Source organism: Litchfieldella anticariensis FP35 = DSM 16096 (assembly GCF_000409775.1).
Lineage (GTDB): Bacteria > Pseudomonadota > Gammaproteobacteria > Pseudomonadales > Halomonadaceae > Litchfieldella > Litchfieldella anticariensis.
The window spans coordinates 291844-348669 of sequence record NZ_KE332391.1 but is presented as its reverse complement, the minus strand read 5'-3'; the positions used below and the strand labels follow the sequence as shown (position 1 = coordinate 348669).

The following is a 56826-nucleotide window of genomic DNA, read 5'->3' as shown; positions in this document are numbered from 1 at the left end:
AGGTGGAGAAGCCACCAATAGCGACGGTCGAGAAGGCATGCCCTACTGCGTCGAACCAGTCCATGCCCGCCAGCCAATAAGCGACGATGCACAGCAGGGTGATGCTGGCGTAGATATACCACAGTGCCTTGGCGGTTTCGGTGATACGGGGTGTCAGCTTGGAGTCCTTGAGCGGCCCGGGAATTTCGGTGCGATAGAGCTGCATACCGCCGACGCCCAGTGTCGGCAGAATGGCCACTGCCAGCACCACGATTCCCATGCCGCCTAGCCACTGTAGCTGTTGTCGGTAATAGCGGATCGCTTCAGGCAGAAATTCGATGCCGGTAATCACGGTGGCACCGGTGGTGGTCAGCCCGGAAAAGGATTCGAACACGGCATCAGTGAGGGACAGGGCGTAGGTATCTTCCAGCATGAGTGGCAGAGCACCGAACGACCCTAGTACGGTCCAGAACAGGGCAGCGATCAAAAAGCCGTCACGGTTTCGCAACTCCTTGCGGGCCAGACGGTTGGGCCAGTACAAGACGGCGCCGGTGGCAATGGTGATGGCGAGGGCGATGGTGAAGCCTTCCCAGGCGCCGTCGCGAAACCATAGGGAAATCAGAATCGGTGGTACCAGGGTCAGGCTGAATAGCATCAGTAGCAGGCCCAGGATGCGTAGAATGACGCGCAGGCTCATGATGGGACTGTCTCTGTCCAGTGAGGTGGCATCGCAAGCATGCTCAGAAGAATGTCAGGCCGACCTGGAACAACCGCTCCACGTCGCGGATACGGCGTTTGTCGATCACGAACAGGATGACATGGTCGCCGGATTCCACCACCACGTCGTGGTGAGCGATCAGGACTTCCTTGCCGCGCACGATGGCGCCGATGGTAGTGCCACTGGGCAGGTCGATTTCGTCGATGGTACGCCCCACCACCCTGGACGATCGCGAGTCGCCGTGGGCGATGGCCTCGATGGCCTCGGCGGCGCCGCGGCGCAGCGAGTGGACATTGACGATATCGCCGCGCCGCACATGTGTCAGCAGGCTGCCGATGGTGGCCTGTTGGGGAGAGATGGCGATGTCGATCTCGCCGCCCTGGACCAAGTCGACATAGGCAGCGTTGTTGATCAGTGTCAGTACTTTCTTGGCACCTAGGCGCTTGGCCAGCATCGATGACATGATGTTGACCTCGTCGTCGTTGGTCAGAGCACAGAAGATGTCGCAGTCCTCGATGTTCTCTTCCAGCAGCAGCCGCTTACTGGTGGCGCTGCCGTGCAGCACCACGGTGCGATCGAGGCGTTCCGAAAGCGAGGTGCAGCGCTCCAGGTTGTGCTCGATGATCTTTACCTGATGGCTATGCTCGAGATTCTCGGCCAGACGCTCGCCGATATGACCGCCGCCGGCGATGACGATACGACGGAAGTCACGGTCGAGCTTGCGCAACTCGCTCATCACTGCGCGGATGTCGCGACGCGCAGCGATGAAGAACACTTCATCGTCGGCCTCGATCACAGTGTCGCCGCGTGGAATGATCGGCCGGTTGCGGCGATAGATGGCTGCCACCCGAGTATCGACGTTGGGCATGTGGCGGCGCAGAAAGCCCAGTTCCTGACCTACCAGTGGGCCGCCGTAAAAGGCTTTGACCGCGACCAGCTGGGCCTGTCCTCCAGCGAATTCCAGTACCTGCAGGGCACCAGGATATTCGATCAGGCGTCGGATATGGTCGGTAACCACCTGTTCGGGAGTAATCAGAACATCGATGGGGACGGCATCGTGAGCGAATAATCCCTTGCGGGCCAGGTAGGCGGTGGCCCGGACGCGTGCGATCTTGGTTGGCGTGCGAAACAGGGTATGCGCCACCTGGCAGGCGATCATGTTGACTTCATCTGAGTTGGTCACCGCGATCAGCATGTCGGCGTCTTCACCACCGGCTTGGCGCAGGATCATCGGATATGACGCTGGGCCAGATACGGTACGAATATCCAGGCGATTGTGCAGTTCGCGTAGGCGCTCACCATCAGTATCCACGACAGTGATGTCGTTTTCCTCGTGGGCCAGGTGTTCGGCCAGGGTTCCACCGACTTGGCCTGCGCCCAGAATGATGATCTTCATGAATAGCGTATCCGCATGCTGATGACCGGTGATCGCCGGAAGATGGCCGGCAAACGCCGGCTAGCATAAACCACTCGCCCCGTCGAAGACAGGGCGAGGTAAGTCGTTCGTAACGGTACTGGCATGCTTACTCGAGTGTGAAACCGACCTTGAGCGTGACCTGCCAGTGAGCCACGCGACCTTGATCGATGTGACCCCGGGTCTCCGTCACCTCGAACCATCGCATGCCGTGAAGTGTCTGATTGGCCCTGGCCAGGGCTTGGGAGACGGCATCCTCGATGCTTTCGGTAGACGACCCGGTCAGCTCGATATGCTTGTAGACGTGGGACATGGGCCACTCCTTTGCCTGTGAGTCATGTATCTCTTGTCGAGATCACGCCAAGCGGCGCTTACTGCCAGTATAGGAACTCTCACGGATGCTTGAGCAAGCGAGCGTAGAAGAAGCCATCATGCCCATCTTCCACCGGCAATAACTGTCGTCCGACGCCGGCCGGGCGTCCCCAGCCCACTTGCTCCGGTGTAGTGGCGGTAGCGTCCGGTGTGCGGGAGAGAAACGCTTCGATCTGGTCGGCGTTCTCTTCAGGAAGCACCGAGCAGGTGGCGTATAGCAGGGTACCGCCAGGGAGGAGGGTCTGCCATAGGTTGTCGAGCAGTCGTGCCTGCAAGGTCGTGAGCTCTCGAATGTCTTCCGGACGACGCAGGCGTTTGATATCGGGATGTCGACGAATCACGCCACTACCGGAACAGGGAGCATCGAGCAGAATGGCGTCGAACTCGGTTCGGTCCCACCATGTCAGGTTGCTGGCATCGGCGTGGATCAACTTTGCCGTGAGGCCCAGACGCGAGAGGGTCGACTCGGCACGTGCCAGGCGTGAGGCATCGCTGTCGATAGCGGTTACATCCACGTCGAAAACTTCCAGCAGGTGGGCAGTCTTGCCGCCAGGAGCGCAACAGGCATCCAGAACACGTGCACCCGGGCGTGGTGCCAGAATCGGGCCTAGCAGTTCTACGGCAAGCTGGGCCGCTTCGTCCTGTACACTGACCACGCCGTCGCGAAAACCGGGCAGTGCATCGACGTCACAGGACTCGATCAGTGTTAGACCATCCGGTGCGTGTTGGCACAGGGTTGCCTCGAATCCTGCGCTGATGAGTCGCTCGCGATACACCTCGCGATCGACGTGACGACGATTGACGCGCAATGTCATGGGACCTGGCTGATTGTTGGCGATGGCGATTTCCCGCCAGTCATCGGGCCAGGCCCGGCGCAGCCACTTGAGCAACCAAGGGGGATGCAGCAGGGCCACGCAGGGGTCACGGTCGACTTTGGCCTGTAATTTGCTCGATTCACGTTGTAGGCGCCTCAGACACCCATTGATCACTCCGGTTGCCCAAGCTTTGTTGAGTACACGCGCGGCGCCGGCTGTCTCGCCCACGGCGGCATGTGGCGGGACTCGCAAATAGAGCAACTGGTAGATGCCGATCAGTAGTAGGGCCTGGATATCGGCGTCGCGCGACTTGAAGGGACTCCTCAGCAGTTCGCTGGCCAACGCTTCGAGACGCGGTAGGGTACGGCATGCGCCATAACACAGGGCGCGCAGCAACCCCCGGTCGCGCGCCGGCACCTGGCTATCGTCGAGACTGGCCAGCGAACCCTGGTCGGAAATCACCGGCAGTAAGGCGCGGGCTGCGGCTGCACGTACCGCTTGGCCACTGGAAACGGGGGACTTGTCATCCTGATTCATGGGCGAGGTTCCTCTTGCATGGGATCAGGCTGGCCCAGAAGGGTGCCAGTGTTCAAACGGTCGCCGCGGGCATTGAGCAGATCCCGGGCCGGTAAGGCCTTACCACCAGGGAGCTGGGCCAGGGTCACGCGTAGGACATCACTGCCGTCGTTTTCACAGGCGATACGCAAGGCATCGCTGTCGGCTGGCAGCAAACTGCCGGGAGGAGAATCCGGGTCATCGTCGCGGCGTCTGCCGGGCTCTGCTTGCCACAAGCGTAGCGTTTCACTCCCCAGCTTGGTCCAAGTGACGGGCCAGGGATTGAAGGCATGGATCTTGGCCACCAGTGCCGTGGCTGGTTGAGTGAAGTCCAGTTCGGCTTCGGCCTTGGATAACTTGGCGGCGTAGCTGACACCTTCCTCAGGTTGTGGTGTCGGTGCCAGGCCTAAACCCGCCAGGGCATCCAGTGCCTCGACGATGGCCTCGCCACCCAGTTTAGCCAGTTGATCGTGCAACTCACCACTGGTCGTCGTGGTGTCGATGAGGGTCGTACGCCTCAGGAGCATGGGGCCAGTGTCGAGGCCGGCATCCATCTGCATGATGGTCACTCCACTCTCACTATCGCCAGCCTCGATAGCACGTTGGATAGGCGCGGCGCCACGCCAGCGGGGCAGCAGCGAAGCGTGCACGTTGAGACATCCGAGGCGCGGGATGTCGAGCACTGCTTGAGGGAGCAGCAGACCGTAGGCCACCACCACCATGATGTCGGCATCGTGTGAAGCGAGTTCGGCCTGCACCTCGGCGCTCTTGAGCGATGTCGGCTGATACACCGGCAGCCCATGGCGGTGAGCCAATGACTTGACTGGGCTGGGCGTCAGTTTGCGGCCACGGCCGGCGGGACGGTCGGGCTGGGTATAGACGGCAACGACCCGGTGGTCACTGTCGAGCAGGGCCGAAAGGTTCGTGGCGGCGAACTCGGGGGTGCCGGCGAAGATCACGCGCAGAGGTTGAGTCATGGAGCAGGGCCTTGGCGTCGTCGTTAACGATGGGAATGACGACATGATAACGGAAACGACCCGTTAACGACGAAGGCCGGTCTTGAGTCTTTCCAAGGCCGGCCTTCAGGAGCAGTGATAGGGGAGAGGTCAAGCGCTCTGTAGTTGCTTGTGGCGCTTTTCCATCTTCTTGCGCACACGATCACGCTTGAGCGGTGACAGGTAATCGACGAACAGGATGCCTTCGAGGTGATCGTGCTCGTGCTGGATGCAATGCGCCAGCAGGCCGTCGGCTTCGAGTTCGTAGGGCTTGCCATCACGGTCGAGCGCCTTGAGATGTACGCGCAGGGCGCGCGGTACCTCGGCGTAGTATTCGGGGATCGACAGGCAACCTTCCTGCATCGACTCGCGCTCGTCGCCGATGGGATGATACTCGGGGTTGATCAGTACCAGCGGGCTGGATCTATCTTCGCTGACGTCCATGACGATCACGCGGCGATGCACGTCGACTTGGGTGGCCGCCAGGCCGATGCCTTGGGCCTCGTACATGGTCTCGAGCATGTCGTCGACCAGCTGGCGCACCTCGTCGTCGACGTTCTCCACCGGCGCTGCCTTGGTACGCAAGCGCTCGTCGGGGAATTCGAGGATGGGTAATTTGGCCATGGCGTTGAAATCACCGTTATGCTGTTGTGCCACAATGTAATGCCCATAGTTTAGTGGGCCGTTGCCCACAACGGAACCATGGACTTGCATATCAGACTGATAGCGAGAAGCTATGGTTCCCTTGGGCACGCTTTGCTGATCATACCATAAGGAGATGACGATGACGGCCAAGGAGTGGCTGATTCTCTCGCGATTGCCGGGGGTGGGTTCACGACGCTTGGCTGAATTGCTGGCACAGCGCCCAGTCTGGCCTGAAGGCTGGTTGAACTTGTTGCCTGACCAGGCTCGTCAGCACTTGCGGTTATGGCTCGATCACCCCCAACGCAGCCCGCTGCAAGCGGAGTGCGATGTGCTCGATGTGTGGTTGGCCGAAAACCCGTTGCATAGCCTGCTGCATCCCGATCACTCTGCCTGGCCATCCCTGCTTCGTGAACTACCCGATCCTCCGCCAGTGCTATGGGCAGCAGGCGACCTCGAAGCTCTAGTACCCCCCACTTTGGCTATCGTAGGTTCGCGTCGCCCTACCCGCGACGGCTTGGGCAATGCCGCGCGCTTCGGTGCCGAGCTGGCCGAGCGTGGCTGGTGTGTAGTCAGTGGTCTAGCACTGGGCGTGGATGGTCACGCTCAGCGTGCTGCCCTCGATGCTCATGGTCGCAGCGTGGCAGTACTGGGCAGTGGGATAGATGTCATCTATCCGCCACGACATGGCGACCTGTATCAACGCCTACTCGCCGAGGGTGGCCTGATTCTTTCCGAGCATTCTCCTGGCACCAAGGCGCGACCGGCTTTCTTTCCGCGCCGCAATCGTGTCGTTACCGGTTTGTCGTTGGGCGTGCTGGTGGTCGAAGCTGCCGAAAAAAGTGGCTCATTGGTCAGCGCGCGGCTGGCGATGGAGCAGAATCGTGAGGTCTTTGCCTTGCCTGGCTCTCTGCACAACCCTCAGGCGCGAGGATGCCTGAAATTGATCCAACAGGGCGCGGTACTCGTCACCGGTATCGATGACATTCTTGCCGAACTCGGTCATTGGGCGGGTGGCCTGGCTTCCAATGTCGCCAATGTTGCTTCCGTACCCGATGCGCCTGCTGTTGCGGACCCATTGCTGAATTGGCTGAGCGATGCGCCAACACCGCTGGACGCCCTGATCACTCTGACCGGCCAGGACGTGGCGAGCTGTCAGATGCGTTTGTTGGAACTCGAGCTCGCAGGGCGAGTGACTCAGACAGCCGGGGGGTGGATACGTTTGCCTGGCTAACGGATGCTATTGCCTTACGCCGGGGTTGTCTTGCTCATTCTCAGGGGAAGGCCAATGTACCTATGGGCATGTTAGAATGTGTGCCTTTTTCGGATACTGGTCTGCTCGAGGAGCGCCACCCCCATGAGTGATACCGCTGTTATCGAAACCGCCGTGGCAGCATTGCATGCTGGCGGGGTGATCGCCTATCCCACCGAAGCAGTATGGGGGCTGGGCTGCGATCCCGACAGTGGCGAAGCCCTTACGGCCTTGCTGCGACTCAAACAGCGCGACCCGGCCAAGGGACTGATCCTGATTGCCGGTGATATCGCCCAGCTCTCTGACTGGCTGTGCGATTTACCTTATGAACTGCATGCGCCGTTAGTATCCAGCTGGCCAGGGCCCAATACCTGGTTGGTACCTGATAATGGCCGTGCTCACCCTCTGCTACGCGGCTGTCATGACAGCGTGGCGTTACGCGTTAGCGATCACCCATTGGTCGGTGAACTGTGCGCCGCCTTTGGTGGGCCCATCGTTTCGACCTCGGCCAACCTGGCCGGTGAGCCGGAAGCCACGAATGTAGACGAGGTTCGACGTCAGTTTGGTGATCAACTGGCCGCCATTGTCGACGGGTCGCTGGGAGGACACGATCGCCCCAGTACCATCCGCGACCTGCGCAGCGGTCGGGTGTTGCGTACTTGACCCCCTTCATCCCCTTTGTCATACCGGAGGCCCCGTGGCTCACGCCTATCTCGATGCCGTCAAGACCTACTTGCTCGACTTGCAGGACCGGCTGTGCCAGGCACTGGCTGCCGCGGATGGCAGTGCCGAGTTTCGCGAGGATGCCTGGCAGCGCGAGGAAGGTGGCGGCGGTCGTTCGCGGGTGATCGAGAACGGCAGTGTGTTCGAGAAGGGCGGCGTCAATTTCTCGCATGTCTTTGGCGCTCAATTGCCGCCATCGGCTACTGCGGCGCGCCCTGAACTGGCCGGGCGTAGCTATCATGCGGTGGGTGTGTCCTGGGTGCTGCATCCAGAGAATCCGCATGTACCCACCAGCCACGGCAATGTACGCTTTTTCATCGCCGAAAAGGAAGGAGAAGCGCCGGTCTGGTGGTTTGGTGGCGGCTATGACCTGACACCGTTCTATCCGGTACGCGAGGATGTGGTGCATTGGCATCGCGTTGCCAAGCAGGCCTGCGACCCCTTCGGCGACGAGGTCTACGCGCGTTACAAGGCCTGGTGCGACGAGTACTTCTATCTCAAGCACCGCGGCGAGACTCGTGGGGTTGGTGGGCTGTTCTTCGACGACCTGAACGAAGGGGGCTTCGAATCGTGTTTCGCTTTCCAGCGGGCTGTCGGTGACAGTTTCCTGGAAGCTTACCTGCCTATCGTGCAGCGTCGGCATGGGATTCACTACGGGCAGCGCGAGCGTGACTTTCAGCTCTATCGTCGTGGGCGTTACGTGGAGTTCAACCTGGTATGGGACCGAGGCACCCTGTTTGGACTGCAAAGTGGTGGGCGCACTGAGTCAATCCTGATGTCGATGCCGCCAATGGCTACCTGGCGGTATGACTGGACCCCCGAGCCAGGTAGCCCCGAGGAGAGCCTGTATCGTGATTATTTGCGTCCACGTGACTGGCTAGGCGAATCATCAGGAGAATCGTCATGACAGATCGCTATTGTGTCTTCGGCCATCCGGTCGGCCATTCCAAGTCGCCGCAGATCCACGCGGCTTTTGCCGAGCAGACCGGAGAGACCATCGACTACAGCGCTATCGAGGCGCCACTGGACGATTTTATCGGAGCCTGGCAAGCGTTCATTGCCAAGGGCGGTGTGGGCGCCAACGTTACCGTGCCATTCAAGGAAGATGCCTTTCGACTCTGCGATACGCTTAGCCATCGCGCCAAACGTGCCGGAGCGGTAAACACTCTGGTGCTGGGTGGCAACGGCCAGACCTATGGCGATACTACCGATGGCGTGGGCCTGGTGCGAGACCTCGAGCACCATGGCGTCAAGTTAGCCGCTGCGCGCATCCTGGTGCTAGGAGCCGGCGGCGCAGTACGCGGCATTCTGGAACCGTTGCTGAAGGCCGGAGCGGCCAGCGTGCTGATCGCCAATCGCACTGCCGAGAAGGCTGAACGTCTGGCAGCGGATTTCATGGATCTGGGTGTGATTCGAGGTGGAGGTTTCGAGGCTGTGACCGGCACTTTCGATGTCGTGATCAACGGCACCAGCGCCAGCCTGGCCGGCGATCTTCCGCCGTTGCCCGACGATCTTTTCGCCAACGGTGCGACGGCCTACGACATGATGTACGGCGCTGAACCCACGGTGTTCCTGGCGTGGGCGGCCGAACGTGGTGCACGCCCTCTCGACGGCCTGGGCATGCTGGTCGAACAGGCTGCCGAGTCATTCTTCCAGTGGCGTAACGTTCGTCCTGAGACTGCACCAGTGCTGGCGGCGCTACGTCAATCCCTGTGATATGGAAGCGTTGCCAGGGACAGGCCATAGAGAAGGTCCTTTTCCATGGATGGAAAAGGTAGCGCCCATGGAAGGGTTTACAGCGCCTTCTCGAAGGCCTGCCGCCGGCAACGTGCAGCCTGCTTATCCGTGCCGCTCAGCGCTTCTTGACGTAAAGTCCGACCATGCACAGCACCACGCCAAGTACCGACAGCAACATGCCGCCGTTGACCAACCAGGGAGAGCGAACCTGCCAGGAGGCGAAGGGCTGAGGCGTGTCACGACACGCACCCTCCACATAGTTCCAGTAGCCTCCATTCAGTGCGCACTCGCGCACGTCGCCGAGTTCCCAGAAATACGCACCCATCAGAATCACGATGGGTGCGATCAGCAACAATAAACCGATTCGTAACATCAGAGGACGCCACCTCAGCCCGGATACGAGCAGTTGGGGCGTTTACCGGCACTGCGGGCCTGCTCATAGCGTGCCATGGCCTCGTTCATACCGGATTCCAAGCCACCGATACGCTGACCCTGGCTGGGGTGAGTGGACATCCATACCGGTGGTTGTGCACCGCCAGCGGCTTCCATTTTCTCCCACAGCTCGACGCTGGCCTGTGGGTCGAAGCCGGCGCTGGCCATCAGGGAGAGGCCGATGGTGTCGGCTTCGCTCTCGTGACGGCGCGAGAACGGCAGCAAGATGCCATACTGGGCTCCGGCGCCAAGCAGGCCCATCAGTTGCTCGCCTTGAGCTCCTTGCATGCCGGTAGCCGACTGCAGTACCGACAGCCCGAGTTGGGTCGCCGACTGGGTCGAGACGCGTTCGTTGGCATGATTCGCCAGTACGTGGGCGATCTCGTGGCCGATCACCGCGGCAAGTTGATCCTGGTTGGTGGCGATCTTGAGCAGACCAGTATTGACTCCTATGTAACCACCAGGCAGAGCGAAGGCGTTGGCCGAGTCGTCCTCGAAGACACGAATCTGCCAGTTCTGTGCTTGCTGCTGTTGGGGGAGTTCGGCGACCAGGGCACTGGCCACGCATTCGGCGAAGCGATGCGTAGCGCCACCAACGGTGGGCAATTCCTGTTGGTACTGGTTGAAGGCCTGCTGGCCCATTTGATTGAGCTGCTCGTCGGAATAGAGCGTCAATTGCTGCCGTCCTGTCGGTGAACTGGAACAGGCGGCCAAGGTGATACAGATTACGCCGACAGCGAGTCGGGGGATCCAGCGCATGCAGTTATCCTCATCGGGTCCAATACACGGTGCGATTGGACGAAGGCGGATGGTCTGCCACAAGATACCCCGAAACCAATCGAGGTCAACCATCTCCGAACACAGAGGGACAATCATGGATGCACAGTTATCCCAGCGCTTGCTGGAACTTCTCGAACGCGCCGATCATTGGCTGCCTCCGGCATCCGAACCCGTCGACTGGGAGCACGACATCGCCGCGCTTTGGCAGCGCCATGCCTTGGGTGGGCAATTGCTGCCAGTGGCGGTGCGTGATGCCGTGACTCTGGATGATCTGCTGGGTGTGGAGCGCCAGAAGCAAGCGTTGCTCGACAACACCCGTGCTTTCTTGCGTGGGTTACCGGCCAACCATGCCTTGCTATGGGGGGCACGTGGCAGTGGCAAGTCGTCTCTGGTACGTGCCTTGCTCAACTCACTGGGGAGTGAGGGTTTGCGGTTGATTCAAGTCGATCGCCACGACTTGGCGGGTTTACCGTTGTTGGTGCAACAATTGCGTGACGAGCCGCGGCGCTTCGTGGTCTATTGCGACGATCTTTCCTTCGAGGGTAGCGACGATGCCTACAAGGCGCTCAAGAGCGTGCTGGATGGGACATTGACCGGTCCGCCGGAGAACGTGCTGCTCTATGCAACTTCCAACCGCCGTCACTTGCTTCCCGAGTCGTTCGCCGACAACGAAGCCACCCGCCTGGTAGGTGATGAGTTGCACCATGGCGACGCCGTGGAAGAGAAGATCTCGTTGTCGGACCGCTTCGGCTTGTGGCTCGCTTTCCACCCCTTCAACCAGGCCACTTACCTGGCAACCTGTGGGCATTGGGTATGCCAACTCGGTGATGCCGGCGACTGGGATGAGGCGGCTCGCGAGGAAGCGATTCGTTTCGCGACCCTGCGCGGTGGGCGCAGTGGCCGAGCCGCCTGGCAATTCGCTTGCCAGTGGGTTGGCCAGCAGCGCTTGAAAGACCGCGCCTGAGACAAGCCGGAGCTGATGGGATCATGCGGTCGCGCGATGAGCAGGTGCACTTTTGGCAGGCTTCCCAGTTGGGAGGTGTGGAGTTACTGCATGCCCACTATGTCGAGCAACGCTTTGCACCTCACGTGCATTCCAGCTTCGTCATCAACGTGATCGAACGGGGGGGACAACGCTTCCATCATAGAGGCAGTGAGCATCTTGCCCCGATTGGAAGCATGGTATTGATCAATCCCGATGAAGTGCATACCGGTTCCAAGGCACATGAATCGGGTTGGAGTTATCGGGCCTGTTACCCGGAAGCTGAACAGATCCTTGATGTACTGAACGAACTGGAGCTGTCGCGGGGAGGGGTGCCGACCTTTACCGTTAGTGTGCTGCACGATGTCGAAGTGGCGGGAACTTTCATGCATTTGCATCGCTTGCTGGAGGAGGACTCCAGTGTCCTGCAGCAGCAGACGGTATGGCGCGAAGCCTTGCTCATGCTGTTTCAGCGTTATGCTCGCTTGCCGGCGGTACCCGGTGCGGGCCGTGAATCAAAGGCGGTGGCACTGGCCAAGGAATGTCTTGCTGGCCGTTTGGTGGACCCCCCATCGCTGGAGGAGTTAGGTGCTGTGGTCGGGCTGTCGCCCTTTCACTTTGCACGCGTCTTTCGACGTGCCACCGGCTTGCCACCGCATGCCTGGCTTAAGCAGAAGCGCTTGGAGAAGGCCCGCACCCTGTTGAAACAGGGCTTGGCCCCGGCCTGGGTTGCTACGGAAGCGGGATTTGCCGACCAAAGTCATCTTTCCCGGCAGTTCAAGCAGGCTTATGGCGTTGGGCCGGGCACTTACCGCAAAGCCTGCGCAAGATCGTTCAAGACCCAGCCTCAGTAGACGTACAAATTGGCGAACAGGAGGTATTGCCCATGTCCTGTTCGCGTGATTCCCGAATCCGGGAGCTTCTAGATGGTGTCCGCCATATCCTGCCTTTGCTTCTGGGGACCATTCCATTCGCTATCCTCTTCGGCAGCCTGGCGGTCGATGCTGGGTTTTCGCCTGCTCAAGCGCAAGGCATGTCGCTATTGGTCTTTGCCGGTGCGGCTCAGTTCGTCGCTATTACCCTGTTGGCCGGGGGAGCCGGCGTGGCCGTCGTACTGTCGACGACATTGGTAATCAATCTACGCCATCTGTTGTACAGTGCGGCGCTGCAACCCCATGTGCGGCATTTGCCGTCCCGCTGGCGCGCACTGCTGGCCTTCTGGCTAACGGATGAAGCCTATGCCGTAGTGCAGCAGCGCTATGCCCGCGATGATGGCTCGCCCTGCAAGCATTGGTTCTTCCTGGGCGCAGCCATGGCCATGTATGCCAACTGGCAGGTGTTCACCCTGGTCGGTGTCTTTTTCGGCCAGCGAGTGCCGAACCTGGCATCGTGGGGGCTGGACTTCGCTATGTTGGCAACGTTCACCGGTATCGTAGTGCCCATGCTTCGCAACCGGCCGAGCCTTGCCGCCGCGCTGGTGGCCAGTGGAGTGGCGCTGGCGAGCCGGGATTTGCCCTATCAGTTGGAGATGCTGGTGGCGGCATTGGCGGGGATCGTCGTCGGTGTCTTATTGGAGCGGCATGGCAGAAACAACCTGTCCGGGGAGGCGGCCCGATGAACCCTTGGTGGCTGATTCTTGGCATGCTGGCGATCACTTTTTCGATCCGCTATAGCCTGTTCGCCTGGCCAAATCTGCACTTCCCGACCTGGTTGAACCAGGCACTGCATTACGTACCGGTAGCCGTGCTGAGCGCAATCGTCGTCCCAGGACTATTGATGCCGGAAGGCGAACTGGATCTGGCTTGGGACAATGCCTACCTGCTGGCTGGCTTGGTCACTATCGCCATTGCCAAATTCAGCCGTCACTTGTTGACCACCATCCTTGGCGGCCTCGTGACATTCTTGTTGCTACGTGGGCTGTTCGGCCAATTGCCGTTGTGAAAGGCTTAGGCTTGAGGTTTGAGGCTGCCGTCCTCGCCCACGGCCAGGCGCATGGTGGGCATCCATAAACCCGGTGGCAAGCTCACACCCAGCCCACGTACGCCACCAGGGGTGATCGCCAGTTCGCTACCGGCAGGCAGTTCGCCACGGCTGGCGAGCTGACTGGCCAGTTGCACCATGGGAGCCAGGCGCTGGCCGCCGCTGAGGACGTCGAAGGCTACCGGTAGGCGCAGATCGGCATCGTCGCCCGGCGTCAGTGCTACCTGTTCTTCGTAGCGGCCGCTGACCGATTCGGCGCCGGGAATGTCGAGGGTCCAGGCGAAGCCGTCGAGTTCCACCGGTGGCATGCCGCTGGGCAGCCCCAGGCCCATGGCCAGGGTTGCCTGGATCGGTAGGCTGCCCATACCCAGGCTAGAGGCGATCAGCGAGGTGATATCGCTGGTGTCGAGACCGGCACGAATATTATAAGGGCCGATGCGCACGTCCTCGACGCCCAACGAGGTCACCGCCAGACGCATGGCGAATAGACCGGTCTGCGGCAGTGCTAGGCAGCCGCCGAGCAGTAAGGCCAGACACCAGGGAGCCATTAGGCGCCAGTACGCCAGAGGCGAATGAGAGAGGCGATGAATTTGCATGATGGCTCCTGAAAGGTAGTGCCATGAAACATAGGGTCGACAGGGTGTCAGACACGTCGAAGCGCGCGAATTCTAGGGCCAGGGCGTATCGAAGCCAAGCATTTTCATGGCCTACTGATGACATTGGTCATGCTGGTCGATCATGGCTGTCATACCGATTTACTAGCGCTACCACACTGACTCATGAGAGGTCACTATGATGAATCGATGGCTGCCGCTAGTGGCTTATATTGCCGCCGTGCTGGACGCCACACTGCTAGGGTCAATCGTGCAGACTCAGTTCAATCTGGCGGCACTGTCGGCATTGGGTGTCGAAATATCATTTGCCACGCGCTTAGCCACAACAGGCCACGATCTGCTGGGATTCACGCCGCTGTATGGCTCTCTGGTTGCCATCATGATGCTCGGGGCCATGCCGGCGGCGACCTTGGTGACACGCTGGCTAGGCTCCGGCGCCTGGTTGATTCATGCTCTGTCGGCTGCGCTGGGGCTGTGGGTGATGCTGTGGATCGTCGATACCTTGGCGCCCATGCCGACCTTGATCGCGGCCACCCGTAGCCTGGAGGGAACACTGGCGATGATGGCGAGTGCTGCTCTGGGTGGGTGGGGGTACGCTATCCTGGCGTACACCAAGTGGGACGGGTTTTCCGCATAATCTTGCAAGAGGAAGTTAGATGCAACGACTCTGTTGCATTCCATTGACCATCATTGGTTCGGCAGCTTGTGCCATGGCGATGGCTACGGACTACCGGATCGAGACGCTGGCCAAGGGACTCGAGCATCCCTGGTCGCTGGCTTTCCTGCCCGAAGGCGGCATGTTGGTTACAGAACGTGCTGGGCGCCTACGTTTCATCGAAGCCGACGGCACGCTACGCGACGCGCCCATTGCCGGTATGCCTGAGGTCTTGGTCGATGGCCAGGCGGGGTTGTTTGAAGTGGCACTGGCACCGGATTATGCCGACAGTGACATGGTATACCTAAGTTATGCGTGCGGTACGCTTACCGCCAACACGACCTGCCTGGATCGTGCTCGATTCGATGGTCGGCGCCTGACCGATCGGGCCCCCCTGTTTCGTGCCGAACCAGACAAGCGAGGAAGCTCCCATTATGGCGGTCGCCTGACATTCCTCCCTGATGACACCTTGGTATTGGGGTTGGGCGATGGCTTCGATTATCGCGAACAAGCTCAGAACCCTGCCAACCATCTGGGAAGCCTGGTGCGCCTGAACCTCGATGGCTCTACTCCCGACGACAATCCTTTCGTCGCTGACAGCGAGGCAAGAGCGGAACTCTACAGCATCGGCCATCGCAATATCCAAGGCATCGTCTACGATGCAATGCGGGGCGAGTTGCTCATTCACGAGCACGGCCCACGCGGTGGCGACGAACTCAACCGTATCCTTCCGGGTGCCAACTATGGCTGGCCACTGGCCACCCATGGTGTCGACTATACCGGGGCGCTCGTTACCCCCTTCACGGAATTGCCTGAGTTCGAGTCGCCACTACTGCACTGGACACCTTCCATCGCACCTTCGGGCATGACCTTGTATGACGGGGGACAGTTTCCCGAATGGCACGGAGACCTGTTCGTCTCGGCGTTGGCCGGTCGTCAGGTGCGTCGCCTGATTCGCGAGGACGGCGAGATCGTGGATCAGGAAGTCCTGTTCACCGAGCTTGATGAGCGGATTCGCGATGTTCGTACCGGGCCGGATAGAGCTCTTTATCTACTGACCGATAGCGAGCAGGGGCGGGTGCTGCGAGTGGTCCCGGCATCGCCACCTTGAGTGACTGCAAATGACGAAGGCGAGCCATCGTGCGTCTCAGGCTGCTGATAAAGCGCCTGTCGGACGCTTTTCTCGACTGCTGGTATCGTTGGGCGTCTCATCCTCCAGAGTCATGGGTGCAGAAGAACCAATTCGGTACTTCCGCTTTCTGGCAAAAGCCGTAGTAAGGTGCCCCGCGATGCTGCTTTACAGCATCTTCTATGGACGGAACGATTTCTTCCTCGATCAAGCTGCTCTCGCTATACAGATAATACCAACGCGGACGAAGAAATGAGAGAGGACGATCCATGACGAATTCGGCTGCTTTACTGTTAGGTCCGTTATAGAAATGAATTACTTTTATGTCGAATTGTCTGATGGTCTTATAAACCTCGGAGGGGATGGTGTCGCTAATTTCTTGCGGGTTGGTGCTGAATGAGTAGACTGAAAAAAACTTGAGTCCCAATTTTTCTGATAACGTTTTTAGCGTGTCGTTGATCTCGACCAACCGGCTATCGATCTTGAAAGTGATCGGCGGGGTAGTGTATTGGTAGTATAAAAAATAGCTGATGGCTGCCACTACGGTAATGGCCGCTAGTTTACGTTTGTTCATTGTCCTATCCATATCACTCTTTCCGCTCCCTGGCGCGTTGACCTTGGTTTCGGCATCGTTGGAGATTTTACCCTCCAGAGTTCTGCGCGCAGAAGAACCAGTTCGGTACTTCCGCTTTCTGACAGAAGAAGTAAGGTGGACCGTCCTGTTGCTTTACGGCTTCTTCTATGGACGGAACGATTTCCTCCTCGACAAGGCCACTCTCGCTATATAGATAATACCATCTAGGAAAAAGGAAGCGATCCATGACGAATTCGGCTGTTTGATTGTTAGGCCCGTTATGGAAATGAATTACTTTCATGTCGGATTGTCTGATGGTCTTATAAACCTCGTAGGGAATAGTGTCGCTAAGTTCTTGTGGGTTTGTGCGGAATGAGTAGACTGAAAAAAACTTGAGTCCTGATTTTTCTGATAGCGCCTTTAGCGTGTCGTTGATGTCGATTAGCCGGCTGTCGATCTTGTAGGTTATCGGCGGGGTGATAAATTGATAGACTGAAAAAGTGACGACAGCGACGATGATTGCTATTTTAGCTAATTTGCGCTTGTTTCTGACAATTTCCATATTACTCTCGCCGCTCCCTGGCGCGTTGACCTTGGTTTTAGCATCGTTGGATATTTTACCCTCCAGAGTCATGGGTGCAGAAGAACCAGTTCGGCACTTCCGCTTTCTGGCAAAACCCGTAGAAGGGTGCTCCGCGATGCTGCTTGACGGCTTCTTCTATGGACGGAACGATTTTCTCCTCGGTAAGGCCATCATCACTATATCGATAATACCAAAGAGGACTAAGGGAAAAGAGGAATCTATCCGCTCTGAAGGCGGCCGATTGGCGGTCAGGTCCGTTATAGAAATGGATCACGTAAATATCTAATTTTCTTACGGTATCGTACACTTCGGATGGAATGATATCACCATACTCTTCTGGATAAGTGTAAGATGAGTACACCTTTAAAAATTCGAACCCATGTTCTTCCGATAGCTCTTTGAGCGTATCGTTGACCTCGATAAGTCTACTGTCGATCTTGTAGGTGATCGGCGGGGTGATAAATTGATAGACTGAAAAAGTGACGATAGCGACAATAATTGCTATTTTCGCTAATTTACGCTTGTTTCTGACAGTTTCCATGTTACTCTCGCCGCTCCCTGGCGCGTTGGCAGTCGTGCAATACTTTCGAGCCGACTTCCATCGGGTACGGAGCGGCTTCTATCCTGTCGAGCAATATCTGGGGCGTCAGGTGCTGTGGGTCGGGGAATGCATCGAACAGATCGTAGCCGATTCTGATCGACAGGGCATCCGTAATATCATCGAAGCGTCGCAGTTCCTCTCCATTGACGACGGACCTATCGGTAGGCAACTGGAAGCGACGAAGATCCGATCCCACTTGCTCGAGTCCGGCGCCATCCAGCAGGGCATCCCGGGAGAAGCCGCAGAACAGCCCCATGTAGCCATAGTGGATATTGGACCAGATGTCGTAGAAGTATTCGTGATTCTTGTACTTATGGTGATATTGATAGGATGACTTGCCCAAGGTGTGAAATTTATCTTGTATATCGGATTTATGGTCCCAAGCGTGGCCCTGCATGACCATCCAGGTCCATGTGGACCATGCGGCTCGTTGCTGGGCATGCTCGATATCGTAAAAACCGGGTTTCACAACGGCTCTACCGATTTGTTGCAGAAAACCCAGTTCTTCACCTTCTCGCTGCCATTTACTGAGTTCCTGCTCGGCACTGTAGGCATTTTGCCGCTTCATTCGAAGTGCGGCATCCGATACGGCATTCTTCTGGATTTCCTGTACCATCCAGGCGGCGATTTTCACCGCCTGATCGGGATGGCGACAGGGTAGTATCACCTCGAAGGGGTCGTCGATACTGGCCGGGGTCGTGTGGGTCGTTGCTACCAGTCGCCATTCGCTCATCGGTCACTCCTTGACCAGAATTCTTACACCCGAGGAAACGAAACGGGAGTCGGCGATGTCGGCTTCGCCGTTGGCATCGGTCATGCCCTCCAGTGCCTCGCCGCTGTCCAGTTCCAGCCGATAGGCAACGCTGGCATAGGGCTTGCCACTGGCATCCTTGAAGATGACTCGCCGGTTATGGGTTTCCCCCTTGGCGGGGCTGAGCGGTTGCATCGCTCCGCCTCGTGGCGAACCGATCTTGACCGTGGATGCGGCTACCACCTGGCCGCCACAGGACGTCGCACTACCGTGCACGGCGGCAGGGGAGTCTTCTATCTGGTACCAGTCGAGTCCCGTGACGATGCTCGCTCCGCAGGAGCTCTTGTCTCCGGCCCGGGCGGCGGGCTTGTTGTCTACCAGGGCACTCGCGGCCCCGGTCACGATACGGTGGGGGCCACCCTTGCATGGGCAAGCTACCAGGTCGCCCAGTTTGGCAAGATCCATTTACCTGTTTCCCTGTCAACGGCTCAAGGAACCGTTCGTATGCGTCGCGTATCTTCGCACGCTGCTTTTTCAGTATGCCCCGACGCTGGCGTGAGGCGGTGAGGTCGCCAGTATATAATGAACACTTGACAAAGTTAAGCAAACGCTGAATAAGTGCTCGCGCAGACTAGCGTTCACGCTCAGTCTGAACTGCCCCCTGAAAGTTGGACATCACACCAACCGTAAGGGGGCAGTTCAATGACACCAGTGCCTTGTCAGTCGTCCGAGGACCCGTTGGGGGCATGAAAGCAGCGGACTTCAAGAAGCTAGCGACGCTTCTTGCGTGCTTCCCGCGTACGACCAAGTTCGCGCTTCCTGGCCTTCTCGCGATCACTGGCATCGACGTCGGTGTCGTAAGGGTTCTTGCCCGAGCGGAACTCGAAACGAATCGGCGTGCCTCGCACCTTGAGCACCTTGCGGAAGGTGTTGGTCAGATAGCGTTTGTAGGCTTCCGGTAGCGACGCAGTCTGGTTGCCATGGACGACGATGATTGGTGGATTGCTGCCACCTTGGTGGGCCATGCGCAGCTTGATACGCCGGCCATGCACCAGTGGAGGCTGATGCTCGCTCACGGCATCTTGCAGAATGGTGGTCAGGCGATTGGTCGACCAGTGGCTGGTTGCCGAGGCAAAGGCACGTTCGATCGAGGGGTAGAGATCGCCTACGGCAGTACCATGCAGTGCCGAGATGAAATGCAGGTCGGCGTAGTCGGCGAAGCCCAGACGACGCTTGACATCGGCACGCATCTTTTCCTTCGCTTCCTGCTCCAGGCCATCCCACTTGTTGACTGCCAGCACCAGGGCGCGGCCCGAGGTCAGCACATAGTCGAGCAGGTGTAGATCCTGTTCCACCAGACCGCTGCGGGCATCGAGCACCATGATCGCTACATGGCATTCCTTGATCGCCTCGAGCGTTTTGATGATCGAGAACTTTTCGGCAATCTCGCGTACGTTCTTGCGCCGTCGTATCCCTGCGGTATCGATCAACACATAGGGTTTGCCACGGCGTTCGAAGGGAATTTCGATGGCATCACGGGTAGTGCCGGCTTCATCGAACACCACCACCCGTTCCTCACCGAGTAGGCGGTTGACCAAGGTCGATTTACCGACGTTGGGCCGCCCCACCACACCGATACGGATGCCGTTGCTGAGATCCGCTGGTGCATCGGTTTCCTCGCGCTCGGGGAAGGGGGCCAGGACTTCGTCGATCAGGTTGGTGACGTTACGACCGTGGGCAGCGGCAATGGGGTGAGGATCGCCCAGCCCAAGTGTCCAGAAATCGGCCATCGCCGAATGCTCTTCCAGGCCGTCGGTCTTGTTGACCACCAGCCAGGTCTTCTTTTGGTTGACGCGCAGGTGATTGGCAATGGCTTCGTCGGCGACATGCAGCCCGGCACGAGCGTCGACCATGAACAGTACGATATCAGCTTCATCGATGGCCAGCAGCGACTGCTCTGCCATGACGGCATCGATGCCTTCCTCGTCGCCACTGATGCCACCGGTATCGATGACGGTATAGGTCTTGCCCCCGAGCTGGCCGTTGCCATACTTGCGGTCACGGGTCAGGCCGGGGAAATCGGCCACCAAGGCATCCCGCGAACGTGTCAGGCGGTTGAACAGCGTCGACTTGCCGACATTGGGGCGGCCGACCAGGGCTATGACTGGATTCATTGTGTCTCGCGTATTTGCAGGGCTTCGAGGCGCCCATCATTGGCCTGAGCGTAGATCCGGCGGCCTTCGGTGAGGGGACGCACGCTGATGCCGGAGCTATCGACTCGGGTACGACCGACGATGTCACCGTTGCGGGCATCCAGCAGGTGGACATAGCCCTCGAAGTCGCCTAACACCAGCTTGCCGTCGGCGAAGGCGGGAGAGGTCAGCCAGCGTCCTTCCAGATCTTCATTGCGCCAGATCTGCTCTCCGGAAAGAGCGTCCAAGGCCATGATATGGCTGGCCTCGTTGACGGTAAACAGGTAATCGCCGACCAGTAGCGGGGTCAGATAGCTGGAGTAGTCACGCTCCCACATAACCTCGCCGCTGGTGGCTTCGAGCGCCATCAGGCGACCGTTATAGCTAGTGACGTAGAGACGTCCATCGGGTGTCAGGACCGGTTGACCGGCCAGGTCGACCAGGCGATCGACCTCGCTGCGTCCCTGGGGCACGGCGACACGCATTTCCCACAGCGGCTGACCACTGCGATTGTCGAGAGTCGCTAGCCGACCGTTGGCAAAGCCGACGAAGGACACCGGTTCGATGACCTGGGGGGTGCCGGTACCACGTAGCGTCAAGGCTGGTTGGGAGCTGGTATAGACCCAGCGTTCGTCACCGCTGACGCGATCGAGCGCCGTCACGCCTCCATCGACACTCTGCACGATCACCAACTGGGTATTGGCCTGCGGGGCAGCCAGGACTTCACTGGATACCCGTGAGCGCCACTGGATTTCTCCATCATCCTGGCTCAGTGCCAGCACCTCGCCATTGCGCGTTCCCAGAAAGAGTTGTCCCGTTCTCGCAGTCAGACCACTGGAAATGGCGGTATCGAGATCTCTTTCCCAGCGTGTGTCACCGCTTTCGGCCTCCAGGGCCACCACATGACCCTCCGTATCGGCGGCAAAGATAGTGCCATCTTCCGAGGCGGCGCTGATCGGATAACGAGCCCGGCCCAAGCCCTCACCGATGCTTTGGCTCCAGGCACTATCCAACTCCACGGTGGCGTTGAAGCCCGTCAGCTCCTTCGGAGGGTATTGCGGTTCGACTTTGCCGGCACAGCCGGCCAGTAGGGTGAGAGCAGCGGCCACTAACGCGAATGCCGGCATCTTCATAGGGTCGCCTCCTGGGTGCCCAGGTTGTCGAGCTTGAGTTGAACGCCGTAGAGCGGCTGATTGTGCTCTTCGGCCAGTGCCATGGCTTGCCGGTAAGCGTCGCGAGCGTCTTCGTCACGTTCCAGCTTGAGGTAGGCATCGCCGCGAATATCGGCACGTTGGGCTTCCAGTGATGAGGTGATCTCCTCGTCCAGGGTTGCCAGTGCCGCCTCGGGATCGTCGGTCGCTAGCTGCAAGCGGGCCAGGCGAAGACGCGCCAGGCTGCGTATGTACTCCCGTGGCGTGTTCTCGATGACGTCGCCTAGTGCTGCCTGCGCAGCCGCCCTGTCGTTATCGCTCACCGCCAGGCGTGCCTCTATCAGGCCTGCTAGATCGGCATACAAGGTGTCGCCGTGATTGTCAGTGATCTCGCCGATCAGTTCCTGGGCCCGGCTACGGTTATCGGCTGCCAGCTCGTTCTGGCCGACGATGCTGATGAGTTGCTGATAGCGCATCGAGGCGGCTTCGGCCTGATTGGCTTGATAGTCTTTCCAGGCATTCCAGCCCAGCACCCCGGCAGCAGCGATCACCACCCCGGCGATCAACGATTTGCCGTTCTCTTTCCACCAGCGCTTGATGGCCTCAAGCTGCTCTTCTTCGGTTCTCAGCTCCGCCACGGGCGGTCTCCTCTGACTCTGGGATCGTGCGGCAGTCTCGCCGACCGTTAGGGGGTTGCCAGCAAGGATTCGAGGGTTTCGACCAGCTCACTCTGCGCCAGGCGCTGCTGTTCGCGCTCCTCACGCAGGAATTTCAGTGTGACCAGATCGTGGGCTAGTTCATCCTCACCAAGTAGCAGGGCCAAACGGGCGCCGCTCTTGTCGGCTTTCTTGATCTGGCTCTTGAAACTGCCACCGCCACAGTGAACCTGAAGGCGGCAGGTGGGAAGTCGATCGCGCAGGCGTTCGCCCAGCAACAGCGCAGCACGGGTAGCGGTTTCGTCCATACCAAGCAGGTAGACATCCAGCGGCGGGGTGGCATCCTGGGGAACCAGCTCAAGGGTTTCGAGTAACAGGATAAGGCGCTCGATGCCCATCGCAAAGCCCACCGCAGGGGTCGGCTTGCCACCAAGCTGCTCGACCAGTGCATCGTAGCGACCTCCGGCACATACGGTGCCTTGGCTGCCCAGGGCCGTAGTGGTCCATTCGAAGACGGTACGAGAGTAGTAGTCGAGACCGCGTACCAGGCGCGGGTTGATCCGGTATTCGATACCCGCCGAGTCGAGAATCGCGGTCAGTCGCTCGAAGTGGTCACGGGAAGCATCATCGAGGTGATCCAGCAGTTGCGGAGCCCCGGCGAGCATCGGTGCCATATCGGGATTCTTGGAATCGAGGATGCGTAGCGGATTGGTGGAGAGACGCCGTCGCGAGTCGTCGTCGAGTACCTCGTGATGTTGCTCGAAGTAGGCCACCAGGATATCGCGGTAGGCGGCACGGGCTTCGCTCGAACCCAGCGAGTTGAGTTCCAGTGTGACATGCTCGGATAGGCCAAGCTGTTTCCACAGGCGTGCTGTCAGCAGGATCAACTCGACATCGATGTCGGGTCCTTCGAGACCGTAGGCTTCGGCACCGACCTGATGGAACTGGCGATAACGACCTTTCTGAGGGCGTTCGTGACGGAACATCGGCCCTTGGTACCACAGCCGCTGGACCTGATTGTGCAGCAGACCATGTTCCATGGCCGCACGTACGCAGCTTGCAGTGCCCTCGGGGCGCAAGGTGAGACTGTCACCGTTGCGATCCTCGAAGGTATACATCTCCTTCTCGACGATATCGGTGACTTCGCCAATGGAACGGGCGAACAAGGCGGTTTGTTCGACGATCGGCGTGCGAATCTCGTCATAGCCGTAACGCTGCATCAGCAGTCGTACCTGGCTTTCGAAATACTGCCATAGGGCCGATTGACCGGGCAGCAGGTCGTTCATGCCACGAATGGCCTGGATTCTTTTCTTGCTTGCTTCGGGCTTGCTCAACACTGGCTCCTTAACTCATCGCCCACGATTCAAGTCTCGCGAGCGATCACATCCTGTTCGGCCTGCTGCTTCTCACGTACCTTGTCGCGAATCAGTGCCTCGAGGTCATCGATCAAATGATCGTTACGCAACTTGCTGGCCGGCTTGCCGTCGATGTAGACGAGGTTGGCCGGGTCACCACCGGTGAGGCCGATATCGGCCTCCTTGGCTTCGCCGGGACCATTGACCACACAGCCGATCACGGACACGTCAAGAGGGGTCATGATGTCCTCTAGGCGCTCCTCGAGAGCGTTCATGGTGCTGATCACGTCGAAGTTCTGCCGTGAACAACTCGGACAGGCAATGAAATTGATGCCTTTGGAGCGCAGGCGTAGGCTCTTGAGCATGTCATAGCCGACTTTGACCTCTTCCACCGGGTCGGCGGCCAGCGAGACACGGATGGTATCGCCGATGCCATCCATCAACAGCATGCCGAGACCGATCGATGACTTGACGGTACCGGAACGCAAGCCGCCAGCTTCGGTAATACCCAAGTGCAGCGGCTGCTCGATCTGTTTCGCCAGTTGGCGGTAGGCACCTACGGCCATGAACACATCGGAGGCCTTTACGCTAACCTTGAATTCCTGGAAGTCGAGGCGATCGAGGTGCTCGATGTGACGCATGGCGGATTCGACCAGTGCTTCTGAAGTCGGTTCGCCGTACTTCTTCTGCAGATCCTTCTCCAATGAACCGGCATTGACACCGATACGGATCGGGATACCGTTGTCGCGGGCTGCCGACACCACGGCCCGCACGCGATCCTCACGGCCAATGTTACCGGGGTTGATGCGCAGGCAGTCGACGCCCAGCTCGGCGACACGCAGGGCAATCTTGTAGTCGAAATGGATATCGGCCACCAGCGGCACTGGTGATTGGCGCTTGATGCGGCCGAAGGCCTCGGCAGCGTCCATGGTGGGTACCGAAACGCGCACGATATCGGCACCGGCAGCCGCGAGACGCTGGATCTGAGCTACGGTGGCGTCTACGTCCAAGGTGTCGGTGTTGGTCATGCTCTGTACGGAGATCGGTGCATCGCCACCGACCGGAACATTACCGACATGGATTTGACGTGACTGACGCCTGACGATGGGAGACTGAGCGTGCATGGCGGTCATTCTCCTAGAGTGAAACGTGCGACATTGTTGGTCCCGGCTCGTTCACGGAGGTCGATAACTTCGCCACGATAGCGTAACTCGACGCCGGAGGCATTGCCGATGGTCAGCCGGAACGGAGGTTCTCCCTCGGCAGTGGCCTGGGTACCGCCTTCTTGCAAGCCGACGAAGATACGATCGTTGTTGGCGTCGAAAATTTCGGTCCACGACTGCTCGTTGAAGGTCAGCTGCAGGGTACGCGAATCGGTGGCTGAAGCTGTGGGTTCTTGCTCTTGCGTTTCCGCGGTGCTGGGCTCGCTTGCTTCCTCGCCGGCAATCGGTTCCTCTGGTGATGCCGACTGTGTCGATGTCGACCGGTCCTCGCCATCATCGGTTCCCGGCGTTTCCACATCGGCTTGTGGTGCCGGCACATCACCGATATTACTGTCGGTCGCGGTATCCGGGGCGAAGGCGGGGTCGTCCGTTGCGTCATCGACCAAGCCCAGTTCTTCACTGTCTTCCGGCAAGGGAGGCAATGATTCCGACGCGGATTCCGTCTGCTCAGATGTAGATTCGGCGGGTTGCTCGGCGACCGGGGTGCCGTCTAGGGTATCTACGGCCACTGGCTCGTTTCCTCCCAGTCCCAGCAGGTCGTTGCCGTTGCGACTTTGCCACCACAGCAAGGTCAGGCCAATCAGACCGGCGATGACCAGCAGCGTGACCAGCTTGAACAACCAAGCGCCAATACGTGAAGGAGGTTTGGTGACATGAACCGGAGCGATCCTGTGCTCGGTCTCGACGTTGCCGAAACGAGAATTGTAGGCGTCGATTATTGGACGGTCGTCAATGCCAAGCAGGCGTGAATAGGCACGCAGGTAGCCGCGCCGATAGGTAGCGACCGGTACTTCGTCGTAACTATCGGACTCGAGACCATCCACCACCGCCGGGCGTAGATTCAAGGCGGTGGCTACCTCCTCGCGTGACAGCCCTTGTTTCTCCCGTTCGAGCTTGAGCAGTTCTCCGGGCGAGGGCTGTGGAGCAAGTTCGGCTGGGTCGTTGTAGTGTGTTTCGCTCATATCTGAGCATCCTTAATCAAGATTCGGTCATCAGGGAGCGCCATGAAAGCTGCCCAACTGCTCGGAAACAAAGAAGGCGGTGTCGTCATCTCCGCGGGCGGCTGCGATGTGGCTTGCCAGCCTACGGCTTTCGGGAGTGACACCTACCAGACCAATAAAAGACTGCAGTTGCTCCCAGGAGCGTGAATAGTTGCCCTGAGCGTATTCGATTTCGGCCAGTGCGAAGTAACTGTTCGGATTTCGAGCATCGATCGATTGGGCACGCATCAGACTATGGCGCGCCGCGTTAAGATTGCCGAGTTCTCGTTGACACTGCCCCAGGTTGTTGAATAGCAGGGCTCGATTCGGATATTGGGTATCCTCGCTGGCCAGTTCGAGCTGATGGCAAGCTTTGGCAGTGTGTCCTTGGCCGAATAAATAGGCGGCATAGTTATTGCGCGTGCGTGTGAAGTCGCCATCGGCCTGCAATGCCCGCTGGAAGTAGTCGTCGGCGAGGGACGCTTCCCCTTGACGTTGATGAACCATGGCCATGAGCTGCAGAGCCTCGGCATGCTCAGGATTGAGCTCCAGCGCTCGGTCAAGCGCCGAAATGGCGCGTGGTAGGTTATCGCGCTCCAGATAGGCGGCAGCTAACTGGGTATAGGCGTCGTCGGGTGCGGCTCCCTCTTCGGTGCTGGTTGCCTGACTCGCACATCCTGACAGCCAGGCGACACTCAGCAAGGCTGCCATTACAGCGGCCGGCTTGAGTCGAACTGGCGAGCAGTGGCGACAAATCATGGCGTTACCCCATAAAAAAAGCCTACCCATCAAAGCGCTGTGTTCAGTTGAAGTCAAGGTTGCCGAGAACGCTTAATCAGCATCGAGCTGAATCGATTGAATATAACGTGCATGGCGTTTGGTTCGATCCTTGACACGCCCCACCAGCTGGCCGCAAGCAGCATCGATATCGTCGCCGCGTGTACTGCGAATAGGCGCCGTATATCCCAGTTCATAGAGCCATTGCTGGAAGCGCATTACCTGGTTGCGCGACGGCTTTTCGTATCCCGAATGCGGGAAGGGGTTGAACGGGATCAGGTTGATCTTGCACGGCAGTTCCGCCAGCAATGCGGCGAGTTGTTCCGCATGCTCTTGCTGGTCGTTAATGTCCTTGATCAAGGTATACTCGATGGTCACCATACGCGTGTCATCGCACTTGGCAAGATAGCGATGGCAGGCATCGAGTAGAGCGCGGATGTTGTATTTGCGGTTGAGCGGCACCAATTCGCTGCGCAACTCGTCGGTGGCGGCATGCAGCGAGATAGCGAGGCTCACGTCAAGTTCATCGCCGAGCCTATCTAGCATCGGCACCACGCCAGAGGTCGATAGGGTGACGCGGCGTTTGGACAACCCATAGCCGTTATCATCGAGCATCAGCTTCATCGCCGGCACTACGTTATCGTAGTTCATCAGCGGCTCGCCCATCCCCATCATGACGACATTGGTGACCGGGCGGTTGGCGGTGTCCTTGCGCGGCCCGACACTGCGTTGGGCGACCCATACCTGACCGATGATCTCGGCTGCGGTCAGGTTACGTTGGAAGCCCTGTTTACCCGTGGAGCAAAAGCTGCAATCCAGTGAACAGCCAACCTGGGACGAGACGCACAAGGTGCGACGCTTACCGTTGTCGGCTGGAATCAGCACGGTTTCCACATAACTGCCGTCCTCCACTTCCAGCACCCACTTACGTGTGCCGTCACTGGACGAACCCTCGTAGACCACGCCAGGTCCACGGATCTCCGCTACGTCAGCCAGACGCGCACGCAGTGCCTTGGACAAATTGGTCATGGCCTCGAAATCATCGCAACCTTCGTGATGAATCCACTTCATCACCTGAGCGGCACGGAACTTCTTCTCACCGATCGACAGGAAGAAGGCTTCCATCTGCTCGCGGGACAGACCCAGCAGATTGGTACGTTGAGGAGCGGTCGTAGAGGTCATGGCGGTCAACGGGTCGTTGGGGCGGGGGTGCTAGCACCCCCGCGAAAAATGGCCTGGGGAGATACCGACTCATGCTGAGGAAACAGCGCGAACCGGTGTTTCCCTTAGCGAGGGCAGATCTCGTCGCTGCTGAAGAAGTAGGCCACTTCGCGCTCGGCAGAGGCAGCAGAGTCAGAGCCATGCACGGCATTGGCGTCGATGGATTGGGCAAAATCGGCGCGGATGGTGCCAGCCGCGGCTTCTTGCGGGTTGGTGGCCCCCATCAGCTCACGGTTCTTGGCGATGGCACCTTCACCTTCCAGGACTTGCACGACTACCGGTCCAGAGGTCATGAAACCGACCAGATCGCCAAAGAAGGGACGCTCCTTGTGTTCAGCGTAGAAACCTTCGGCCTGCTCCTTGGACAGGTGCAGCATCTTGGAAGCGACGACTTGCAGGCCGGCTTTCTCGAAGCGGCTGATGATTTCGCCGATCACGTTCTTGGCTACGGCGTCGGGCTTGATGATGGACAGGGTACGTTCAATGGCCATGGGGAGTGTCTCCGTGAGAATGGTTAACGGGCTTCTGGATGACATCGCGCCGCCCGGAGTACGGCCAAGGGGCCGGATGGGGCGGCGCGTCGAGAAAATGGTGCATCGACCAAGTAGCGGACGGGGCCGAATAGCCGGGCATTATAACGGCTGCAGGCGAAACTTCTCAATCGCCATGCAGCGAGAGATCAGCGCGTCAGACGCTGAAGCTTTCCCCGCAGCCGCATTCGTCCTTGACGTTGGGGTTGTTGAAGCGGAAAAAGCGGTTCAAGCCTTCCGACACATAGTCGACTTCGCTACCGTCCAGCATCTGCAATGCTTCCGGGTCGACGAAGATCTTGGCGCCATGTTCCTCGAAAGAAACGTCATTGGCAGCCGCTTCGTCGGCGAAGTCGAGCACGTAGCTGTAGCCGGAGCAACCGCTGGGCTTGACCGAGACACGTAGACCCAAGCCATGACCGCGCTCGTCGAGCACTCGACGGATCTGACTGGCGGCGGCAGTAGTAATCGAAAGATGTGCCATAGGGCTTGCCTCCTGCGATGGTGAATGGGGATGCGACATCAGCGGCGCAATGCGACGATGGCGTGGCGTACTTCGGCGATGGTGGCATCGATCTCGCGTTCGGTGGTGAAGCGGCCGAAACTGAAACGCAGCGACGCTAATGCGCGGGCATGTGGCACGCCGATCCCTTTCAATACATAGGATGGCTCAACGCTTGCCGAGTTGCAGGCCGAGCCTGTGGAAATGGCGATATTGCGCAAGGCCATCAACAGCGACTCACCGTCCACGCCGTCGAAGGCCAGGTTGACGATATTGGGCAATGCCACCCGGGTATCGGTATTGTGATGGATACCATCGAGGTCCGCCAGGCCATCGAGGAATCGTGCCTGAAGCTGGGCAATATGTGCCTGATCGGTTTCGCGCTCTTGCTGTGCCAAGGCAAAAGCCTCGCCCATACCGACGATCTGATGAGTCGCGAGCGTTCCCGAGCGCATGCCGCGCTCGTGGCCACCGCCATGGATCAGCGCTTCGACGCGGATATCCGGGTGACGGCGCACGAACAGTGCGCCGACTCCCTTGGGCCCGTAAATCTTGTGGGCTGAAAGTGACAGTAAATCGATGCCTGAACTCTGGACATCGAGGTCGAGCTTGCCGGCGGCTTGAGCTCCGTCGACATGAAAGGCAGCGCCACCGGCATGCGCGACTTCGGCCAGGGCTTTTAGATCATGAATGCTGCCAAGCTCATTGTTGACCGCCATAAGCGACACTAGCACGGTGTCGTTGCGCAGCGCTTCCCGCAATTGGGTGGGCGTGACGCGACCATCGGCGCCCGGTGTCAGCCAAGTGACTTCGAAGCCCTCATTCTCCAGGGCATGAGCGGTATCCACGACCGCCTTGTGCTCGACGATGGATGTCACCAGGTGGCGTCCACGGGCACGATTGGCGCGCATGAATCCGATCAATGCCAGGTTGTCGGCCTCGGTAGCACCACTGGTCCAGACGATTTCGCGTGGATCGGCATGGATCAGGTCAGCGACCTGGCGGCGTGCGCCTTCCACCGCCTGCTCGGCCAGCCAGCCGGGCATATGGCTGCGTGAGGCCGGATTGGCAAAGGTGCCATCCAGGGTCAAGTGGCGGCTCATGGCCTCGGCGACACGTGGGTCGACCGGGCTGGTAGCAGCATAATCGAGGTAGACGGGAGCGCTCATGACGATGTAGGACGATCCTCGTTGGCGAGAACGGTGGTGGCCGTCGTGCCCTTTCGTTCAGGGCGGGGAGACGGCGATAGTGGTTTCATCGGTGCGCCGCCGTTGCCGCTCGGCAATGGCGCGCACCTCGTGGCGCTGTACCAATTCACCCAGGGTGATGCCATCGAGAAATCCATGTATTTCCCGCGACAAGTCGCACCATAGATGGTGTGTCAGGCAGACGTCACCCTGCTGACAATCCGATAACCCTTGGCAGCGAGTGGCATCCACGGACTCGTTGACAGCATCGATGACTCGCGCCACTGAAATGGCGGCCGGCGCTTGTGCCAGTAGATAACCACCTCCTGGGCCGCGTACGCTCTTGACCAGCTGTGCACGTCGTAGCCGAGCGAAGAGTTGCTCGAGATACGACAGGGAAATCTCCTGGCGTCGGGAGATGTCAGCGAGGCAGATCGGCCCTTCTCCAGCGTTGAGGGCCAGATCCAACATCGCGGTGACAGCGTAACGTCCTTTGGTAGTCAAGCGCATAGGGAGTATCGAACGCAGGGTGTCGTGGCGAGGCACCGATAACCAGATTGTCGCGCCATTATGAGAAACCCCAGTACTTTGGTCAACAATTAGGCGCCGTCGTCATCGGATGACTTGAGAGGCTTGGCGGGAGCATCGCGCCGCTTGTCGCCATCTTCCTGCGGTGGGCAGCAACTGTCGACGTCGGCGAGAATATCGGCGAAATCCTCGTCACGCAGTTCGGGCAGTTGTCCGTCACGATAGCTGGCATCGAGTTTTCTCAGCGTGTTGCACATCTGTTCGATGCGCTGGTCCACGGCATGCATGTGGTCGAGCATGGCCTGCATCGAGCGTGCCACCGGGTCAGGCATGTCCTGACTGACGCCATAGGCATCGAAGCCGAATTTTCGACGCATGGCTTCACGGCGCTCGGGGTCGAAAGTGGGGACTTCTTCGGTATCCGGCTCGGCGCGCTTGACGATCTTGCCAGGGATACCGACCACCGTGGCGCCGGCCGGCACTGCCTTGGTGATGACGGCATTGGAGCCGATCTTGGCCCCAGCGCCGACTGTGAAGGGACCGAGGATCTTGGCTCCGGCACCGACGATCACGCCATCCTCCAGGGTGGGGTGGCGCTTGCCCTTGTTCCAGCTCGTACCGCCCAGGGTTACCCCTTGATAGAGGGTGACGTCATCGCCGACCTCGGCAGTTTCACCGATCACCACACCCATGCCATGGTCGATGAAGAAGCGGCGACCGATACGCGCCCCAGGATGGATTTCGATACCGGTCAGCCAGCGAAACAGCGTTGAGATGGTGCGAGCCAGCCACTTTAGATTGTGCTGCCACAACCAGTGACTCAAGCGATGGGCGAGCAGGGCATGCAGTCCCGGATAATTGGTCAGGACTTCCAGGAAGTTGCGCGCGGCGGGGTCGCGAGCGAACACGCTGTTGATGTCTTCACGCAAGTGATGAAACATGCGGCAATCCTTACATCACGGAGTGGCGGCAGGCCCGAGGCGTTCTCAGGATCGGTCGCGCGATGCGCGGGCCGGGAAAAGATGCCTATTACCTACCGGAAATCATTATTGGGGCGTGAACGCCCGCCTGCAAGGTACGGACACGGCCCAACTCACGGATGCATGTCGCCGGAATCGGCTCCGGGTGTCCGCCCGGCATGCTTTTCCATCGCCGTGAGCATGCCGCGCAGGATATTCATTTCCATTTGGTCCGGTCGGGCGCGGAGGTAGAGTCGGCGCAATCGTGCCATCAGTTGTCGAGGGGTGGCCGGGTCGTGAAAGTCGATGGCTATCAACACTCGTTCCAAGTGCGCGAAGAAACGCTCCAGATCAGCGTGACTCGCGGGAGGATTATCCCACTCGATACCGAAGGGCTGGTGCTCCTCCTGCGTGCTTGGGGTCTCGGCCTGTTGGGTGGCAAGCCAGGCCAGGTGGCATTCATAGGCCAGTACCTGCACCGCCGTGACCAGGTTGAGCGAACTGAAATCGGGGTTGGATGGGATATGTACATGGGCGTGACAGCGTTGCAATTCGGCGTTGGTCAGGCCGCTATCCTCGCGACCGAACACCAGTGCCATTCGTGTTTCGGGGCCGGTGAGTTCGTTCGGCAAGCGCTCTCCGAGAGCACGGGGGGTGAGCATTGGCCACGGCAGCGTGCGTGAGCGGGCGCTGGCACCGACTACCAGAGTGCAATCGGCCACCGCCTCCTCGAGGGAGTCGACAGTACGTGCCCCTGCCAACAATTCGTCGGCACCGGAGGCGCGGGAAATGGCATCCGCGGAGCGTGCCTCGCCACGCGGAGATACCAATGTGAGGTCCGTCAATCCCATGTTTTTCATGGCGCGGGCGGTGCCGCCGATGTTGCCGGGGTGGCTGGTGCCGATCAAGACGATGCGAATACGCTCTAACATGGGGTCACTGCTGGCTGCTTGGAAGATCGGAGGACGAGTCTATCATGTCCGCGGCCCTTGGCGCGCACGTGGCAATGGCAGTACCCCTTCGAATCTGCTAGGATGCGCGCCGTCGTTACGATCACTCGACACCGTTTCATAGATCGCCCGACACCGTTCTTTAACAGCTACCGACTTCCCAAAGGCCCGATCATGCATCCGATGGTCCAATTCGGGTTGCGCGCCATGCGCAGCGCCGCCGAACAGTTCGTGCGCGTTCGTGAGCGTATCGAAAACGCTCACGAGGAACATAATCTTGACCGCTTGCTCGAGGATGTCGCCCGCAATGCCGAGACATTGATCGTGCGACAGCTATCGCGTGGCTATCCGCAGCACGGTGTATCCGGTCGCTATACCCCTTTCCATGAAGGGCAAGGCGAAGGGCGGGATTACCACTGGCGGATCGAGCCCTTTCATGGCTATTCCAATCTGTGTGTCGCAGGCCCGGCGTTCGCTTTGTCGCTGGTATGTCTGGTCAAGGGGCGTCCCGAGCACGCGGTGATTATCTCGCCGTTCAGTGACGATGAGTACTTGGCAAGCCGTGGTCGTGGCGCTCAGCATAATGGCAAGCGGATTCGAGTATCCAAGGCGACTGTCATTGGAGGTGCCAGAGTGGCAATGAGCTTGCCGGAAACCTGGCTGCGTCCCCGTTATTTATCGACCTATCTGACCGCCGTGCAGCAGCTTGGCCCGCAGATCGATGTGCTGCGTGCCACCGGCAGTGGTCTGTTGGACATCGCGGAGCTCGCCAGTGGGCGTGTCGACGCAGCCCTCGTGCTAGGCCTTGAGGAGCAGGACAAGGAAGTCGGTACGCTATTGCTGAAAGAAGCCGGTGCCCTGATGGGTACCCCCGATGGCCGCCCCGGCGTCGACACCGAAGGCTTGCTGATGGCTGCCAGCCCTCGTCTCTACAAGGCGCTGGTGCAGCAGCTCAAGCCGCATTTCTAGCGGTTCTAGCGGTAAGCCATCAGCTGCAAGTCGTAAGTAAAATGAAACCCCGCGACCCTTGAAGGTGCGGGGTTTCTTTTTTCATGCTTTTCAACAGCTTACAGTTCCGCTCAGGGCAGTTCTTCCGCCTCTGGGTCTTCCTTCTTGGCAGGTATCAGGTCCTCGCGCTCGAGCTTGAGCGGAAGCAGCAGCGCCGATGCCACGTAAATGGAGGAAAAGGTACCCACACCGATACCGACGATCAATGCCACGGCGAAATTGTGGATCATATCACCACCCAGCACCAGCAAGGCCAATAGGACCAGCAGGGTGGTGCCTGATGTAGCCAGGGTACGTGACAAGGTGGAGTTGATGGCGTCGTTGAAGATCACCGGCATGTCGTCGATGCGCGACTTGCGGATGTTCTCGCGGATACGGTCATAGACCACGATGGTGTCGTTCAGGGAATAGCCGATCACTGCCAGTAATGCTGCTAGCACGGTGAGGTCGAAGTCGAGCTGGAACAGCGAGAAGAAGCCGACCACGATTACCACATCATGGATCAATGCCAGCAGGGCCCCCAGTGCAAACTTGTACTGGAAGCGAAAGGCCACGTAGACCATTACGATACCCAAGGCTACCAGTAAGCCCAGGCCACTCTGGTCGCGCAGCTGTTCGCCGACTTGGGCGCCGACGAATTCAGCACGTACCAACTCGACGTTGTCGCCATCGGCGCGCAGCAGGTTGACCACTTGTTCGCCGACTTCGGGGTCGAATGCCTGCTGTAGACGAATCAGTACCTCGGTAGCGGCGCCGAAGGTCTGCACCGATACATCCTGGAAGCCCTCGGCCTCGAGTGTCTGTCGCACCGTGTCCAGCGCTGGTACCGTCTCGTAGCGGACTTCCACCAAGGTGCCGCCGGTGAAGTCCAGTCCCAGGTTGAGCTGTTGCACTGCCAGGGAGCCGATCGATACCAACAACATCAGGGCCGAAACGAGAAAGGCCAGGCGGCGCTTGCCCATGAAATCGAACTGTCGCATCGCGAGGCTCCTCATATCCAAAGTTTCTTCACTGGCTTGCCGCCGTAAGTGAGGTTGACCATGGCCCGTGTCAGCATCAAAGCGGTGAACAGTGAGGTCAGGATGCCCAGTGATAGGGTGACGGCGAAGCCCTTGACCGGACCGGTGCCGATCGAGAACAGAATCAGCGCCACCAGCAGGGTGGTGATATTGGCATCGATGATCGAGCTGAAGGCGCGCTCGTAGCCGGCATGGATGGCTTGCTGGACCGACATGCCTCCACGCAGTTCCTCGCGTATTCGCTCGAATATCAACACATTGGCATCAACCGCCATCCCCAGGGTCAGCACGATCCCGGCGATGCCAGGTAGCGTGAGCGTGGCGCCGAGCATCGACATGACGGCGATCAGTATCACCAGGTTGGCTGCCAGTGCGACGTTGGCGAAAATGCCGAACACCCGGTAGCGCACCAGCATGAACAGCACCACCAGTAGCAGGCCGATCTGCACTGACATGATGCCACGATCGATATTGTCCTGGCCCAGGCTAGGGCCGATGGTGCGTTCCTGCACGAAGTAGATCGGTGCTGCCAGCGAGCCGGAGCGCAGCAGTAGCGACAATTCGGCTGCTTCGGTGGGGGAGTCGAGGCCGGTGATGCGGAAGCTGTTGCCCAACGCACTTTGTATAGTGGCCAGGCTGATGATGCCGCGTTCGGTATAGGGCTCGCGTACCTCGACCTCTTTGCCATCCTCGATGACCGTACGAGTCCGGGTGTTGTGCTCGATGAACAGCACCGCCATGTTGCGGCCAATGTTGGTACGGGTAGCGCGATTCATCAGCGTGCCGCCGGTGCCATCCAAGTCGATGTTGACCTGGGGGCGGCCGTTCTCATCGAAGCTGCGACTGGCACTGGAAACGCTGTCGCCGGTGACGATCACATCGCGCATCAGGGTGGCGGTACGCGCTTCATTGTTACGGAAGCTGAACTCCTCCGTTTCGCTGTCCGGGGTGTCCGGACGTGCCTCGAGGCGGAATTCCAGATTGGCGGTGGCGCCGACCACGCGCTTGGCGGCAGCAGTATCCTGGACACCCGGTAATTCGACGACGATGCGGTTTGGCCCTTGGCGTTGGACCAGTGGCTCGGCAACACCCAGCTCATTGACCCGGTTGCGCAGAGTGGTCAGGTTCTGGTTGATCGCATAGTCCTCGATCTCGTTGACGGCTTGGTCGGTCAACGTCATGGCCAAGGCGGCGCCGCGGCCCTCATCGAGGTTCTGGTAGGTGAAGTCGGGGAATTGACGAGCAATCAACTGGCGTGCCGCATCGCGATCTTCTTCGTTGGTGAAGTCCATCGTCAGGGTGCGATCATCGATGTCGGTATTGCGATAACGAATACGCTCGTCACGCAGCGTCTCGCGAATGGCGCTGGCGTTGACCTCCAGGCGCTGGGTCACGGCTGCATCCATATCGACCTCGAGCAGGAAGTGCACGCCACCGCGCAGATCCAGTCCCAGGGTCATGGGAGAAGCAGCCAGACTTTCCAGCCAAGCGGGAGTGGATTCCGCCAGGTTCAGAGCGACCACGACGTCCTCGCTCACCATGTCGGCAATGATGTCGCGCGCCTCGATCTGGTCGTCGGCATTGGTGAGACGGATCAGGATACCATTTTCTCTGGTTTCGCTGGCCTTGATCTCGATGCCGGCATCGGTCAAGGCATTCTGGAAGCGCTTCAGTCGAGACTCATCGAGGGTTACATCACCTCGTGTGCTGCTGATCTGGACAGCGGGGTCCTCGGGATAGAGGTTGGGCAGCGAATAGAGCAGGCCAACGGCGAGGACGATGAGTATCAGTAGATACTTCCACAGGGGATATCGGTTGAGCATGCAAGCCCTGCCTTGTAGCTAACGTGACGAAGTAGCTAGCGCATAATGCGTGAGAAGCCGCAGTCCTGTCGTGGAGGACGGGAAAGGCACATGTGCCTTTCCCGAAATCGCGGACTACCGGTAAAGGGTCAGATGGACTTGATGGTGCCCTTGGGCAGAACCGACGCGACAGCGCTCTTCTGCACATTGACCTCGGTGCCTTCGGAGATCTCCATGGTGATGAATTCTTCACCCACCTTGGTGATACGTCCCAGCATGCCACCGCCAATGACCACTTCGTCGCCTTTGGAAAGACCGCTCACGAGTTGCTTGTGTTGCTTGGCACGCTTGGCCTGCGGACGCCACAGCAGGAAATAGAAGATCAGCACGAAGCCGACCAGCATGACGATCTGAGCGATACCGCCGCCTGCAGCGCCGCCTTCGGCATAGGCCGGAGAGATAAAGAAGTCCAGCATTTGAGTCGTGTCTCCTGGATCAGGTGAGGGAACGGGGATTCATATCGTCACTTGGCTATGCCGTCGGCGCGGGCGGCACCGGCAAGCCACGTTGCGTGTAGAACCTTTCAACAAAGTTCGCCAATGTACCCGCTTCGATAGCACCGCGCAAACCGGCCATTACACGTTGGTAATGGCGAAGGTTATGAATGGTATTGAGCATCGAGCCCAGCATCTCGCCACAGCGGTCCAGGTGATGCAGGTAGCCACGCGAGAAATGCTGGCAAGTATAGCAATCACAATCCTCCTCCAGTGGACGAGTGTCGTGTCGATGCTTGGCGTTGCGGATCTTGATCGTGCCTTCGAAGGTGAACAGGTGGCCGTTTCTGGCGTTGCGGGTGGGCATCACGCAATCGAACATGTCGACGCCTCGGCGCACGCCTTCCACCAAGTCTTCAGGTTTGCCTACACCCATCAAATAGCGTGGCTTGTCTTCCGGCATCCAAGTGGGAAGATAGTCCAATACTTCGATCATCTGCTCCTTGGGTTCGCCTACCGAGAGACCGCCGATGGCCAGACCATCGAAACCGATCTCCAGCAGCCCGGCCAGCGACCGTTCGCGGAGCGCGGGGTACATGCCGCCTTGAATGATGCCGAAAAGTGCCGAGGGCGAATCGCCATGAGCGATACGTGAACGCTTCGCCCAGCGCAGCGACAGCTCCATCGAGGTCTCGGCCTGTTCGAGAGTAGCGGGATAGGGCGTGCATTCGTCGAAAATCATCACGATGTCCGAGCCCAACGAGCGCTGTACCGCCATGGACTCTTCCGGCCCCATGAAGACTTTGGCACCATCCACCGGTGAACGGAAATGCACGCCTTCCTCGGTGATCTTGCGCATCTCACCCAACGAGAAGACCTGGAAACCACCAGAGTCGGTAAGAATCGGCTTCTGCCACTGAGCGAAATCATGCAGGTCGCCGTGGGCTTCGATGACCTCCGTTCCCGGTCGTAGCCAGAGATGAAACGTATTGCCGAGGATGATCTCGGCGCCGATCTCTTCCACCGAGGCCGGCGTCATGCCTTTGACGGTGCCATAGGTGCCTACCGGCATGAATGCAGGGGTCTCCACCGTACCACGAGGAAAGTGTAGGCGGCCCCGACGTGCGCGCCCGTCGCTGGCCAGACGCTCGAAGTTCATGAAGCATTCGTTTCGCATTCGGTTTCTCGAAATGTGTGACAAAACGTGCCGATGACGATCAGGCAAGACAAAAGCTGGTGAAAGAGCAGAGCTTACTAGTACGAATGAGCATATTGATTCAGCCTTTAAATACCGCCCGATCGACGTCAGTGTGTCTTGCGTGTCAAAAACATGGCATCGCCATAGCTGAAGAAGGCATAACGCTCGGCTACTGCGGCCTGATAAGCGTTCATCACCGTATCGAAGCCAGCAAAGGAAGCCACCAGCATCAGCAGGGTCGATTCAGGAAGGTGGAAGTTGGTTACCAGTGCATCGACGCAGCGCCATTCGTAGCCAGGATAGATGAAGATGTCGGTGTCGCCGCTGTAGGGAGCGATATCACCGCTATCGCTCATCAGGCAGGCAGATTCCAGACAGCGTACGCTGGTGGTGCCGACGGCAACCACGCGCCGCCCCGCCGCCCTTGCCGTTCGTACCTTCTCGCAGACATCCGCGGAGACGTCGATCCACTCGCTGTGCATCTGGTGTTCGCGGATGTCGTCGGCACGTACCGGCTGGAACGTGCCGGCACCCACGTGGAGGGTGACGAAAGCACTCTCCACGCCCTTGGCGGCCAAGGCTGCGAGCAATGGCTCGTCGAAATGCAAGCCGGCAGTGGGGGCGGCCACTGCGCCGTCGCGCCGAGCGTAGACGGTTTGATAACGCTCACGATCGGAAGGATCGTCCTCGCGGGTGATATAGGGCGGCAACGGCATGTGGCCATGGCGCTCGAGAAGTTCGATCATCGGTGTTTCACCGAGGAAGCGGAGTTCGAACAGTGCCTCGCGCCGTCCTTCGACCACGGCATGGATGTCACCCTCGAAGACCAGCTCGGTGCCGGGCTTGGGCGATTTACTGGCGCGCAGGTGCGCCAGGCCACGGTGAGTATCCAGTGGCCGCTCGAGTAGCATTTCCACGCGCCCGCCGCTGGCTTTGTGGCCGTGCAGACGGGCGGGAATTACCCGGGTATCGTTGAACACCAATAGATCGCCTGGCTCGAGTAACTCGAGCAGATCAGGAAAGTGTCGGTGGGCCAGTTCGCCAGTTGTGCCATCCACGCATAACAGGCGACAGTCGCTGCGGCGTTCGGATGGGTAACGAGCGATCAACTCGCTGGGCAGTTCGTAGTGAAAATCGGCACGCTGCATCGGCGATAGGGTCTCGGGCTGCCTGTGACTGATGGTCGACTCGGTCGCTCATGGCTGGACCGATCGGACAGGGCGCATAGGATACCGGTTCCCGACAACGAAGTCAGGTCAGGTGATTGACCTGTGAGCGGACCTACGTATAATGCAACGCGCTGCCCGGGTGGCGAAATTGGTAGACGCAGTGGATTCAAAATCCACCGCTGGCGACAGCGTGTCGGTTCGAGTCCGACCCCGGGCACCAACTGATCTATGAATCCTATAACCATGGGATTCAGCGGGTTACGGGCCTTGATCAGACCCTGATGTGTGACACTTCGGTGATCCACTCTTGAGGTCTGACATGCCCTATGGAACCTACCTCACGCGCAATCGCCACCATACGAACTGGTATGCCCGGATCGTCATTCCCCATGACCTCCGTCATGCCTATGGTCAAAGGCGAGAAATCCGAAAGACACTCGATACTCCCTGCAAGGTTACTGCACGTCGTCGTGCGATGATGCTGTGGCTTGCTTATCAGCAAGTATTTGAGTCGTTGCGAAACGGCCGGGTTGAGGACAACATCTCGCCAGACTGGAAGACTTTGGCCTTTCTAGCCTCCTCATCATTATCCAGCCTTCAAACTGACACTGCTCCCGGTGACGGTCGTACTCCTTATCTTATTCAACTTACCCCCTTGGCGAATGACGAACGATCTGAGGGTCGCTTCGCTATGCCCTTTGTGAGGACCTGTGAACATCGCAGCCCGCAGGGTAAGGGTGGCCCGGGGCCGGCAGGGGCGCAATCTATACAGGGCTCTGCGGCCCATCCCCAGCGTTTGAGCGCTTTGTTTGAGCAGTTCGTTACCGAGCGACTTGTCGATGCCAGAGATAAGACGAAGGAGACGATGAGGCAGAACCTCCAGGTCTTTACCGAATTGATGGGGGACTTGACTGCTGAAAAGCTGACGAAGTCGGTTGTGCGATCTTTCATCAAACAGCTCAAGACCTACCCTACCCATCGAAACCATGGGCGGTGGAAGTCGATGACACTGTCTGAGATCCGAGTTGCGAGCAAGAAACCGATGGGCCATAAAACCCAACAAAACATCATCGGCAACCTGCACACATTTGCGGGCTGGCTGGTGGAGGTCGAGGAGCTCGAGAGTAATCCATTCAAGATCAAGTTGAGGAAGAAGGCTATGGTTCCTGGGCCAGATCGGACATGGAGGGATGAGGAGCTGTCTCGATGGTTTCACTCAGACCTGCTGATGAAGCATCGGGGCAGCCGTCGCTATGCCTGGAAGTACTGGCTTCCCCTTCTGGCTATCCATACGGGGGCACGGCTCGAGGAGCTGGCAGCGTTGTCACCCGATGACTTCTTCGAACATGAGGGCATCCAGGCATTCAAGATCCATGGCGAGGACGGTCGGTTCGTCAAGAATGTCTCTTCTTGGCGGATGATCCCGGTTCACTCGCGGCTGATCTCCCTGGGATTTCTCGAGTACGTGGAGAGTCGACGGGGGAGCGAGCGGCTGTTCACCGTCGAGCCCTACCAGGGTCAGTACGGTAAGCGAGCTTCGAAAGCGTTTGGCTACCTCAGAGGGAGGCTCGGGATCAGCCCCGACTTCCACGGGTACCGACATACCGTGATTGAAGCCCTGAAGCTCAGAGGGGCATCGCTGACCCATATCGAGTGGCTGGTTGGCCATACCGGGGCTTCGATGTCAGACCACTACGGTAGCGCTACAGATAAGCGTAAGTGGTTGCCGGTCCTGAAAGAAGTGGTGGAGCTGCTGGACTGGTCCTATGTGATGCCAGGTAGCGAATGAGACCAACGAGGGTTTCACTGGATGACACTGGTGAGGCTCACTTGAGGATACCCCTTGTGCCTCGTCAGCGTGGGGCTTGTGCCTGGCCAGACACATGAGGCATCTGGCAGTCTCACGGCAGGTGAGACTGGGGAGTCTCATCTCAGACACAATCTGTCTCACGTCAGACACAACCGGTCTCAGCGTTCCATGATGGTCGACCTGAATCAGTACCGGAGCCAGTACAGCAATCGAAGCCAGGAACCTCTACAGGATGCCAAAGCCCACACGACCTCACTACCTCGCTACGATCCTGCTGATCATTCAACGGGAGCAGGAACGTCTCAATGAGATCATTCCAAAGATATCGACTCGGGAACTGACGCTGGAGCAGTTGCGTGAACTACGCAGTGAATGGCCAGGTAGCCTATCGATGATTGATGTGCACCAGTGGGTTCTTGGTGGACTAGACAACCTGGTTGATGAATATGAAAGAGGTAGGGTCTATAAGTCTAGCCTCCGTGGGCTCGCTCGACAGTTGGAAGCCTATGAGTCGGGAACTCGGTCCTACCTTGCGGAGCATGATCACCCATGCAGTGCATTCTTGAACCAGCGTGGGAAGGTTTTGGCTCGATACCAGCAGGCTTTTGAGCGTATCTATGAGCCAAATGGTCCCTTGCCGCATGAACTCCAAGCTTCGATCGTCAGACACTTGCGCGATGGCTATGACCTTCCTCGGATGGAGCCCCGTACCGAAGGAGAAGGCTGGATGCTGGTGTTTGATCAGGCCCGTCCCAGAGTGGAAAGTCAGGTGGTGGATATCGCACTGGCTCGAAAACATAGAAACCCGTCACCCTGCTGACTTACGTCGATATGGGTTGCAATAGGTCTATCTGTGGCGGGGTGTCTTCTTGAGGCTGCCACCTCGAGGCTGTCCACGATGAGCTAAGAAGAGGAGGGCCACGGCATCGAGAAAGTGGAGGTGAGTCCGGTTGCAGGTCGGTGCTGAATTGTTCGATCATTGCATTTCTCATGCTTGGATTGGTGATGAGATTAATGACCTATTTCATGGCTGCTTTATTGCAATACTACTGTATTGATGGAAACCATTGATGTGTCGTTAGACCATGATTATCCAAGGAGTTCAGCCTTTTTTGGTTTGAGGTTCTATGGATATCCTCCTGGTGATTTCCTTTCCTGAGAACGTGCTAAGGATGGAGTGCTTTCCCCGTCGTGTAGGGGTGCGTTAGCTCTCATGGTGTTGAGGCTACCCGACGGTGAAGACATAGCTGTACAGTAACCGGGAAGCATCATGGTAGAGGAGGAGCGTTGTCATGGTTTGGCTCACTAGGGATAGATTGGTCATGATGGATGGTGGGAAAGAGTTCATGCTGTGGTGTTCCATGGGTGATTGATGAGGCAGTCGTGACTGCCAGGTGTGTCATTCATAGTCGAAATATGCGTTATATTTCTAGCGGTTTATCCACCTCCTTTGCAGTGGTGTGAATGATCGTAGGTATTGATGTGTTGCATTAATGGAGTCATGGAATGTTGGGCTAAAAAAGCATCAGTGTGTCCGGGCATAGTGTCTGTAGCATCACGCATTTCTCCTTCTGGTAAAGAAGGTCTCTGGTTTCTCGTTGCATACTCCTTTGGTTTCTCATCGAGGGCGCGGAGCACCCTTCATGAAGACAAAAGGTGTCTAACTTCGCTGTGATAATCTTGATCTCCATAGCTTATTCATTCGTATGTGCAGAGCGCATCTCTTATCCCAGTAGGGGGATAGGATGTGGAGAAAGGGAAGCCAATGATGAAAGGGGAAGGGGAGGAATGGTGTGCGCACAGCACCGCATACAGTACTGTCTTGCTTGTGTAGCGGTGTGATGTGTGGTGGGAGCCGCCGTATGAAGGTGGGGGTATGTCCGTTTTTTTTGACCCAGCAAGGTAGGGGGGGTACCTCAAACTTTGAGCCAGTCAGCCGTCACCACTTTGCTCATACCCAGCTGAGGGGGGCGGGGAAAACCTGAGCCAGCATCTCTCCATGCCCCTGAGCCAGTGGGCTGAAATCCTACTGAGACCACCAAGGATAGAGTATCGGTTGTCACCGCTGATTCGGGGTGGTTTGAGGTGGGTTAGTATGCCGGTGAGAAGTCGGATAGAAGTCTGGAGAAGTTCTCCAACCCCATACTCTATGCGGGTTGGAGGGTTGAGGTGGTAGGTGGGGTAAGATTAGGCTGCAGTCTTTATATCGGTTTTGGTTGAGTAGCGTTTTGGATGGATAAGGCCAAGGACCTCAAGCTCAGGTCGAAACTCCTCCTTGTATCGCTTGAAGCTGGATGGTGAGATTCCAGCTTGAGCGATCAAGTCTTTAAGCTTTCCACGCTTGTTTTGTTGGTCAGCAAGGATCTGAATTACGATCTTCCTTCTCTTGTCCTTCTCATTGTCACGCTTTGCTGTAGGCTGCTTTGTGTGGAGGTGCTGAGTGTCAATGACGGCATACCCTGGCTCGAACCAACTCTGAATATACTTCGCATACCCCATATCCGGAACAATGAGGATGTGTTCTTTCTCTGAGTTAGCTTGAGGGCTTCGGATGCTGGTTCGTGCAACGCACTGGTAGGCCGATTCATAGCAGCGTTCAGTCCTAACAGCACCGACAATTCCATCCACATCCAGGTTGTGATCGACTGCGAACATCTGCAGGGATTTGACTTCAAAGGGGTCGGGTCGACTGGACGCAAGGTATATGGCATGGTCGAAGTGTCTGAGATTGTTCTGCCCATGAACAGCGTTGGTAGTGCGCGCGATATTGTCCGTGTCCATGCAAGGGTGAAGAGGATCATTCTTGTTCAGGGTCAGGATTGATTTTCTGCCTTTGAGGATGTCTGCAGCGATTTGTTGCGCATAGACAGCCACTGTGTCGGTAGAGGTTACCGGAGTTCCTGCATGGCTCAATATTTCGTTAGCTGGCCTTTTCTTTAGGGTGGAAGACCAACCTTCCTTTTCTAGGATGGGAAAGATCCTTGCCCAATTCTTGTGCTTGGTTTCCAGGTTGATGTTTGGAGTTATGGTCGCCTCTTTGATTGTAATCCCACAGTGGTGCTCTGCAATGAATCCAAGTAAAGTTTTTTTGAGCTGTGCACTGAGGATCGCGAAGTGGTCGACGTTCTTGATGATCTGGTTCAGCTTCTGCCAGTGAATGGCTTGGTAAAGTCGATAGATGCGTCCATCAGAGCTACTCGTGGTGGTATACATTACCTCATAGTCTTCGAGCAGGAACTCGAGGAGCAATGCTACGACCTGGGTTGTGCTAGTGTCCCGTCCCTCTCGGATGTTGTCTATGTATCGCTGGACCTCTTCCTCGCTTACTGAGGGATCGAGCACCGTCTTTTGGTAACCCGCATGAGGCGAAGGGGCTTCTTTAAGGAAGGCCTCCCACTTGGAACCGTGGTCTTTGTCTTCATACCTGACGGTGATGGCGTGAGCCAGCTCCTGGGGCACTTCGTCTACGATCAGGCGGACACCCTTGAGAAGGTCTGGCCGGACCCTTGAAAGCGATTCGTGGGAAATGAAGATCACTCCGCGATAACCAGAAGCCAGGTGCTCGCTAAACTCTTGAATGACGCTCCCTTGTTCAGTCGATGAATCAATCCTGATGGACTCAATGAACTGGGCTTTCGACTGGTTGGAAACAACCTGGAACCCTTCGTGGTTCTGTTGTGTCAGGTCGTTGGTCTTGGAGGCAAAGACCACTGTCTCCTGAGGAACCTGAGACAAGTGACGGTGAAGCTCTTGGATGGTGTGGAGACTCTTCCCGCCACCGCACCTGCTGCTGACATGATAGATCTCTGTGATCATGGGCATGACCCTATTTTGATGAATATTGAGGTCATTATCCCATCCCTCCCAGATACGTGCTGATTTTTTCTGAACTAGTCTTGCCTACAGGGAGGGTACAAAAAAGGGGTCACTTTTCCTTTAGTACCTTATAAGGATTAGTGACCCCTTTTTTTCGATCCCTCTCACCGCCCGACCCGCAGGCGGGCCGTGCGGCTGTGGTGCCGTCCTTGTTGTGTGTTCACACCTCCTTCGCCAGCTCGCACTGGAACATCGCAGCAAACACTCCCCCGCTTCGCTTCGCTTGCAGGGGCTTCTGCTGCTCGTTCCGTGCGGCTGGCTCGGACTGTTGGCTTTCCCTCAACGCCTTCAAGAGGTACTACACCGTCGCGCCCGGAGAGTGTCGGGGTAGGGGCTGGTACCGTCCACCGGGAGCCACCTAGCCCAGGAGCGCAGCGGAGCGGAGCGACGCCAGGCGGCAGGGTGGCTCTCCGGTGGACGGCAGCGTGACGGATAAGAGTTATTGGTGATGGGGTGTAGGCCTGGTGTCGTGAGGAGGCTCTCTGGATCCTCAAACCAGTGCGTTGCCTCGCCAGGTGATGCGGGCTCCCAATACTTCACTCATCACCAGTGAGGCAGGGTCGGCTGATCATCCTGCCGGAGTGTTACTGGTTTCAGTGGTCGCTGAGCGGTCGCAGCTCATGAATCGGTGGGGTCTGGTGATCGGGACTGGCTTGAGGTGCTTGGTTTCTGGTTCGGCTGGCTGGCCGGGGGCTACGTGAGCCTGGGTTCTCCCGCAGGGGTAAGGGATCGGCGCAGCTTGGAGAGCCGGAGTGATACCTGGGTCGGTAGTAATGCAGGGGCAGCGGCTGATGACGTTTAGCAGAGTCAATCTTCTGGTTCCTGGTTTGATAACGGGGGTGGGGAGGACATCTTGGCCATCCTTGGCAGGAGAGCACCATGAGATCCCTGTGGCGTTGCGAGCTATGAGACGACCTCAGGTCGAAGACTTCCGGCGTCGCTTACGCCTTTGAGAGTCGACCAGGGGCCTGAGAACCGATGTAGGAGATCTCTGACTGGGAGCGTAGGCATTTCACGGCTCGCTACGTCAGTATCGATACCACTGCTGCCATTCACTGCGCTTAGCTGTGTATGATGGCCTATCAGACATCATCGAAAGCTCATATGCGTTTAGGCACCGTTTAAGGGGAGTGGTGGCTCATCTGAGTGGCTAGCCGATAGCACTCATGTCCCTAGCCTATAACCAATGCCTGACGTTCTTCTGAGCTCACTGGTCTATCGACGGAAGCCTGAGGGTAATGATTCATCAATACGGTACCCTAGATTCTTCCCCTGGCTTCGTTGGGGGAGTTCAATGACGAACGGTAGCCCGCTCAAGTCTGCCCTGTGGGAGGCCGCTAACCACCTGCGTGGGTCTGCGGTGGACCGTACCGACTGGAAGGGCTACATCCTGCCACTGCTATTTTTCAAGCGGATCAGCGATGTATGGGATGAGGAGACTGCTGAAGCCGCCGAGACCTTCAGGGAGGATGATCCAAGCCACTTCCCTGAAGTGCACCGCTTCACGGTGCCGGAGGGGTGTCAGTGGCAGGATGTGAGGGAGATCCCTACAAACGTGGGTGCCGCGCTGCATCGTGCCATGCAGGAGATCGTGCGTGCGGTACGTTTTGATAGTTGGCAGGCCACCCACCCGGGAGAGAGGGAGGTCAAGCTGGCTCTGAGGAAGACGTTGTTCAAGTACAAACTGCACCAGGACAATGAGCTGTTCGAGCGCTCATATGAGTAGATTCGGAAATATTGCTGAGCTTACTTTGGTCTTGATTTAGTTGCTGGGTATGAGGGATGGAGTCAAAGCAACAGGGTGTGAGCTAGGGTTTACGTAAACATAAGAAAATAACGGTGGGTAGGCTGATGAAAGGGATCATACAGATCGCAGCAGGGGCTGCAATATGGGTTTTCGCTATCATAGTAGAGTTGGCCTGGTTAGGGCTGTGTTTTGGAAGCGTCGTGGTCGGCTTAGCCCTGTTGATTTTTGCTCCGTGGTTGCTCATAGCACCACTTGCAGCCATCACTCTACCAGGGAATGCTCTGATTTTTCTTGGTATTTCGAACCTGCGTGGAGGGCAGCAAAGCTATCGACCTACATCGTATCGAGGAAGGGTTTATCAAGGTGAGTTGAGGCGGACGGATAGCGGCCAAGTGCCAAGAGCATTGCCTGGTGATGTCCAGCGGAATGAGTCTGATAATGGTGGCGACAATCCTCGTCTTCTTGGCAGTGAGATGATAAAAATAAAGGAAGATGCCGAGTTGGGTTGTCCAGAATCTCAGTATGAGATCGGGACAAGATACGCGAAGGGGGAAGGTGTCGATAAAAACCCCAGGGAGGCATTGATATGGTTTAAAAGGGCTGCAGACAAAGGTCACGTAAAGGCGCAGTTTGAGGTTGGCGTAATGTTTGCCCACGGGTATGGAACCATCAAGAAGCCGGCGGTGGCTGTCAGATGGTTCCTGAAATCTGCAGACCAAGGCGATGATCGAGCCATGTTCAACCTTGGGTACTTATATGCCAATGGGGATGATGGTGTTCCTCAGCGAGGTAGTGAAGCTCTTAAGTGGTACAAGAGTGCTTATGAGGCTGGTAATACAAAGGCTCTGTACAATCTGGGTAGTTTGTTCTACTACGGACAGGGTATTTCGGTAGATAGGGAAGAGGCCTTCAAGTGGTACCGAAAAGCTGCTGAGTTACTAGATGCCAATGCCCAGTGTAAGGTGGGTGAGCTATACGAGCATGGTGATGGTGTTGGTAGGGATCTCATCGAGGCAGAAAAGTGGTATCGGTTGGCAGCTGAGCAGGGCAATGAGAGAGCTAAGGCACACCTAGAATTACTACCCCATGCTGAAGATGATTTAGACGATTTGCAGGTTTCTCTTGCGGAAGGTGATGAGGTATTTGGTGCAGACCTCCATGAGGCTCAGGTGCTTTCCGTAGACAGTGCGTGCGATGTCAATTACAGCGTTTCAAAAGACGGCTTCATCGTTCGGGATGCTGAAACTGGCCACTCAGTGGTGGTTGCCTACGACGGGGAGAACTACCAGGGAAAAGCTGCTGTGCCTGAGCTAGGTGTCTCAGTCTCATTGGAGCCTTGGAGGAAGGGAGGGAATCCCTTCGAGGACGATGGTTGCTACTGGGTAACGCGTTGGGTTGATGACATTGATGATTTGGTGCAGATCATCGTTCGTCCCGATGTGCCTTTCAGCAGCCTCATGAAGGAGGTGGAGCGCTTGAGTGAGGCGGCTGCCCATGAGGTTCTCAATTTTGATCAAGTAGACTTTAACTATGACGCTGGCAGCCTGCTTTCAGTAGTCACTAAGCAGTATGATACAGGCTACATTTTTGTCGATATCATGAACGATCTTGCTGTTTCCGCTGATGACATTATGGCCTCAAAGCCAGGCGTGCAGATGGCTTATGGGTATGCTAGACGCTGTGCTGCAGCGGCACTTTACCTTCAAGGTCTGTCCGATAAAGAGTCCTTGGAGCATGCAATGGCTATGTTCAAAGGGCTGCAGGCCATGACAGGGCATACGGTCGAATTTCAAGAGGATGCCTACACGGACGCGCTGAGCTTCATGCAGACTTATAGCCATCAGATAGCTAGAAAAATGACTCGAGTTCTTGTGATGATGGCTATGCAGTCAGAACCGCCTGATGAAGAGCTGAATGATGCTGAGCTTTTTGACCTTGTCATTCATATGGCCTACCAGGAGCAGCAACAGAACTTCATGTAGTATGACGGATTGAGTGAGGGAGGTCCCGCTCCCTCACGAGAGTCTCTAACGGTTTGAGTAGATTTTCTTAATGTGTCAGCTGGCCTGCTAGGAAGTGCGCTATGCTATTGAGCATCAATAGTGCTCGGTCATCCGTTTGTTCCTGCTAAGGAAACAAAGTGATCGAACATGATCATGAACTTGTACTTCGTCTTTATTAGCGTATAGGTTTCTGCGTTTGATGGACACGACACGATCATTTTTGCGTTCGCACCGGTCGTGGCGAAATTGCTTTCGTTCAGGTTCGAGTAGAACGCATGAGTGCTTCCGCATGCGCACTCAAATGGTTTGCCATCATATGCTGACATGTCTCTATATCGAGGGTCTTGTGTGCCGGCTTCTGCTACTAATGCTCCCTTGTTCATGAACTTCATAGTGCTGCCTCAATTAGTGCTGATGGTGGGTGGAAGACATGCCTGAATCGATGTCTTTAGCTATGCGTGTCAAGTCGAATCCAAGATGCTTCACCTCAAATCTATCACCTGGGTTGCCATGGCGCTAGACAAGTGATGAGGAAGCACCGTGCCAAGCAACCGGTGCTGGCTGGGCGAAATCAAGCTGTCTTGAAGTGGTACCCCAAAGTTCTGTCTGCCTTGGTAACACCAGGCCAAGTCGACTAGGGGTGACTGAGCATGAGCAAGAACCACCGTCGCTACAGCGAAGACATCAAAGCCAGGGTTTCCTTCGATGACTCCGGAGAAATGAGTGATTCGCACTTCCTGGGCCACTAGCTATCTGGCTTGAACCGAGTGCGGGCTGTCTGTGCTTGGTAGTGTGCCAGTTGTGCCCCGTTATGGTAGGTCTTGTTGAGGAACTCCTGCTCGGCCTGAAGGCTCGATTCAGTGACGATCGTCCACCAGCACTTGCTGCGACCATTGTTCCCGTTATGCCAACGGTAGCCGCGGGATTTCAGTATGTCTTTCACTTCGATGGGAGCACCGAGCGCTCGCACGATGACCGTCTTTTGACGGGCGCTTGCCAGCAGAAGAGAGAAAGATTCGGACTGGCAATACAGCAACCAAGCGGTTGCTAGGCAGTCCACCTCGGCTCTGTGCCCTTGGTAAAAATACCCTTGTTTGAGGAGCAGGTATTCTAGCTTGCGTGCTTCGTAGCCTAAGCTTTTCCAATCCACCCCGCTCAGACTACAAGCCCAGACCTGCTTGTCGCAGGCGGGGAAGCGCGCTTCTATGAAGCCCCTATCGAACTGGGCATTATGAGCGATCACCAAAGGATCTCCCTGGAGCATCATGCCGAGCCATGCATCGTCGATATGCTGGCCTGCCACGTCTTGATCGGTGATGCTGGTGATGCTGGTGATCACTTCGGGGATGGGGATCCCTGGATCTTCGAACTGTGAGTGGGACTCCAGAATCGAGGTGATACGTTCTGCTGAGGGGCTGAAGGTCCCTCGTACTAGCCCCAACTCGATGATCTTGTCCGACGAGGGATCAAGCCCTGTCGTCTCGACATCCACGATGACCAAGGGACGCTCATCCCCCACCGAAGGGTTCAGCTCAATGGGGAGTATGGTGTTCGGACGTGTGATAGGAATGCGTTGGAGTAGTCGGTAATCCTCTGGGGCAGCCTGTATATCGGGTATTGCTTCTAGAGGGAAAGAAGAAGGCGAACACATGATGGTATCTCCATAGGGGGTGCAGAAAATGAGAATGCGCATCCTTTGCAGGATGTGTCGCCAGTAGCCAACTTCCCTTATCAGCTATCGATGGATCATCCGCTGCTAATGCATAGTTCCACATATGACCGCTGAGGGGTAGCTGTGGTGCGATTCTCACATGGTCATCTGCTGAGGGTTGTGAAGCCAGGGGGCAGGCGCTAGGCTTGAAGCTATACCACGATTAGGTGTCACACTTCAGGTAGTTCTGATTCTACGCTTCGTGTGTAAGTAATTGATAAGATTCAAAATCCACCGCTGGCGACAGCGTGTCGGTTCGAGTCCGACCCCGGGCACCACTTCTGAATCGGTCACTCAGTGACACTCTGCGTTTCTCAGCATATCTCTTCTTGATCTCTGTACGCGTCTAGCCATGATCCCATGGGGCGTGTTTTTCGTTTGGCACCCGTGCGCTACTTACCGTTATCTCCCGTTCGGCGAGTCCAGCGGAGCACGGCGCCCAGTATTATTAGCACCACACCGACGAAGCCGGCGGGATTGAGGGTGAACCAGCCGTAGACAAGCAAGATAAGGCCGAGGAGTTGAAGGCCTAAGGCGAATGTTCCGACGTTCATGTCATGCTCCCTGTCTCCGTGTCGTATCAGTGTAACGTGGCTTTCGGTTGGTCTGCATGGCATGAGGTTTGAAAGGTTGGGATGACGGGTTGTGGGAAAATACCGACAAGCGATGTAGGAAATCTCTGACAAAATCTGTTGGCGATCGCTCACATCGAAACGTCGTAATAAAGGCTAAAGTAGTAACCAGTTCCTCCAGTCGTGTTCCCTGCTTCCCGGCCACCCCTGCATGTGGCCGGTTTTTATTGCCTTCCTTCGACTGATCGCCAAGGCTTATGATGTCGGTGACGGTGTCAGTTCCTTGCCTGTCGTGGGGCGTGGTAAGTCACTGCTCTCGCTGCTTTTCGTCTCATTGTTGTTACCAAGGAGGATGGGGTGCCGATCTCGCTATGGCTGTCGCTGGCAGCCGTGTGTGTCATGGGGGCCGTGTCACCAGGGCCAAGCTTGGCGCTGGTGTTACGTCATACCTTGGGTGGCGGACGTTTGCCTGGGGTGGTGGCAGCCTTGTCGCATTCGTTGGGAGTGGGAGTCTATGCCCTGTTGACCGTGTGGGGGTTGGGGGCATTGATCGCACGCCAACCCATGCTGTTCCAGTTCATCACGTGGGCGGGAGCGGCGTATCTGGCCTGGCTGGGCATCAAGGCCTTGCGTGCCGGGCGTGTGGCGACATGGCATGCCACGGGTGGTGTTACGACACGGGGTCAAGCAGCACGCGAAGGCATGTTGGTAGCACTTGGCAATCCCAAGCTGATCCTGTTCTTCATCGCTCTGCTCAGCCAGTTCGTCACCCCTGACATGAGCCTGGCCGCCAAAGCATTGATCGTTGCCACCGCCATGCTGATCGACGGTGGCTGGTACGTGCTGGTAGCGATGGCACTATCGCATTCGAAGGTCCTGCCATGGTTGCAGGCGCGTGCTCACTGGATCAATCGGCTTACTGGGCTGATGCTGCTGGGGCTGGCCCTGCGGGTGGCATGGGGACCACTCGGATAATGTGAACTCTCATCCAGAAAGGCATAAGAATCTCACGCGTTCGGCCCAGTTGTGTTACACTTATTTACATTATCTGCTCCCGATGCCCAGCGAGGGACAGGATGTCTGCGATTCTCCAGCCTTTGGCAGCGGTACTCGATGACGACCCGGATGTGGTCGTGACGTTGTCGCTTCAGTTGCACGCTTTGGGAATGGAAGCACGCTGTCATTCACGCCCCGAGGCCTTGTTGGCTGAATTGTCGACTCTGGGACCGCGGCTACTGATCGTCGATCTGGAACTTGGCCAATCCGATGATGGTATCGAAGTGTTGCGACGCTTGGCCGAAAGCCGTTATGCGGGAGCTGTTCTGCTGCTGAGCGGGGTCGAACCCAAGATCGTGCAAATCGCGGAGCGAGTCGGTCGGGCCCTTGGCCTTGATATGCTCGACCCGCTGGGAAAACCTTATCGGCTGGCTGACCTGCGCAGGCGTCTCGAGGGTATCAGACCGCGTGCGATCCCCGAAGGTCAGACTAATGATGTCATGCGTAGCCGTGAGGAGATCGACCTGGCGTTGGCGCGTGACGAGTTCACCGTGCATTACCAACCGCAGTTCGAGCTGGTTTCCAATCGCCTGAGCGGTGTCGAGGCGTTGGTGCGCTGGCAACACCCTCAGGCAGGTTTGCTCCACCCCGGGCAATTTCTCCCGTTGATGACGCCCGATCAATGCCATGCCTTGACACGACGTGTGGTGGCGTTGGCGCTGCGCGATGCAGATCGTTGGACGGCGGCGGGCCTGTCGCTATCGATGGCGATCAATGTCACCCCTGCCGAGCTGATGAATGACGAACTGCTCTCACTGATGGACCAAGGACGGCGCGGGCTGTCATATCGGGCGCCTATCGCATTGGAAATCACCGAGAGTGACTCCATGGATGACGAACTGTTGGGCGGTGAAGTGGCTGCACGTCTTCGCCTTCATGGCCTGGAAGTGTCTGTGGACGACTTCGGTGTTGGCTTTTCGTCGCTTTCCCGTTTGCAACTGCTCCCGATCAGCGAGTTGAAGATCGATAGAAGTTTCGTGCGGGATATTCATGCCGCTTCCCATGATGCTGCCATTGTCGAGGCTGTAACCTTGCTGGGCCAGCGTTTGGGCATACGGGTCGTGGCCGAGGGAGTGGAATCGCTGGATAGCCTGCCACTACTGCGTGCCTACGGCTGTACTCATGTACAGGGCTTCGCACTCGGCAGGCCGATGCCTGCTGAGCATATCCTTCTCGTCGACCGTGTGTTGCAGGTTTGAGGTAGGGCGCTCGATGTCGCACATAAGCCAAATGACTTCCAAGGTGTATGGCGTTTTTGCTGCGTTGAGTGGGCCAGTGGTGCTGGGCGGGCTTTGGTTGTGGCTGGGAATCTGGGGTGCACTGGTTAGCGGTTTGGCAATGTTGGTGGGATGGGGCTGGTGGTACATTCGGCAGGCCACATGTCGAGCACGATGTGCTGAACGAGTGTGCGAGGACATGGAGCGGCAGCTGCATGAAATGCAGCGAATGGCGGCTTTGGGGCAAGTCTCGGGGGGAGTAGTTCACGACTTCAACAACCTGTTGACGGTGATTATTGGCAATGCCGAACTGCTACTGGAGTCGATCGAATCGGGGTCGGCATTGCGCCAGCCGGTCGAGTTGATGCTGCATGCGGGGGAGCGTGGTCGTTTGCAGACCCAGCGACTGTTGTCTTTTGCTCGACATGAGCCACTCACCCCTTCTCATGTAGACGTCAACACTCTGCTGCGCGCCGGCTACAAGTTCCTCGAAGCGAGCCTGGGGACTCAGGTGACGGTCAGGATGCGATTGACGCCGCTGCGATGGATGGCATACGTCGATCCTGCTCAGCTCGAGTCGACGATCATCAACCTGGCAGTCAATGCTCGGGATGCGATGCCAGAGGGAGGCGAAGTGACGATTGCGACCTCCTCGATGATCATCGATGAAGCATCTATCGGTTGGGCTCAAGATCTCGAGCCCGGCCATTATGTGCGGATCACCATCAGCGATACCGGTCTAGGCATGACCCATGAGGTCAGGCAGCAAGCCTTCGAACCTTTCTTCACCACCAAGAGGCGGGGCAAAGGAACTGGCCTTGGGTTGAGCATGGCTCTTGGCTTCGCCAAGCGTAGTGGTGGCCATGTCTCCCTATCCAGTGAGCCCGAGGGTGGCACCACCGTCCATCTCTACTTGCCTTGTGGGGGAACGCGGGGCGAGAAAAAGCAGCCCAGTGGCCATCGGCACTGGGCACTAGAGCCGATGGCTGGCGAGGAAGCTGGCCGCTAGACAAGACGTCAATGCTGATGGTGGGCATCGGCTGCCTCGCTCCCTTCATGGGCCTCCTGGACCCAGACCTCCACGTCGAGTGTGCCGCGTTCAGCGAATTCGAGAGTCAATGGCAAGGTGTTGCCCTTGCGTAGCGGTTCTTCCAAGCCGAGCAACATCAGGTGCTGGCCGCCACCTGGGCGCATTGTCAGCGTGTCACCGGGCTCAATAGTAATCTGGTCGAGCTTGCGCATCTGCATGTTGCCATCCTCCATACGCATGTCATGTAGTTCGACTGCCCGGCTTGCCGAGCTGCTTACGCCGACCAGAGTCGCTGGTGTGTCGCCCTCCACCGTGATGTCCAGATATGCCGCCCCGTTGGGTGCACCCGGGGGCGTGGGGGTGGCGAAGGGATGAGCGATTCGTACGTCGTCGAGCCGGATATCGTGGGCGTTGGCCAGGCCAGGTATCAGTAGAGCGGCAGCAAGGAGAATCGGCAAGCGTGGGAGCATTGGGCATCCTTGTATCATGCGGGGAATGAAAAACTCATGAGCAGCCTATCGCCTAGGTGGGGGATGAAAAAGGCCAAGTGGCCTTTTGTCGCATTACATAAGCACTTCATCTCTCAAGGCATGATGCGTGCCAGTATGGCATCACAGGGTGCATCCACCGGCAGTACGCCATAGACGGAGCCGGCCTCGGCACCGAGTCGTGTGCGACAGAACGTTTCGGCGACCGCCGGCGGTGCATGACGCAACAACAGTGAGCCTTGCAGACACTGAGCCAGGCGCTGGGTCAGCCAGCGTGCCCGCCGCTCCAATGTAGCGGGGTCGGTTGCCAGCGCCTGTTCCAGATCATCGACGGCACGGTCGTAGTCCGCGCTAGTGCCGCGCGCCGCCTTCAACTCTTCATGCAGCGCCTCGATGGACTCAGGGTGGCGAGCCAATACTCGCAGCACATCCAGGCAGATCACATTGCCGGATCCTTCCCAGATCGAATTCACTGGCGCTTCGCGGTACAGCCGCGCCAGCGGGGTTTCTTCGACATAGCCGATTCCGCCCAGGCATTCCATGGCTTCGGCCATGAACCCAGGGCCGCGACGATTGTGCCAATACTTGGCCAGTGCCGGCGCAAGACGTGCCAGTCCACGTTCATGCTCGCTGTTGGCACCATCGAAGGCCCGTGCCGTACGCATCACTAGCGCCAGGCCGGCTTCGACCTCCAATGCCAGGTCGGCGATCACCGCGCGCATCAACGGTTGCTCTGCCAGGTATTTACCGAACGCTTGGCGTTGTCGTACGTATCGCCAGGCTTCGACCAGCGCCTGGCGCATCATACCGACAGGCGCGGTAGCGGCATCCAACCGAGTCTGTTGCACCATCTCGAGGATGGTGGCGACGCCGCGTCCTGGCTCGCCCACGGCCTGTGCCCAGGCACCACGATATTCGATTTCGGCGGAGGCATTGGCACGGTTGCCGCATTTGTCCTTGAGACGTTGGATTTCGATGGCGTTCCGTTCATCGTCGGGTGTGAAACGGGGCACCAGGAAGCAGCCCAAGCCGTCGTCGGTTTGGGCCAGGGTCAGGAAGGCATCGGACATGGGCGCGCTACAGAACCACTTGTGGCCGGTGAGACGAAAGCTGTCGCCCTCGGCTACGGCTCGGGTGGTATTGGCACGCACATCGCTGCCCCCCTGTTTCTCGGTCATGGCCATACCCAACGTCACTGCGGGTTTGTCCCAGGCAGGGACGGCACGGCCGTCGTAATCCCAGGCCAGCAGTCGAGGCGCCCACTGAGCATGAACATCTGGTTGGTGACGCAACGCCGGCATGGCGGCATGTGTCATGGTGATCGGACAACAGAACCCAGGTTCGGCTTGGGTCAGCAGGTACATGGCCGCAATATGTGCCTGATGACCACCGCGGGCTTCCTCCTGCCAGGCCACGGCATGCCAGCCGTGGTCGCAGGCCAAGTGCATCAACTCGTGATAGGCGGGGTGATAGACGACTTCATCGAGGCGTCGGCCATGGCGGTCGAACAAGTGCAGCTCTGGTGGGTACCGATTGGCAGCCTCACCGAGTACCTGGACGCGGCGACTGCCGACATCCACGCCCAACGGGGCCAAGCGTCGAGCGACCCAATCCGGCGCTTCGCGGGCCAGGGCATCCTGCAATGGCTGGTCGAGTGCGAAGAGATCGTTATCCTCCCCAAGCGTGGGCTGATTGACGACCTCATGGGTGGCAAGCCGGGTGCGCGGCGATACATCGGCCATGGGAAGTCTCCACTGAAGAGGGGGTTGTCAACGAGCATGGCCGTCCCTGGTCACCTGGTCAACGCTTGAAATGTTGGTACTCATGCCTGGTTTCGAGACCCGTGACTGAGTAGGCTAGGGCATCCGTTTCAGGAGAGTTGCACGATGCATGCCGAGCTTCCCATGGCAGCAGCGCTGCCGACGCCCCTTATCGCCGATGAACGCATCCAAGTGGTGGATGCTCATAACCGTCCCTGTGGCAGCGCCTTGCGTGCCGAGATGCGACGTTGGTGCTTCTGGCATCGGGCGACCTATGTGGTAGTCAGAAATCGACGCGGCGAACTCTGCGTCCAGCAGCGTACCCTGACCAAGGAAACCTTTCCCGGTGGGATCGACCTGGCGGCCGGAGGT

56 protein-coding genes and 1 tRNA gene (2 of these 57 cut by a window edge) are annotated in these 56826 nt (G+C 58.0%); 20 read left to right on the top strand and 37 right to left on the bottom strand.

The window, feature by feature from the left end; all coding sequences use genetic code 11:
- From L861_RS14040 to def, 6 genes are all read right to left on the bottom strand, one after another.
- On the bottom strand, positions 1 to 676 hold the start of the coding sequence (locus tag L861_RS14040) for a TrkH family potassium uptake protein (RefSeq protein WP_016417119.1). Its footprint begins 773 nt before the window's first position; the window shows 676 of its 1449 coding nt (coding positions 1-676); the start codon lies at positions 674 to 676; its stop codon lies off the left edge, out of view.
- 43 nt (positions 677 to 719) lie between these two features.
- On the bottom strand, positions 720 to 2093 hold the full coding sequence (gene trkA, locus L861_RS14035) for a Trk system potassium transporter TrkA (RefSeq protein WP_016417118.1): 1374 nt from the start codon (positions 2091 to 2093) through the stop codon (positions 720 to 722).
- Positions 2094 to 2220: 127 nt separating this feature from the next.
- On the bottom strand, positions 2221 to 2424 hold the full coding sequence (locus L861_RS14030; RefSeq protein WP_016417117.1) for a dodecin: 204 nt from the start codon (positions 2422 to 2424) through the stop codon (positions 2221 to 2223).
- 79 nt (positions 2425 to 2503) lie between these two features.
- On the bottom strand, positions 2504 to 3835 hold the full coding sequence (gene rsmB, locus L861_RS14025) for a 16S rRNA (cytosine(967)-C(5))-methyltransferase RsmB (protein WP_016417116.1): 1332 nt from the start codon (positions 3833 to 3835) through the stop codon (positions 2504 to 2506).
- Positions 3832 to 4830: a methionyl-tRNA formyltransferase gene (fmt, locus tag L861_RS14020; RefSeq protein ID WP_016417115.1), complete on the bottom strand. Its 999-nt coding sequence runs from the start codon at positions 4828 to 4830 to the stop codon at positions 3832 to 3834. The genes rsmB and fmt overlap by 4 nt, the downstream gene beginning before the upstream one ends.
- 129 nt (positions 4831 to 4959) lie before the next feature.
- Positions 4960 to 5472: a peptide deformylase gene (gene def / locus L861_RS14015; protein ID WP_027947653.1), complete on the bottom strand. Its 513-nt coding sequence runs from the start codon at positions 5470 to 5472 to the stop codon at positions 4960 to 4962.
- Between the two features lie 160 nt (positions 5473 to 5632).
- Between def and dprA the strand changes: the two genes are divergently transcribed.
- The 4 genes from dprA to aroE all read left to right on the top strand — a co-directional run bounded on the left by dprA (position 5633) and on the right by aroE (position 9181).
- Positions 5633 to 6724, top strand: coding sequence for a DNA-processing protein DprA (dprA, locus tag L861_RS14010; RefSeq protein WP_016417113.1), 1092 nt, complete (start codon positions 5633 to 5635; stop codon positions 6722 to 6724).
- Positions 6725 to 6847: 123 nt separating this feature from the next.
- Complete coding sequence (gene tsaC / locus L861_RS14005) at positions 6848 to 7405, top strand: L-threonylcarbamoyladenylate synthase type 1 TsaC (RefSeq protein WP_016417112.1); 558 nt, start codon at positions 6848 to 6850, stop codon at positions 7403 to 7405.
- A gap of 34 nt (positions 7406 to 7439) precedes the next feature.
- Complete coding sequence (gene hemF, locus L861_RS14000) at positions 7440 to 8372, top strand: oxygen-dependent coproporphyrinogen oxidase (protein WP_016417111.1); 933 nt, start codon at positions 7440 to 7442, stop codon at positions 8370 to 8372.
- A complete protein-coding gene (gene aroE, locus L861_RS13995) occupies positions 8369 to 9181 on the top strand; it encodes a shikimate dehydrogenase (RefSeq protein ID WP_016417110.1) in 813 nt (270 codons plus the stop codon). The genes hemF and aroE overlap by 4 nt, the downstream gene beginning before the upstream one ends.
- A gap of 136 nt (positions 9182 to 9317) precedes the next feature.
- Here the strand turns inward: aroE and L861_RS13990 are convergent, their stop codons facing one another.
- Together L861_RS13990 and L861_RS13985 are read right to left on the bottom strand one after the other, a co-directional pair.
- Complete coding sequence (locus L861_RS13990) at positions 9318 to 9575, bottom strand: hypothetical protein (RefSeq protein WP_016417109.1); 258 nt, start codon at positions 9573 to 9575, stop codon at positions 9318 to 9320.
- A 14-nt stretch (positions 9576 to 9589) separates the two neighbouring features.
- Positions 9590 to 10393, bottom strand: coding sequence for a M48 family metallopeptidase (locus L861_RS13985; RefSeq protein ID WP_016417108.1), 804 nt, complete (start codon positions 10391 to 10393; stop codon positions 9590 to 9592).
- 115 nt (positions 10394 to 10508) lie between these two features.
- Between L861_RS13985 and L861_RS13980 the strand changes: the two genes are divergently transcribed.
- From L861_RS13980 to L861_RS13965, 4 genes are read left to right on the top strand one after another with little or no spacing between them, the layout of a single operon-like run.
- Complete coding sequence (locus tag L861_RS13980) at positions 10509 to 11378, top strand: ATP-binding protein (protein ID WP_016417107.1); 870 nt, start codon at positions 10509 to 10511, stop codon at positions 11376 to 11378.
- A 23-nt stretch (positions 11379 to 11401) separates the two neighbouring features.
- The gene (locus L861_RS13975) at positions 11402 to 12250 is read left to right on the top strand and encodes an AraC family transcriptional regulator (protein ID WP_016417106.1); all 849 of its coding nucleotides are present in this window, start codon (positions 11402 to 11404) and stop codon (positions 12248 to 12250) included.
- A 32-nt stretch (positions 12251 to 12282) separates the two neighbouring features.
- The gene (locus tag L861_RS13970) at positions 12283 to 13014 is read left to right on the top strand and encodes an AzlC family ABC transporter permease (RefSeq protein WP_016417105.1); all 732 of its coding nucleotides are present in this window, start codon (positions 12283 to 12285) and stop codon (positions 13012 to 13014) included.
- Entirely contained in the window at positions 13011 to 13337 is a 327-nt protein-coding gene (locus L861_RS13965) for an AzlD domain-containing protein (RefSeq protein WP_016417104.1), read from the top strand. The genes L861_RS13970 and L861_RS13965 overlap by 4 nt, the downstream gene beginning before the upstream one ends.
- 5 nt (positions 13338 to 13342) lie before the next feature.
- On the opposite strand, the gene L861_RS13960 is transcribed toward L861_RS13965, so the two are convergent.
- On the bottom strand, positions 13343 to 13924 hold the full coding sequence (locus L861_RS13960; protein WP_035568521.1) for a hypothetical protein: 582 nt from the start codon (positions 13922 to 13924) through the stop codon (positions 13343 to 13345).
- Between the two features lie 244 nt (positions 13925 to 14168).
- On the opposite strand from L861_RS13960, the gene L861_RS13955 reads away from it, so the two are divergent.
- Both L861_RS13955 and L861_RS13950 read left to right on the top strand, forming a co-directional pair.
- Positions 14169 to 14627 carry a hypothetical protein gene (locus tag L861_RS13955; RefSeq protein ID WP_016417102.1) on the top strand — a complete coding sequence of 153 codons (459 nt, stop codon included), beginning with the start codon at positions 14169 to 14171 and terminating at the stop codon, positions 14625 to 14627.
- Positions 14628 to 14646: 19 nt separating this feature from the next.
- The gene (locus L861_RS13950; RefSeq protein WP_016417101.1) at positions 14647 to 15756 is read left to right on the top strand and encodes a PQQ-dependent sugar dehydrogenase; all 1110 of its coding nucleotides are present in this window, start codon (positions 14647 to 14649) and stop codon (positions 15754 to 15756) included.
- Positions 15757 to 15853: 97 nt separating this feature from the next.
- Here L861_RS13950 and L861_RS13945 read toward each other — a convergent pair whose 3' ends face one another.
- The 19 genes from L861_RS13945 to trmJ all read right to left on the bottom strand — a co-directional run bounded on the left by L861_RS13945 (position 15854) and on the right by trmJ (position 32476).
- Entirely contained in the window at positions 15854 to 16348 is a 495-nt protein-coding gene (locus tag L861_RS13945; RefSeq protein WP_144063045.1) for an arylamine N-acetyltransferase, read from the bottom strand.
- A 67-nt stretch (positions 16349 to 16415) separates the two neighbouring features.
- Entirely contained in the window at positions 16416 to 16982 is a 567-nt protein-coding gene (locus L861_RS13940; RefSeq protein ID WP_016417099.1) for a hypothetical protein, read from the bottom strand.
- Positions 16966 to 17472, bottom strand: coding sequence for a hypothetical protein (locus tag L861_RS13935; RefSeq protein ID WP_016417098.1), 507 nt, complete (start codon positions 17470 to 17472; stop codon positions 16966 to 16968). Before L861_RS13935 ends, L861_RS13940 begins: the two co-directional genes overlap by 17 nt.
- 1 nt (position 17473) lies before the next feature.
- Complete coding sequence (locus tag L861_RS23675) at positions 17474 to 18265, bottom strand: polymorphic toxin type 44 domain-containing protein (protein ID WP_016417097.1); 792 nt, start codon at positions 18263 to 18265, stop codon at positions 17474 to 17476.
- A gap of 3 nt (positions 18266 to 18268) precedes the next feature.
- Complete coding sequence (locus L861_RS23670; protein ID WP_016417096.1) at positions 18269 to 18748, bottom strand: PAAR domain-containing protein; 480 nt, start codon at positions 18746 to 18748, stop codon at positions 18269 to 18271.
- Positions 18749 to 19053: 305 nt separating this feature from the next.
- The gene (der, locus tag L861_RS13920) at positions 19054 to 20457 is read right to left on the bottom strand and encodes a ribosome biogenesis GTPase Der (protein ID WP_016417095.1); all 1404 of its coding nucleotides are present in this window, start codon (positions 20455 to 20457) and stop codon (positions 19054 to 19056) included.
- Positions 20454 to 21608, bottom strand: coding sequence for an outer membrane protein assembly factor BamB (bamB, locus tag L861_RS13915; protein WP_016417094.1), 1155 nt, complete (start codon positions 21606 to 21608; stop codon positions 20454 to 20456). Before bamB ends, der begins: the two co-directional genes overlap by 4 nt.
- Positions 21605 to 22264 carry a YfgM family protein gene (locus L861_RS13910; protein ID WP_016417093.1) on the bottom strand — a complete coding sequence of 220 codons (660 nt, stop codon included), beginning with the start codon at positions 22262 to 22264 and terminating at the stop codon, positions 21605 to 21607. Before L861_RS13910 ends, bamB begins: the two co-directional genes overlap by 4 nt.
- Positions 22265 to 22311: 47 nt before the next feature.
- Positions 22312 to 23616 (bottom strand): histidine--tRNA ligase, encoded by a 1305-nt coding sequence (hisS, locus tag L861_RS13905; protein WP_016417092.1) that lies wholly within the window; start codon positions 23614 to 23616, stop codon positions 22312 to 22314.
- A 29-nt stretch (positions 23617 to 23645) separates the two neighbouring features.
- A complete protein-coding gene (gene ispG, locus L861_RS13900; RefSeq protein WP_027947657.1) occupies positions 23646 to 24761 on the bottom strand; it encodes a flavodoxin-dependent (E)-4-hydroxy-3-methylbut-2-enyl-diphosphate synthase in 1116 nt (371 codons plus the stop codon).
- Positions 24762 to 24766: 5 nt separating this feature from the next.
- Positions 24767 to 25822 (bottom strand): RodZ domain-containing protein, encoded by a 1056-nt coding sequence (locus L861_RS13895; protein ID WP_016417090.1) that lies wholly within the window; start codon positions 25820 to 25822, stop codon positions 24767 to 24769.
- 30 nt (positions 25823 to 25852) lie between these two features.
- The gene (gene pilW / locus L861_RS13890; protein WP_016417089.1) at positions 25853 to 26599 is read right to left on the bottom strand and encodes a type IV pilus biogenesis/stability protein PilW; all 747 of its coding nucleotides are present in this window, start codon (positions 26597 to 26599) and stop codon (positions 25853 to 25855) included.
- 72 nt (positions 26600 to 26671) lie between these two features.
- A complete protein-coding gene (gene rlmN / locus L861_RS13885) occupies positions 26672 to 27799 on the bottom strand; it encodes a dual-specificity RNA methyltransferase RlmN (protein WP_016417088.1) in 1128 nt (375 codons plus the stop codon).
- Positions 27800 to 27903: 104 nt separating this feature from the next.
- A complete protein-coding gene (gene ndk, locus L861_RS13880; protein WP_016417087.1) occupies positions 27904 to 28329 on the bottom strand; it encodes a nucleoside-diphosphate kinase in 426 nt (141 codons plus the stop codon).
- 196 nt (positions 28330 to 28525) lie between these two features.
- Positions 28526 to 28852 carry a HesB/IscA family protein gene (locus L861_RS13875; protein ID WP_016417086.1) on the bottom strand — a complete coding sequence of 109 codons (327 nt, stop codon included), beginning with the start codon at positions 28850 to 28852 and terminating at the stop codon, positions 28526 to 28528.
- Positions 28853 to 28890: 38 nt separating this feature from the next.
- On the bottom strand, positions 28891 to 30039 hold the full coding sequence (locus tag L861_RS13870) for an aminotransferase class V-fold PLP-dependent enzyme (protein ID WP_016417085.1): 1149 nt from the start codon (positions 30037 to 30039) through the stop codon (positions 28891 to 28893).
- 57 nt (positions 30040 to 30096) lie between these two features.
- Positions 30097 to 30567 (bottom strand): Fe-S cluster assembly transcriptional regulator IscR, encoded by a 471-nt coding sequence (iscR, locus tag L861_RS13865; protein WP_021029198.1) that lies wholly within the window; start codon positions 30565 to 30567, stop codon positions 30097 to 30099.
- An 89-nt stretch (positions 30568 to 30656) separates the two neighbouring features.
- On the bottom strand, positions 30657 to 31526 hold the full coding sequence (gene cysE / locus L861_RS13860) for a serine O-acetyltransferase (RefSeq protein WP_016417083.1): 870 nt from the start codon (positions 31524 to 31526) through the stop codon (positions 30657 to 30659).
- Between the two features lie 152 nt (positions 31527 to 31678).
- On the bottom strand, positions 31679 to 32476 hold the full coding sequence (gene trmJ / locus L861_RS13855; RefSeq protein ID WP_016417082.1) for a tRNA (cytosine(32)/uridine(32)-2'-O)-methyltransferase TrmJ: 798 nt from the start codon (positions 32474 to 32476) through the stop codon (positions 31679 to 31681).
- 192 nt (positions 32477 to 32668) lie between these two features.
- Here trmJ and L861_RS13850 point away from each other — a divergent pair, with 192 nt between their 5' ends.
- Entirely contained in the window at positions 32669 to 33463 is a 795-nt protein-coding gene (locus L861_RS13850; protein WP_016417081.1) for an inositol monophosphatase family protein, read from the top strand.
- A gap of 110 nt (positions 33464 to 33573) precedes the next feature.
- On the opposite strand, the gene secF is transcribed toward L861_RS13850, so the two are convergent.
- From secF to queA, 5 genes are all read right to left on the bottom strand, one after another.
- Positions 33574 to 34482: a protein translocase subunit SecF gene (gene secF, locus L861_RS13845; RefSeq protein ID WP_016417080.1), complete on the bottom strand. Its 909-nt coding sequence runs from the start codon at positions 34480 to 34482 to the stop codon at positions 33574 to 33576.
- 11 nt (positions 34483 to 34493) lie between these two features.
- On the bottom strand, positions 34494 to 36344 hold the full coding sequence (gene secD, locus L861_RS13840; RefSeq protein WP_016417079.1) for a protein translocase subunit SecD: 1851 nt from the start codon (positions 36342 to 36344) through the stop codon (positions 34494 to 34496).
- Positions 36345 to 36472: 128 nt separating this feature from the next.
- Positions 36473 to 36799, bottom strand: coding sequence for a preprotein translocase subunit YajC (gene yajC / locus L861_RS13835; protein ID WP_016417078.1), 327 nt, complete (start codon positions 36797 to 36799; stop codon positions 36473 to 36475).
- Positions 36800 to 36854: 55 nt separating this feature from the next.
- Entirely contained in the window at positions 36855 to 37976 is a 1122-nt protein-coding gene (gene tgt / locus L861_RS13830) for a tRNA guanosine(34) transglycosylase Tgt (protein ID WP_016417077.1), read from the bottom strand.
- A 146-nt stretch (positions 37977 to 38122) separates the two neighbouring features.
- Positions 38123 to 39163 (bottom strand): tRNA preQ1(34) S-adenosylmethionine ribosyltransferase-isomerase QueA, encoded by a 1041-nt coding sequence (gene queA / locus L861_RS13825; protein WP_016417076.1) that lies wholly within the window; start codon positions 39161 to 39163, stop codon positions 38123 to 38125.
- A 154-nt stretch (positions 39164 to 39317) separates the two neighbouring features.
- On the opposite strand from queA, the gene L861_RS13820 reads away from it, so the two are divergent.
- From L861_RS13820 to L861_RS13810, 3 genes are all read left to right on the top strand, one after another.
- Positions 39318 to 39404: transfer RNA gene (locus L861_RS13820), tRNA-Leu, on the top strand.
- Between the two features lie 99 nt (positions 39405 to 39503).
- Positions 39504 to 40973: a site-specific integrase gene (locus L861_RS13815; RefSeq protein ID WP_016417075.1), complete on the top strand. Its 1470-nt coding sequence runs from the start codon at positions 39504 to 39506 to the stop codon at positions 40971 to 40973.
- 253 nt (positions 40974 to 41226) lie between these two features.
- Entirely contained in the window at positions 41227 to 41814 is a 588-nt protein-coding gene (locus L861_RS13810; protein ID WP_016417074.1) for a hypothetical protein, read from the top strand.
- A gap of 1367 nt (positions 41815 to 43181) precedes the next feature.
- On the opposite strand, the gene L861_RS13805 is transcribed toward L861_RS13810, so the two are convergent.
- A complete protein-coding gene (locus L861_RS13805; RefSeq protein ID WP_144063044.1) occupies positions 43182 to 44810 on the bottom strand; it encodes a hypothetical protein in 1629 nt (542 codons plus the stop codon).
- A 1354-nt stretch (positions 44811 to 46164) separates the two neighbouring features.
- On the opposite strand from L861_RS13805, the gene L861_RS13800 reads away from it, so the two are divergent.
- Positions 46165 to 46596: a type I restriction-modification system subunit M N-terminal domain-containing protein gene (locus L861_RS13800; RefSeq protein ID WP_016417070.1), complete on the top strand. Its 432-nt coding sequence runs from the start codon at positions 46165 to 46167 to the stop codon at positions 46594 to 46596.
- Between the two features lie 125 nt (positions 46597 to 46721).
- On the top strand, positions 46722 to 48599 hold the full coding sequence (locus tag L861_RS23665) for a tetratricopeptide repeat protein (RefSeq protein ID WP_016417069.1): 1878 nt from the start codon (positions 46722 to 46724) through the stop codon (positions 48597 to 48599).
- A 766-nt stretch (positions 48600 to 49365) separates the two neighbouring features.
- On the opposite strand, the gene L861_RS13785 is transcribed toward L861_RS23665, so the two are convergent.
- Positions 49366 to 50271, bottom strand: a complete 906-nt coding sequence (locus L861_RS13785) for a 3'-5' exonuclease (RefSeq protein ID WP_027947660.1) — start codon at positions 50269 to 50271, stop codon at positions 49366 to 49368.
- Between the two features lie 989 nt (positions 50272 to 51260).
- On the opposite strand from L861_RS13785, the gene L861_RS13780 reads away from it, so the two are divergent.
- From L861_RS13780 to L861_RS13770, 3 genes are all read left to right on the top strand, one after another.
- Entirely contained in the window at positions 51261 to 51878 is a 618-nt protein-coding gene (locus L861_RS13780; protein ID WP_016417064.1) for a LysE family translocator, read from the top strand.
- 101 nt (positions 51879 to 51979) lie between these two features.
- Positions 51980 to 53158 (top strand): EAL domain-containing response regulator, encoded by a 1179-nt coding sequence (locus L861_RS13775; RefSeq protein WP_016417063.1) that lies wholly within the window; start codon positions 51980 to 51982, stop codon positions 53156 to 53158.
- Between the two features lie 13 nt (positions 53159 to 53171).
- On the top strand, positions 53172 to 54185 hold the full coding sequence (locus tag L861_RS13770; protein WP_161629052.1) for a sensor histidine kinase: 1014 nt from the start codon (positions 53172 to 53174) through the stop codon (positions 54183 to 54185).
- Between the two features lie 8 nt (positions 54186 to 54193).
- On the opposite strand, the gene L861_RS13765 is transcribed toward L861_RS13770, so the two are convergent.
- Positions 54194 to 54676, bottom strand: coding sequence for a copper chaperone PCu(A)C (locus L861_RS13765; RefSeq protein WP_016417061.1), 483 nt, complete (start codon positions 54674 to 54676; stop codon positions 54194 to 54196).
- Between the two features lie 113 nt (positions 54677 to 54789).
- Positions 54790 to 56436 carry an acyl-CoA dehydrogenase family protein gene (locus tag L861_RS13760; protein ID WP_016417060.1) on the bottom strand — a complete coding sequence of 549 codons (1647 nt, stop codon included), beginning with the start codon at positions 56434 to 56436 and terminating at the stop codon, positions 54790 to 54792.
- Between the two features lie 144 nt (positions 56437 to 56580).
- Here L861_RS13760 and L861_RS13755 point away from each other — a divergent pair, with 144 nt between their 5' ends.
- Positions 56581 to 56826: the start of an NUDIX hydrolase gene (locus tag L861_RS13755; RefSeq protein WP_016417059.1), read on the top strand. It continues 291 nt past the right edge of the window; 246 of the gene's 537 nt are visible here — the first part of the coding sequence; its start codon is at positions 56581 to 56583; its stop codon lies beyond the right edge, outside the window.

Bases quoted from the DNA above. Each gene is read 5' to 3' on its own strand.
- L861_RS13875 (WP_016417086.1), bottom strand. From the start codon at position 28,852: ATGGCACATCTTTCGATTACTACTGCCGCCGCCAGTCAGATCCGTCGA.
- L861_RS13765 (WP_016417061.1), bottom strand. From the start codon at position 54,676: ATGCTCCCACGCTTGCCGATTCTCCTTGCTGCCGCTCTACTGATACCT.
- L861_RS14030 (WP_016417117.1), bottom strand. From the start codon at position 2,424: ATGTCCCACGTCTACAAGCATATCGAGCTGACCGGGTCGTCTACCGAA.
- cysE (WP_016417083.1), bottom strand. From the start codon at position 31,526: ATGTTTCATCACTTGCGTGAAGACATCAACAGCGTGTTCGCTCGCGAC.
- trmJ (WP_016417082.1), bottom strand. From the start codon at position 32,476: ATGTTAGAGCGTATTCGCATCGTCTTGATCGGCACCAGCCACCCCGGC.
- L861_RS13955 (WP_016417102.1), top strand. From the start codon at position 14,169: ATGATGAATCGATGGCTGCCGCTAGTGGCTTATATTGCCGCCGTGCTG.
- L861_RS13975 (WP_016417106.1), top strand. From the start codon at position 11,402: ATGCGGTCGCGCGATGAGCAGGTGCACTTTTGGCAGGCTTCCCAGTTG.
- L861_RS13850 (WP_016417081.1), top strand. From the start codon at position 32,669: ATGCATCCGATGGTCCAATTCGGGTTGCGCGCCATGCGCAGCGCCGCC.
- secF (WP_016417080.1), bottom strand. From the start codon at position 34,482: ATGCGACAGTTCGATTTCATGGGCAAGCGCCGCCTGGCCTTTCTCGTT.
- L861_RS13965 (WP_016417104.1), top strand. From the start codon at position 13,011: ATGAACCCTTGGTGGCTGATTCTTGGCATGCTGGCGATCACTTTTTCG.
- rsmB (WP_016417116.1), bottom strand. From the start codon at position 3,835: ATGAATCAGGATGACAAGTCCCCCGTTTCCAGTGGCCAAGCGGTACGT.
- L861_RS13760 (WP_016417060.1), bottom strand. From the start codon at position 56,436: ATGGCCGATGTATCGCCGCGCACCCGGCTTGCCACCCATGAGGTCGTC.
- aroE (WP_016417110.1), top strand. From the start codon at position 8,369: ATGACAGATCGCTATTGTGTCTTCGGCCATCCGGTCGGCCATTCCAAG.
- yajC (WP_016417078.1), bottom strand. From the start codon at position 36,799: ATGCTGGACTTCTTTATCTCTCCGGCCTATGCCGAAGGCGGCGCTGCA.
- L861_RS13935 (WP_016417098.1), bottom strand. From the start codon at position 17,472: ATGGAAACTGTCAGAAACAAGCGTAAATTAGCGAAAATAGCAATTATT.
- L861_RS13940 (WP_016417099.1), bottom strand. From the start codon at position 16,982: ATGACTCTGGAGGGTAAAATATCCAACGATGCTAAAACCAAGGTCAAC.
- secD (WP_016417079.1), bottom strand. From the start codon at position 36,344: ATGCTCAACCGATATCCCCTGTGGAAGTATCTACTGATACTCATCGTC.
- L861_RS13990 (WP_016417109.1), bottom strand. From the start codon at position 9,575: ATGTTACGAATCGGTTTATTGTTGCTGATCGCACCCATCGTGATTCTG.
- ndk (WP_016417087.1), bottom strand. From the start codon at position 28,329: ATGGCCATTGAACGTACCCTGTCCATCATCAAGCCCGACGCCGTAGCC.
- L861_RS13970 (WP_016417105.1), top strand. From the start codon at position 12,283: ATGTCCTGTTCGCGTGATTCCCGAATCCGGGAGCTTCTAGATGGTGTC.
- bamB (WP_016417094.1), bottom strand. From the start codon at position 21,608: ATGAAGATGCCGGCATTCGCGTTAGTGGCCGCTGCTCTCACCCTACTG.
- der (WP_016417095.1), bottom strand. From the start codon at position 20,457: ATGAATCCAGTCATAGCCCTGGTCGGCCGCCCCAATGTCGGCAAGTCG.
- ispG (WP_027947657.1), bottom strand. From the start codon at position 24,761: ATGCACGCTCAGTCTCCCATCGTCAGGCGTCAGTCACGTCAAATCCAT.
- pilW (WP_016417089.1), bottom strand. From the start codon at position 26,599: ATGATTTGTCGCCACTGCTCGCCAGTTCGACTCAAGCCGGCCGCTGTA.
- def (WP_027947653.1), bottom strand. From the start codon at position 5,472: ATGGCCAAATTACCCATCCTCGAATTCCCCGACGAGCGCTTGCGTACC.
- L861_RS13805 (WP_144063044.1), bottom strand. From the start codon at position 44,810: ATGATCACAGAGATCTATCATGTCAGCAGCAGGTGCGGTGGCGGGAAG.
- fmt (WP_016417115.1), bottom strand. From the start codon at position 4,830: ATGACTCAACCTCTGCGCGTGATCTTCGCCGGCACCCCCGAGTTCGCC.
- trkA (WP_016417118.1), bottom strand. From the start codon at position 2,093: ATGAAGATCATCATTCTGGGCGCAGGCCAAGTCGGTGGAACCCTGGCC.
- L861_RS13950 (WP_016417101.1), top strand. From the start codon at position 14,647: ATGCAACGACTCTGTTGCATTCCATTGACCATCATTGGTTCGGCAGCT.
- tgt (WP_016417077.1), bottom strand. From the start codon at position 37,976: ATGAACTTCGAGCGTCTGGCCAGCGACGGGCGCGCACGTCGGGGCCGC.
- L861_RS13985 (WP_016417108.1), bottom strand. From the start codon at position 10,393: ATGCGCTGGATCCCCCGACTCGCTGTCGGCGTAATCTGTATCACCTTG.
- L861_RS23665 (WP_016417069.1), top strand. From the start codon at position 46,722: ATGAAAGGGATCATACAGATCGCAGCAGGGGCTGCAATATGGGTTTTC.
- L861_RS13785 (WP_027947660.1), bottom strand. From the start codon at position 50,271: ATGTGTTCGCCTTCTTCTTTCCCTCTAGAAGCAATACCCGATATACAG.
- L861_RS13800 (WP_016417070.1), top strand. From the start codon at position 46,165: ATGACGAACGGTAGCCCGCTCAAGTCTGCCCTGTGGGAGGCCGCTAAC.
- dprA (WP_016417113.1), top strand. From the start codon at position 5,633: ATGACGGCCAAGGAGTGGCTGATTCTCTCGCGATTGCCGGGGGTGGGT.
- L861_RS13980 (WP_016417107.1), top strand. From the start codon at position 10,509: ATGGATGCACAGTTATCCCAGCGCTTGCTGGAACTTCTCGAACGCGCC.
- L861_RS13870 (WP_016417085.1), bottom strand. From the start codon at position 30,039: ATGAGCGCTCCCGTCTACCTCGATTATGCTGCTACCAGCCCGGTCGAC.
- L861_RS13770 (WP_161629052.1), top strand. From the start codon at position 53,172: ATGTCGCACATAAGCCAAATGACTTCCAAGGTGTATGGCGTTTTTGCT.
- rlmN (WP_016417088.1), bottom strand. From the start codon at position 27,799: ATGACCTCTACGACCGCTCCTCAACGTACCAATCTGCTGGGTCTGTCC.
- L861_RS13945 (WP_144063045.1), bottom strand. From the start codon at position 16,348: ATGAACAAACGTAAACTAGCGGCCATTACCGTAGTGGCAGCCATCAGC.
- L861_RS13815 (WP_016417075.1), top strand. From the start codon at position 39,504: ATGCCCTATGGAACCTACCTCACGCGCAATCGCCACCATACGAACTGG.
- L861_RS13960 (WP_035568521.1), bottom strand. From the start codon at position 13,924: ATGGCTCCCTGGTGTCTGGCCTTACTGCTCGGCGGCTGCCTAGCACTG.
- L861_RS23670 (WP_016417096.1), bottom strand. From the start codon at position 18,748: ATGGATCTTGCCAAACTGGGCGACCTGGTAGCTTGCCCATGCAAGGGT.
- L861_RS13895 (WP_016417090.1), bottom strand. From the start codon at position 25,822: ATGAGCGAAACACACTACAACGACCCAGCCGAACTTGCTCCACAGCCC.
- iscR (WP_021029198.1), bottom strand. From the start codon at position 30,567: ATGCGCTTGACTACCAAAGGACGTTACGCTGTCACCGCGATGTTGGAT.
- tsaC (WP_016417112.1), top strand. From the start codon at position 6,848: ATGAGTGATACCGCTGTTATCGAAACCGCCGTGGCAGCATTGCATGCT.
- L861_RS23675 (WP_016417097.1), bottom strand. From the start codon at position 18,265: ATGAGCGAATGGCGACTGGTAGCAACGACCCACACGACCCCGGCCAGT.
- L861_RS13775 (WP_016417063.1), top strand. From the start codon at position 51,980: ATGTCTGCGATTCTCCAGCCTTTGGCAGCGGTACTCGATGACGACCCG.
- L861_RS13810 (WP_016417074.1), top strand. From the start codon at position 41,227: ATGCCAAAGCCCACACGACCTCACTACCTCGCTACGATCCTGCTGATC.
- queA (WP_016417076.1), bottom strand. From the start codon at position 39,163: ATGCAGCGTGCCGATTTTCACTACGAACTGCCCAGCGAGTTGATCGCT.